This window comes from Micromonospora sp. M61, assembly GCF_018070245.1.
Lineage (GTDB): Bacteria > Actinomycetota > Actinomycetes > Mycobacteriales > Micromonosporaceae > Micromonospora > Micromonospora zamorensis.
Genome location: NZ_JAGPYA010000040.1, coordinates 1 through 55,505, shown reverse-complemented (window position 1 = coordinate 55,505; position 55,505 = coordinate 1). Strand labels below are relative to the sequence as shown.

The window sequence follows — 55,505 nt, the reverse complement described above, 5'->3', positions numbered from 1 at the left end:
GGGACTTCAGGAACGAGTTCCTGCGAGTCCAGTTCGACGGGATGAAGAATCGACCCGAGACCACGAACGGCACGGTCGCCCTGGCCGCACTGACCGGACTCAAGCTCCCATCGGACGAACTCTTGTGGAAAGGATCCGAGCATGCGAGCGATCACCGTGCGAGACCGTGACGCGGGCGTCAATGGGCTCACCCTGACCGACATGCCATACCCGCACGCCGCGGAGAACGACGTCATCGTGCGCGTACACGCCGCAGGGTTCACTCCCGGAGAGCTCGGCTGGCCGGCAACGTGGACCGACCGCGCCGGCCACGACCGGACACCCAGCATTCCCGGCCACGAGCTGTCCGGCGTCGTGGTCGAACTCGGCTACGGGACCACCGGCCTCAGCGTGGGCCAGCGGGTGTTCGGCCTGACCGACTGGGCCCGCAACGGGTCCCTGGCCGAGTACACCGCGGTGGAGGCCCGCAACCTGGCCCCTCTCCCGGCCGACATCGACCACACCGTGGCCGCCGCGCTGCCCATCTCCGGGCTGACCGCATGGCAGGCACTGTTCGACCACGCCCACCTCACGACCGGCCAGACCGTCCTCATCCACGGCGCGGCGGGCGGTGTCGGCTCCATCGCCGTCCAACTCGCCCGGGAGGTGGGCGCCCGGGTGATCGGCACCGGCCGAGCCGACGACCGTGCTGCCACCCTCGCCCTCGGCGCGCAGACCTTCGTCGACCTGGACGCCGACGATCTGCGGCAGGTCGGCGAGGTGGACGTGGTGCTCGACGTCATCGGCGGCGACATCCTCACGCAGTCGACCGAACTGGCACGCCCGGGCGGGACACTGGTCACCATCGCCATGCCGCCCACGGTGCAACCCAGGGACGGGCGAGCCATCTTCTTCGTCGTCGAACCTGATCGCGTCCGGCTGGCCGACCTCGCCCAGCGCCTCCGTACCGGACGGCTCAACCCCGTCGTCGGCGCCGTACGACCACTGGCCGAGACGGCCGCCGCGTTCGCCCGCCACCGTCGTACACCCGGCAAGACGATCATCCAGGTCGCGGACGAACAGTTGCCCGCCGTCGACGGCTTTCGCGGTTGAGGGCGGGACACGGATCGCAGGAAGGGGCAGGCTGCGTCCCGGCGAGAGATTATTCAGGGGCCGTGTCGATCCGCGGGCCGCTCGTTCGACGCGGGGGTGCGAGGCCCGCCGGGCGGCCCCGCCGGACGAAGGAGAACGCGATGGCGCAGTACATGCTGATCATGCGGGGCACCGACGAGACCAACGCGGCCGTGATGGCCAACGTCGACGAGCTGATGACCGCGACCCGCCTGTTCATCGAGGAGGCGGCCAAGGCCGGCGTCTACGTCGCCGCCGAGGGGTTGGACGATCCGAGCCAGGGCGTCGTGGTGCACTTCGGCGACGAGGCGCCGGTGGTCACCGACGGGCCGTACGGGGAGACCAAGGAGTTGTTCGGTGGCTTCTTCCTGCTCGACGTCGCCTCGATTCAGGAGGCTGTCGAGTGGGCCAAGCGGGTTCCCTCGGTTCCCGGGTCCAAGATCGAGATCCGTCGGGTGCCCGGTGAGGACGAGGTCCCGCAGGACAGCGGGAAGTTCGTCACGGAAGGGACCTCGCACGGGAGCAGCGGCCGGGTCTGATGGGTACGGCCGACATCGAGGCCGTTTGGCGGATCGAGTCGGCCCGGATCGTCGCCGCGCTGACCCGGTTCACCGGCGATTTCGGGCTGGCCGAGGACGCGGCCCAGGAGGCGGTGGCCGAGGCGCTGGTGTCGTGGCCGCGTGCCTCTCCGGCCAATCCGGGCGGCTGGCTGATGGCCACGGCCCGGCGGCGGGCGATCGACGCGATCCGCCGCCGGGCCGCCCTACGGGACCGTTACGCCCTGCTGGCCGCCGAACCCGCGGTCGACGCGGAGATCGACCCCGACCGGATCGACGACGACATCCTGGCGCTGATGTTCGTCAGCTGCCACCCGGTGCTCTCCCCGGAGACCCGGGTGGCGCTGACCCTGCGCGTGGTCGGTGGCCTGTCCACCGAGGAGATCGCCCGCGCGTTCCTCGTACCCGTGCCGACCGTGCAGGCCCGCATCACCCGGGGCAAGAAGACGATCGCGGCGGCCCGGGTGCCGTTCGAGTTGCCGGCCCCCGATGAGCGCCGGGAACGGCTGGGTGGTGTGCTCAGCGTCCTCTACGTGATCTTCACCGAGGGTTCGACGGCCACGTCCGGCGACCGGCTGCTGCGCCCCGACGTCGCGTACGAGGCGATCCGGCTGGCCCGCACGCTCGCCGCGCTACAGCCGGACGAGCCGGAGGTGCACGGCCTGCTCGCGCTGTGCGAGCTGACGGCCGCGCGCTTCCCGGCCCGCACCGCCGCGGACGGCACGCCGGTCCTGCTCGAGGACCAGGACCGCCGACTGTGGGACCGCGCGGCGATCCGCCGCGGGCTGGCGGCGTTGGCCAGGGCATCGACCCGTGGCTTCGGCCCCTACGGTCTGCAGGCCGCCATCGCGGCCACCCACGCGTCGGCGCCCTCCGTCGAGGAGACCGACTGGGACCGGATCGTGCTGCTCTACGAGGCACTCGGTCGGGTCGCGCCCTCCCCGGTGGTCGAGCTCAACCGGGCCGTCGCCGTGGCCATGGCCTCGGGGCCGGCGCAGGCCCTGTCCATCGTGGACGATCTGGTCGCCTCGAACCGACTGGCCGGGTCGTACCTGGTCCCGACCGTACGCGGGGAGCTGCTGAGCCGTCTCGGTCGCCGACCCGAGGCGCGCGCCGAACTGGAGCTGGCCGCTCGGCTCTGTGCCAACCAGCGCGAGCGCGCAGTGCTGCTCCGCAAGGCGGCCGCGCTGAGCTGACTCCGCAGCCCTTCACGCCGCGCCGTCACCCACCGGGGCGGCTGCTCGTCAGCCAACCGGTGAGCTGCTGGCTGGTCTCCGCTCCGAGCGCCGCCGCCACTCGTGAGGCCAGGGTGACGAGCTCAGCGTGTTCCGTCCCCGTCACCTGCAAGGGTGGCTGAGGGACACGGTGCGAGGCTGTCCGTGTCGCGTCACGGGTGATCCGGGTGGCGTCGGCCGTGCCCCGCTCGGCCAGGCGTGGGTCCGCGTCGACGGCCAGGATCAGAGCGGCGCGCAACTCGACGCCGACACCCCGGCCGCGCAGGAGCCGGTAACCGGCCCGGCGCAACTCCACCCGACCGGCCCGCAGCAGTTCCCACGCCAGGGCCGGCGGCAGAGCGCCGGCGACCGGGCGTAGGGCCGCGGTGACCTCCCGCACCACCGCCGGTGACGGGTCCCGCAGCAACGCCGCCATCTCCCCCACCCCGACCGCGTCCAGCAGCCGCAGACCCCGTACCGCCTGAGCGCGCAGCCTTGCCTGCTCATGACCCAGCAGCCGTTGCAGCAACGGGGCGTCCGCGACGGAGCCGATCTCGGCGAGCCCGGCGATCGCCCCCGAAGCCGGCTCACCGGTGCCGACGGCGCTCCGGTAGTGCTCCCGCGCGTCGGTACCGAGGCGGCGGGCGGCGTCCCGGGCCACCGCCCGTACCAGCGGCGCGTCATCGTCGAGGCACGCGGCGACCTCGGCGTCCTGCCCCGCGCGGACCAGCCCGGTCAATGCCACCGCCCGCACCTCGGCCCGAGCCGATCGAGCCAGACGCTTCAGGGCGTCGAGCCGGCGGGTCCACACCGCCTCACGGCACGCCGCCTCCGCCGCCCGCGCCCGAACCCGCACATCCGGATCCGACTCGGCAAGGGCCACGAGATCGGGGAGGCGCAGGCTGCCCTGCGCCAGGACGATGTCGAAGACGAACCGGCGCTGCCGGCGACCGCCCGAATCGAGCAGGCCTCGCCACACCTGCTCCGTCGCCGCGAACACCGCCGCCCGCACCTGGGCGACCGCGAAGCCGGCACGCAGGCGCGCCTCAAGACGGAGCACCACCGGCAGGACCGCCGGCAGGTGGACCGCCGGGTCGTCGGCGAGCAGCACCGCGAGCCCGGCCCGGGCCTGATCCCGGACCGGCTTGACCCAGTCCGCGGTACGCAGCACCAGGAACGGCATGGCCTCCGCGCGCGGGCGACCGGTCATCGTCGCGACCGCACGCTCCCGGATCCGCCCGTCGCCATGCATGCTCGCCAACACCGTCGCCACCGGACCGGGAGCATCGCCGGAGAGTCGTGCCGAGACCCGCCTCAGCGCGGGCTCCTGGCACCCACCGCGCCACGGCGCCGACCGCGCGTGCTCGTCAAGCCGCACCAGCAGCTCCGGCATTCCGGCCACCAGCGCCACGGCCGACTACGCCGCCTCCTCGTCGCCTACGGCATCGACAGCCAGCAGCACCTCGACCAGACGGTTCAGTGCCTCCCACCGGCCGGTGCGAGCCTCGTCGACCGCGACCCGCACCGACCCGGGCAGGCCGTCCTGTCCCACCGGCGAAGGCGGGCGATCCCCGGTGACGCGTCTGCTCCCGATCATGGCGACATCCTGCCCCAGCCGACCAGCCCGACCGAACCCCATTTCCGGCCGAGCAGCGAACCGAGGCGGACGGCAACTCCACCGGGTCGGGCCCGTGCCACCAGCCCTGCCAGGCGGCACCTTCCGCTACCGACGGCGGAGCAGTACGCCGCCCGCTGTCCCCGCGACAATCGGAAAGGCGGCGACCAGCAGCAGTTGGGCGCTCACCGGCAGGTGGGAGGCGAGACCCAGGAGACCGGCACCGATCGCGGAAGCCGCCACCTTCAGTCCGGCGCCGATGGTGAAGACCTGCGTACGGGTCGTCTCGGTGGCCAACTGGTTCCGGGCCAGGAACAGCGCTGCGGCGCACGGCCCGGTGAAGAGCCCGGACAGCGCAAACAACGCTGCGGTCAGCGGTAGGGAGTGCACGGCGGCCGCCAGCGCGAGGGGTACGCCGACCGCGGCCATGGCCCAGACCGTCACAACCGGCGCGCGGGAGGCCGGCATCGGCCTCCAGGCCCAGAGCAGGGAGCCCACGAACGCACCTGCGGCGATCACGCCGAGCAGCAGGCCAGCGCGCGTGGGTTCGTGCGCGGCGGCAGCCAGGGTGGTGGCGACCACGGCGAGACCGCCCAGGCCCAGTTGACCGAAGCTGGTCGCGAGGGTGAGCACTCGCAGGGCCGGATCGCGTGCGACCGCGCGGGTGCCGTGGAACAGGCCAGCCGTTCGTGTCCGCGCCGCCACGGTGTCGGAGGTGGGCAGATGCAGGGAGGCGACGCCGAGTGCGCCGAGTCCGGCGGTGATCGCGAGCGCGAGGATGGCGGTGCTCGGGCCGGCTGCCGCCGCGACCAGCCCGACCGCCGCCGGCCCGGCCATGCCGGCGACGTTGTAGAACAGCGAGTCCAGCGCGAAGGCACGAGCCTCGTGCCCGGGTCCCGCCAGCTCGCCCAACCGGCTGGTCAGCCCGCCGGTCACCGCCGGTCCGCAGCACCCCGCCACCACGAGGACGAGGTAGGTCTGCCACAGCGGCGCGTGACCGAGCAGGGCGACCGGCGCCGCGAGGGCCCCGGCGAAGACGGTGATCGCTCCGGCGAGCACGGCCGCCGGCCGTCGCGACCGGTCCACCAGCGCACCGACCAGGGGCGCGGCCACCACGTGTGGAATCAGCAGGGTCGCGACCAGCGTTCCGCCGACGGCGGCGCTGTCCGCCCGGTCCAGGGCGAGGAGCACCAGTGCCACCCGTGCGCCCTCGTCGGCGGTGCGCGCCAGTAGCGCTGCGGCCAGGTAGTGGGCCAGCCGTGCGCCGTGCCGGCGGGTGCCGGGATCGGTTGCCGTCACCTGTTGGACCGGTGATCCCATCGGATCACTCTTGCATCGCGTCGCGTCACCGGTCAAGATGGTGACGTGAGATTCGAGTTCATTGCCGACCGGCCGGTACTGGACTTCCTTCCCACGCTCGCCGAGCGCGGCCACACCGACATCGAGCAGCTGACGACCCCGCAGGATTTCGCGGACTGGGCCGTTCAGGCTGGCGTCGTCGAGCAACCCCCTCATGTGGACGATGCGGCTCTGCGGCAAGCCAAGGATCTCCGCGAGGCGATGTTCCGCCTGGTCCGAGCCCTGATCGACGGCACCGACGCGGCCCCGGCCGATCGCGAGCTGGTCAATGATGCCGCGGCTGGACCGCTACCCGAGCTGCGCCTGGACGTCGACGGGGTGCACCGGACGGGCGACACCGACGCCGTCCTGACGGTCCTCGCGCGCGACTGCCTGGAGTTGCACGCCAGCGACGACCGTCACGCCCTCCGGTGGTGCGCCGACGAGCACTGCACCCGAGCGTTCGTCGACCGGTCGCGAGGCTCGCGGCGACGCTGGTGCGGCATGCGCGGCTGCGGAGATCGCGCCAAGGCCGCCGCGTACCGCCGTCGACGGCGAACCTCGGCCCCCTGAGGGCAGCGGCCCCGATTCTTCACCCCGATGTCACCGAGCGATCCCGTCGGCGACGTTTCGGTGTCCGCCCGCAGGAGTTGGCTGCCAGTCGTCGCACTTGTCCTGACCAGGAGCTGATCGCCGTGCCTTCTTCTCGTCGTACCTTCCTCGCTGGCAGCGCCGCCGCCGGCGTTGGCCTTGCCGTCGCCGGCGGCCTGCCGTCGCTGGCCCAGGCCAGCCCGGGCCGGCCACACCCGCCGGTCAAGTCCGGTCACGTGCCCTTCCCGCCGCTCGTGGACGACCCGAAGGGAATCCTGGCCCTGCCCGAGGGCTTCAGCTACACAGTGGTCACCCGGACCGGCGTGACCCGGCTCGACCGTGGCCAGGGCATGACCCCGGCCGACCACGACGGCATGGCCGTCTACGACGCCGGCAACGGCCGCTACGCCCTGATTCAGAACCACGAGATCGACCCCGGCGCGGAGTTCGGCGTGCCGCACGTCAAGGGAACGGTGTACGACCCGGGCGCCGTCGACGCCGGCGGATGCACCGTGATCAGGACCGACCGTGCGGGCCGCAACCTGGGTGAGTTCGTCGCCCTCTCCGGCACCATCTCCAACTGCGCCGGCGGGCCCACCCCCTGGGGGACCTGGCTCACCTGCGAGGAGACCGAGGACCGGGCCGGCGACGCGTGGGAAGAGGGCGGCCGGTCCGGCGTCTACCAGAAGGACCACGGCTACGTCTTCGAGGTCTGGGCCGACGGCAGCGCCGACCCGAGGCCGATCAAGTGCCTGGGTCGCTACTCCCACGAGGCCCTGGCGGTCGACAAGGACCGCACCCACATCTACCTGTCCGAAGACGCCGACGGGCCCAACGGCCTCTTCTACCGCTGGTCGGCGCCGCGCGGCGTCAAGGTCGGTCCCGGCGTGCTCACCCGGCTCGCGCCCAACGCCGGCGTCCTCGCCGCGATGCAGATCATCATGGACGACGGTTCGGTGCTGCCGGACGTCGCCTACCTGACCTCCGCGCAGCTGGGTCGCCCCTTCCCCGTCCGGTGGATCGAGGTGCCGGACCGCGACGCGCGGGACAGGTCCGTACGCGAGCAGTTCACCGATGGCCAGGTCACCCGCGGACGCAAGTTCGAGGGTGTGTGGGGCACCGACGAGGGCGTGTACGTGGTCAACTCGTACGCCTGGGACGAGGGTGACCTGCCGGCGGACGCGGCACCGCACGACGGCATGGTCTGGTTCTACGACTACAAGGCCCAGACCATCCAGCTGGTGACGTACTTCCCGCACCAGAGCGCCTCCGAGGAGGGGACGCCGGTCAGGTACAACGACATCACCTTCGACGGCCCGGACAACGTGACCGTCACCCCGTGGGGAAGTCTCGTCCTCGCCGAGGACGGCAAGGGCACGTCCCACGTGCTCAGCGCGGTCCCGGGCGGCCCGACCTACGCGATCGCCCGCAACCAGCTCAACGACTCGGAGTTCTGCGGGCCGACCTTCACCGCCGACGGCAGGGTGCTCTTCGTCAACATGCAGGACCCCGGCCTCACCCTGGCCATCACCGGCCCGTGGGAGAAGTACCTGGGCTGAGCCCGGATTCGGATCGATCGGTGGGGGGCGGGCGGACCGCCTGACCCCCACCGCGTCCACACCTCAGTGCGAGTGACGGGGCACGGCACTGCCGCTGCCGCCGACGAGGAAGTCCAGGTCCGCGCCCTGGTCGGCCTGCAGGACGTGCTCGCTGTACAGCCGTACCCATCCCCGGTCGGCCACCGGCGGCGGCGGCCGCCACGCGGCCCGGCGCTGGACAAGCTCGGTGTCGTCGACCAGGAGTTCCAGGCTCCGCGACGGGACGTCGACGCGGATCAGGTCGCCGGTGCGCACCAGCGCGAGCGGGCCGCCCACGGCCGCCTCCGGGGCCACGTGCAGGATGCAGGTGCCGTAGCCAGTGCCGCTCATGCGGGCGTCGGAGATCCGCACCATGTCCGTGATGCCGGCCGCGAGCAGCCGTCGTGGCATCGGCACGTTGCCCACCTCCGGGAAACCGGGGTAGCCGCGCGGCCCTGCGTTGCGGACCACGAGCACCGTGTCGGGGGTGACGTCCAGGTCCGGGTCGTCGGCGGCGACGACATAGTCCTCGATCCGGTCGAAGACGAGCGCGGGACCGGTGTGCGTGAGGAGCTGGGCGGAGGCGGCGGACACCTTCAGCACCGCCCCGGACGGCGCGAGCGAGCCGCGCAGCACCACGGTGCCGGAGCCGGCGGGCTGGAACGGCTCGGCCAGGGTGCCGATGACCTCCCGGTTCCAGCACTGGGCGCCGGTGATGTTGTCGGCCACGCTCCTGCCGCTGACGGTGACGTGGTCCATGTTCAGCAGCGGGGCGATCTCCGCCATCACCGCCGGAACGCCGCCCGCGTAGGCGAAGTCCTCCATGAGGTACGCCCCGGACGGCATGAGGTTGACGAGCATCGGCACGTCGGCGGTGAGGGTGTCGAAGTCCTCCAGGGACAGGGGGACGCCGAGGCGTCCGGCGATGGCGAGCAGGTGTACGACGGCATTGGTGGAACCGCCGATCGCGGCGTTGACCCGGATGGCGTTCTCGAACGCCTGGCGGGTGAGCACCGTGGACAACCGTTGGTCCTGTTGGACCATGGCGACGATCCGGCGGCCGGCGGCGTGTGCGAGCGCGTACCTGCGGGAGTCGACAGCCGGCACGGCGGCGGCCCCCGGGAGTTGCACGCCCAAAGCCTCGGTCACGCAGGCCATCGTGGAGGCGGTCCCCATGGTCATGCAGTGGCCCCGGCTGCGGGACATGCCGACCTCCGCCTCGGCGCAGTCGGCCGCGCTCATCCGGCCCGCCCGCATCTCCTCGGTGAAGCGCCAGACGACGGTGCCCGAGCCGATGTCCTGGCCGCGGAACTTGCCGTTGAGCATCGGGCCGCCGGTCATCATCAGAGTCGGCAGGTCGACGCTCGCCGCCCCCATCAGCAGACCGGGCGTGGTCTTGTCGCAGCCGGAGAGCAGGACGACCCCGTCGAGCGGGTTGGCCCGGACCGACTCCTCCAACTCCATCGCCAGCAGGTTGCGGTAGAGCATGGTGGTGGGTCGCATCAGGGGCTCGCCCAGGCTCATCGCGGGGAACTCCAGGGGCAGGCCGCCGCTCTCCCACACGCCCCGCTTCACCGATTCGGCCAGGTCCCGCAGGTGGGCGTTGCAGGGTGTCAGCTCCGACCAGGTGGTGGCGATGCCGATCACCGGACGACCGTCGAAGACGTCGTCCGCGAACCCCTGGTTGCGCATCCAGGACCGGTGGATGAACCCGTTGCGGCCCTCCGCACCGAACCACTGCCCGCTGCGCAGCGGTGGATTCGTCGTCGACATCGGCACACCTTCCTGTCGTCGTCCCGCCCGGCGTCTGCGAGCCGGCGGGTCTGGCTGGTGACATCGGGACCAGGGGCACGTGCGGGAGCGACCGACGGCGCGGCTACTCCCCCTTCGGTTCCAATTTCCCGTCGACTCGGCGCGGAATGGCGGTGTACGCGTCCCGAAGCTCGTCGGGGAGGATCCACTCCGGGGCGTCCTGCCACGCCAGCGGACGGAGGAACCGTCGGATCGACGTGGCGCCCACCGAGGTGTGCACGGCGTTGGTCGACGGCCAGGGCCCGCCGTGGTGCTGAGCCCACGACACGCGGACACCGGTGGGATAGCCGTCGAAGACGATCCGACCCGAGCGGGCGGCGAGCACGTCGACCAGCCCGCGCACGGCATCTGCGTCATCGTCGTGTCCACGATGGACGGAACCGGTCAGTGACGGCGGGACGGTCGCCAGCACGGCGTCGAGTTCGGCGACGTCGCGATACCGGACCACGACCATGAGCGGTCCGAAGCACTCGCCGGCGATCTCGGCGGTGAGTCCCGGCAGGTCGACCTCCAGCAGGGTCGGCGCGACGGTGAAGCCCTCGCGTGTCTCGACCTGGGGCCGGGCCGAGACACGCGCACCGGCCTGCTCGAAAGCCGTCGCGCCGCTCTCATAGGCGTCCCGGATGCGCTCGTTCAACAGGACCGTGCCGCCCGCCGAGGCGACCCTCCCCCGCAGCCTGTCGACCAGGTGCTCACCGCCCGGATCCGCCGGGATGAACGCCAGACCAGGCTTGGTGCACAGCTGACCACCCGAGGCCGTGAAGGAGGCGAACAGCCCTTCGGCGATCGCGTCTGCCCGGTCGGCGGCCGCGCCCGGCAGGACGACGATCGGGTTGACGCTGCTCAGCTCGGCGTAGAGGGGAATCGGGTCGGGTCGTTCGTCGATGGCCGCCTGGATGGCCCGGGCGGCGCCGACGGAGCCCGTCAACGCGACCGCGCGGATCGCGGGGTGGCGCACCAGCGACCGGCCGGACTGCTCCCCGTACACGGTGGTGATCACGCCGTCGGGCCCGCCCAGGTCGCGAATGGCCGACCCGATCGCGTCGGCGGAGGCGTGCGACGTCAGCGGGTGCGACGGGTGGGCCTTCAGGACCGTGGGACAACCCGCGGCGAGCGCGGAGGCGGTGTCGCCTCCGGCGACCGAGAAGGCGAAGGGGAAGTTGCTGGCTCCGAAGACGGCGACCGGCCCGAGGGGCACGAGCATCCGCCGCAGGTCGGGGCCGGGCCCGATGGGGGTGTCGGCGGCGTGGTCGATGGCCGCCTCGACGTACCCGCCGTCGCGCAGGACGTCGCCGAACATCCGGAACTGGAGAGCCGACCGGGTGAGCTCCGTTTCGAGCCGCGCCTGACTCAAGCCGGTCTCCGCCTCCGCGACGGCGACCAGGTCCGCGCGACGCGACTCCAGGGACTCGGCGACGCGGTCCAGCATCTCCGCCCTGCCGATTCTGCCCAGGGCGGAGAGCCACTGCGCGGCACGGGACGCCTGGCCGGCGACAACCTCCAGCCGAGACTCGTCCGTCTCGTTGAGATCGGTCGCGCGACGCCGACCGTCGCGCGGATCGACAGTGTTGACCACGTTCACAGCAGCCCTCTCCTCCCCAGATTGCCCATCAGATCGCGGACGCCGAAGTGCCAGGGCTCGCACTCCTCCGCGTGCCACACCCGGTTGACCAGGGTGCCGAGTGCCGGGCAGCTGATCCGTACGACGTCGTCGACCTTGTGGGTGAAGCCCTCGCCTGCGCGGTCGCGGTCCTGGATGGGCGCGAACATCGTGCCCAGCATCAGGGCGGCACCGTCGGGATAGCTGTGGTGCGGGCCGATCAACTGCCGCACGAGGTCCTCCGGGTCCCGCGACATCCGGGTCATCTCGGACACCGCCTCCAGGAGGAAGCCGTCCAACCCGCGGACCTCCAGGCTGACCTCGAGTTCGCGGACCCGATCCATGCCGAACCGGTCGTCGAAGAGCCGGATCAGGGGGCCGAGGGCACACGAGGCGTTGTTGTCCTTCGCCAGCGGAAGCAACAGCGCCGACCGGCCCTCCACATCCCGCAGGTTCACGTCGTTGCCGAGGGTGGCGCCGACGATCCGGCCACTGGACTGGACGATGAGCGTGACCTCGGGCTCCGGGTTGTTCCAGGTCGACGTGGCCAGCACGCCGACCGGAACGGCGGTGCCGACGGCGGACAGGATCTGACCCTTGGTGAAGATCTCGGCGTCCGGGCCGATCCCCACCTCCAGGTACTGACTCCACATGCCCTCGGCCACCAGCAGATCCTTGAGCCGCTCCGCCTCCGCCGAGCCCGGAGCCAGGCTGTGCAGGTCGACACCGACGTCGGCGAGCATTCGGCGTCGGATGTCCCCCGCGAGCGCCAGGTCTCCCCGGGCCCGTTCCTCGATGACGCGTTCGATCATCGAGACGGGAAAGGTCACGCCGGCGGCCTTGAGCACCTGAAGGTCGACCGGGGCGAGCAGCCAGGGCCGCGTAGGGTCGCGGGTCTCGGCCTCGGTGTTGGCCAGTATCTCCCCGAGGTCGCCCACCCGCGGCCCGTCGAGCCCGGCCACCGTCGCGGCGGGGTCGGGAAGCTCGCAGATGTCCCGGACGGTCGGGAACCGCCGGCTGATGTCGAAGACATCGCCGTTTCGGACGGTCACGGGCGAGGGTCCGTCGACGGACGGGTCCCAGATCCGGCCGACGAGGACGCTGTCGTCGGCGTCGTCCGGCAGCGCCTCGACGGCGGTACCGGCCCAGCCCGCGCCCGGGGTCGTGCGCCGGGGCCGTGGCACCGTCATGAGCCGCTCCCCAGGTCGAAGAAGGATTGCTCGCCCCGGGGCGGATGTCACAGACGGCGTCCTGGTACATCCGGAGTGGATACGAGTCAGCGTCAGGCGTATGAAATTGCAACGATCGTAGCGCCATGTGCAACGCTGTCAAGCGCTGGTTGCGCATAGCATTACCCTCATTGCGTATTATGCAATCGCAGTGGCGGTGATGCTCCGCCGCGCGGAGGGAGACAGGGCCTTGGCGCAATCGATTCGCCGTGCGATCGACCTCGTCCGTCGGTCGGCGGAGCACCCGCTGTCGCTCACGGAGGCGGCGGACGTGCTCGGCGTCCACAAGTCCACGGCCCTGCGCATCCTCCAGACACTGGAGTCCGCGCGCTTCGTGCGCCGGACCGGCGCGGGCACCTATGTGCTCGGCAGTGGCGTGATCGAGCTGTCCGAGCTCGCGCTCGGCTCGATGGACCTACGCCAGTTCGCCGCCGCACACCTGCGTGCGTTGCAACGCCAGACCAGCCACACCGTGCACCTGGCGCAACTGACCGGTGACGAGATCATCTACATCGACAAGGTGGACAGCCCGGCGTTCGACGCCGTCAAGCTGCCGTCCCGGGTCGGCCGCGCGGTGTCGATCTACGCGAGCGCCGTCGGCAAGACGATCCTGGCCTACCTACCCCAGGACGAGCGCGACCGCCTCCTGTCCCCCGTCGTCTTCGAGCGGTTCACCGACACCACCTTCGCCGACCCCGAGTCGCTCGCGACCGAGTTGGCCCGCATCCGGGAGCAGGGCTGGGCCACGGACAACGGCGAACACGACGCGTACGTGATGTGTGTCGCCGCACCGGTCAGGGATTCACGAGGGCAGGTCATCGCCGCCGCCTCGATGACGGCGATCGAGGTCATCGCGAGCCTCGACCAGTTGAAGAGCGCCCTTCCGCTCCTGCTGAGGACCGCGGACCAGATCTCGTCCGAACTGGGCTACACACCTCCATCACCCGCGAGCACTGACGGCTCGGTCGACGACGACCGCCTGACGAACACAACCAGCTGACGAAACAGCGGCACGAGGACGGCCCCGGCGACCGTTAGAATCGCCGCCGTGGAGCTGGACGAGACCGCCGCCCGACTCGGGGTGCCCGTCGAGGACGTCGAACGCGTGCACCAACTCGCCGGTGACCGGCCGTCGGCGCCGCTGCCCGACAAGGCCGACGCGCGCGCGATCCTCGGCCGGCTCGCGGTGCGACCGGACGACACCACCGAGATCATGGCCGGCTGGCCCGACCCCGACTCACCACACTGGACCCCGGAGCTGCGCTGGCTGCTGGACCGGTCGATCGCCCTGGTCCGCGCCGACCTCGGCGGCTACGGCTGGCTGTCGCCGGGGCCGGAGTTGCCGCGCGAGCGGGGCCCGGCGTGGCGGCATCTCTACGTGTACGCGTACCTGGCCCTGGTCGACGTCGTCACGGCGTACCACCGCGATCACGGCATCGCCGACGCCGTGTCCTGGGTGACCCTGGCGGACCTGGGCCGCAACCTCGCTGTCGACCGGCGGATGCGCGGCGAGGGCTGGCCGGTGATGCAGAGCTGGCTGACCCTGCACGCGCGCGGTGGCCTGTTCGAGCTGGGGCGGTTGCAGCACCAGCGCGGTGTCAGCGCCATCGACCTGCACATCCCCGAGTCGGGACCGCTGACCCCGGAGGCGGTCGCGGCGTCGCTCGACGAGGCCCGCGCGTTCTTCCCGCGCCACTTTCCTGACGAGCACTACACGGCTTTCGCCTGCGGCTCCTGGCTGCTCGACCCGCAGCTGCGGGAATACCTGCCCGAGGACTCCAACATCGTCCGGTTCCAGCGGAGGTTCGAGCTGGAGCCCTACGACGAGCAGGAGGGGCCCGACGCCGACGTGGAGGTGCTGCGGTTCGCGTTCCGCAGCCTCACCACGCCGCTCGACGAGCTGCCACGCGGCAGTGTGCTCCAGCGCGCGATCGTCGATCACCTGAAGGCCGGCCGGCACTGGCAGTGGCGCCGCGGTCGCTTCCCGATCTGACCAGTCCCTGGCCGCCGACGAGAGCGCAGCCGACGAGAGCCACCGACGCCCCGCGTGCTCAGGTGACGCGATGCCGTTGGTAGTGCCGGGCCGCTTTGGCGCGAGAGCCGCAACCGTCCATTGAGCACCAGCGTCGGGTGCCGTTTCGCGACGTGTCGTAGAAGTGCAGGATGCAGGCGGAGTTGCCGCAGGCACGGATGCGGCTGGGTTGCTGGCGAAGCAACTCCAGGTAGTTGACGGCCGCCTGCCACGACGGAAGCCATTCGGTGTCCACGTCATGGTGCTCCTGCACGGCCCCCTGCCGGAGCGTGTAGCGCGAGGCGCCACGGGCGAGGATCGCGTTGACCGCCCGTTCGGCGTCCTCGCCGGGCTGCTCCAGGACGCGACGCAGCGCCGCGCGCGCCTCGCGCAGCGGCATCTCCACCGACGCGGGCTCCCCCGGCAGTCGGTGCTCGGCGAGCCAGTCTCGCAGCCCGTCGGGTTCGTCGAACAGGTCGACCATGCGGCCCCGCTCGACCCACTGGGTGTTGACCAGGTCCAGTGCGAGGGGCTCGCCCACCAGCGGCCGACGTGTCATGGCGCCAACCTTACCACCGTTCGCCGTTTGACAGGTTAGGCAGGGCGGCGTACCTTCTAACCGGCTAACTAAGCCAAGGGGGTTAGACCCGAGTTCGGAGGGCGTCCGCCATGCCACATCGCTACCTACAGGAACTGACCAGCGCCTCGGTGGTCGCCGCGCAACAGCGCTACGGCAGCCGCCCCGCCATCGCGCGCATGGTCGCCGGCTGGGACACGGACGCGATGCTCGGCGCCGACGAGACCGCCTTCATCGCCGAACGCGACAACTTCTACCTCGCCACCGTCGGCGAGAACGGCTGGCCGTATCTGCAGCACCGCGGTGGGCCGCCCGGCTTCCTGCGCGTTCTCGACCCCACCGACGGGCACAGCGTGCTCGGCTGGGCCGATCTGCGCGGCAACCGGCAGTACCTGTCCGTCGGCAACCTCGGCACCTCGCCGCGGGTGTCGCTGCTGCTCATGGACTACGCCCACCAGCAGCGACTCAAGATCATCGGCACGGCCCGCGTTACCGACGTCCGGGACCGGGCATCCGAGGGCCTGCTGGAGAGGCTGAACGTGCCCGGCCAGACGGGCAAGGTGGAACGGCTGATCACCGTCGACGTGCACGGCTACGACTGGAACTGCCCGCAACACATCACGCCCCGCTTCAGTGAGGCGGAACTCGCGGACGCGCTCGCGCCGATACGCGACGAACTGACACGCCTGCGCGCGGACAACCACGCCCTACGCGCACAACTGCACGGCCACGCCCTACCCGACGATCAGCGAGACAGGGACAGCCATGAGCACTGACGCCCCCGACCCGAACGCGCCGCCGCGGCACCCGTTGCCGCCGTTCGACGCCGAAACCGCACGAATCAAGGTGCAGGCCGCCGAAGACGCCTGGAACACCCGCGACCCGCAGCGCGTGGCCGCCGCCTACACACCCGACAGCATCTGGCGCAACCGGTCGACCTTCCTCACCGGCCGCCACGAGATCGAAGCGTTCCTGACCGACAAGTGGGAACGCGAACTCGACTACGTGCTCCGTAAACAACTGTGGGCGTTCCACGAAAACCGTATCGCCGTGCGGTTCCAGTACGAGTGGCACGACGCCGCCGGCCAATGGTGGCGCAGCTACGGCAACGAACAGTGGGAGTTCGACGAGCGCGGCTACATGGCCCGCCGGGAGGCCAGCATCAACGACGTCCCCATCTCCGCCGAGGAGCGCCGCATCCACGGGCGGAGGCCCGCAGGCGACGACACCGACATACCGCTGCGGTGACAACCGCCGGCACCACGGCAAGACCAGGGAGAAAAACCATGAACAAGCTGACCGTACGCTCCCTCGGCGGCCCGACGGCGGTGTTCGACTACGCGGGCTCGCGCGTCGTGTTGGACCCGACCTTCGACGATCCGCGGACGTACCAGAACGGCCCCGTGACGGCGATCAAGCTCACCGGCCCGAGCGCAGCGCCCGAGGACCTCGGCCAGGTCGACGTGGTGCTCGTGTCGCACGAGCACCACATCGACAACCTGGACATCTCCGGGCGGGAGTTCGCCCGCCGGGCCCCACGGGTGTTCACCACCGCCGCTGGGGCACCGAATCTCGGCCCCGGTGCGGTCGGCCTCCGGCCGTTCGCGCACGCCGAGGCCGGCGACATCCGCGTCACAGCGGTTCCGGCGCTGCACGGAACGCCGGAGATCGGCGTGCACAACGGCCCCGTGGTCGGCTTCGTGCTGGAGGCGACCGACTGGCCAACGGTCTACGTCAGCGGTGACAACGCCTCCCTCGACGTCGTGGCCGTCGTCGCGGAGCAGTTTCCGGCGATCGAGATCGCATTCCTCAATCTCGGCGCGGCCCGGATCGCCGTACGCGGAGACGGGTTCCTCACCTTGACGGCTGACCTGGCGGCCCGAGCGGCGGCCCTGCTCGGCGCCCGGGCGGTGATCCCTGTTCACCAGGACGGCTGGGGGCACTACACCCAGGATGCCGACGACGTCGTACGGGCCTTCGAGGAGGCCGGCGTGCGGAATCTGCTCGTCGACCTGCGTCCCGGCGACTCGACGACCGTCTGACGAAGAGTCCACAACGTACTCAACGACGCCTGAGTACCCGCCGTCAGGCGCCTGCCCCGGCGGCTCGATAGCGTTGCCGCGTGGTCACATTCCTGCGCCGGTGGACGCTGCGATCCTCGAGCTTCGCTCTGACCTGGCTCTACACGCTCTACCGGATCCATCCGGCGGTGTGGCGGCTCACGGCACGTCAATACCGCCCGTACATGGGTCACTTCGCCCGACTGCACGCCTGGATGACGTGCCAGTTCGCCGCGATCGACGTCCCCGCGTACGGCGACTTCCTGCGCCGTGGCAACTGGCGGTTCCGGTGGTTCGACCTGTCGTCGTACCCCCCGACCGACAAGCGGTCGTACGTGCAGGCGTACTCGGAGGCGCAGCGTTGCCGGCACGGTGAGATCGAGATCGCCGGCAGCGTGGTCGACGAGTCGTCGGGCTCGTCCGGGCAACCGTTCAACTGGATCCGCAGCCGCCGTGAGCTGCGATCGGTGCACAAGAACCTGGCCGGCTACGCGACAATGGTGTTCCCGTCGAAGCGGCGGTTCGTCATCAACGCATACTCGATGGGCGCCTGGGCCACCGGCACCAACACCGGCATCGCCATGTCCACCATCGCGATGGTGAAGAACACCGGGCCCGACCTCCAGAAGATCGCGGACACCCTGCGCTACTTCGGGCCCGGCTTCGACTACATCGTGACCGCGTACCCGCCGTTCCTCAAGCACCTGCGCGACAAGCTCGACGCCGAGGACTTCCCGTGGGCCGACTACCGCATCAGCGGTCTCGTCGGCGGCGAGGGGATGACCGAGGCGCTGCGCGACTACCTCCAGGAACGTTTCCTGAAGGTGCGCTCCGGCTATGGGGCCAGCGACCTCACCATCGGCATCGCCGGGGAGAGCGACTTCAGCGTCTGGGTGCGTCGACGACTGCGGACCGACGCCGCACTGCGGGCCGCCCTGCTCGGCGCCGACGAGCACCGCCTGCCGATGATCTTCCAGTACAACCCGCTGGAGACCTACCTGGAGACCACTGCGGACAACGAGGTGCTCTGCACCATCAACTCGACGGCGGTGCTCAATCCCCGGGTCCGCTACAACATCGGCGACGAGGGCCGGTTGATCTCGTACCCCGATGTCGTGGCCGCGATCACCGACCCCGCCGCGGACCGCGCCTGGCAGGTCGACCGGATGCGGCTGCCGCTGCTTTTCCTGTACGGCCGGAAGGACAGCACGATCTCCTACATGGGCGCCAACATCTATCCGCAGGACGTCGAGTACGGCCTCTACACCAACAACCCCCAGGCGCACCTGCTGCAGAGTTTCTGCCTCCAGGTGGTCGAGCAGGCCGACCTGGAGAGCCGACCGGTGGTCAACCTGCAACTTCGCGACGGCGTGGCGCTCAGCCCCGACGAACGGCGAGCCCTCGCCCACACCTGCCGTGCCGGGGTGCTGCGTCACCTCGCCGAGGTCAGTCGGGACTTCGCCGAGTCCCTCGCCGAGGACCCGTCCGCAGCCGACCTGCGGGTGGAGATCCACGAGTACGGCACCGGCCCGTTCGCCGGCGCAGGCTCCACGATCAAGAACGTCTACCTGGTGAGGGGCGTGCCGGCGTGAGGACCACCGACTTCTCCGCGGCTCCCCCGGTGGGCCAGGCGACCGCCATGTTCGTCGGGGCCACCCGCTATCGGGGGCCGCGCTCGATCTTCACCCTCACCCGGACCTGGTTCCGGATGGTCCGGCAGATGAGACGGATGAAGGGGTACCGCTGGCACACCGTGTATTACCAGTTTCCCTTCACGCTCGGCACCATCGCCTTCTTCAGCGACCGCGACGCACTGCTGACGTTCGCCCGCAGCCGCCACCACCGCGACCTCATGTGCTGGGTGACCGATCACGGCACCACGAACGCGACCGGTGGCTACATCCGCCTGTACAACGCCGAGCCCGAGGGCTACAGCAACGGCATCTGGCGCGCCGAGTCGGACGGCATGGCGCACATACCGACCTTCACCCCGCTCTCCACCGAGACGGCCGGCCCACCGGTGCACCGCGGATGAGACTGGATCCGGTGCGATCCCGGGCCGACCTGCGGGCTTTCGTCGACTTCCCGCTGCAGCTGCACCCGAGCGACCGGTACGTACCCCTGCTGTCGTCGGTCATCGCGGCCCACCGCCGCACCGCCGACCTGTTCCTGGTCCGCGACCGCCATGGTGTGGTCGTGGGGCGCACCAGCATGCACCGCAGTGCCGCCTTCGACGCCAAGGTGGGCCCCCGACAGCTGTTCGGGCACACCGAGTTCGTCGAGGACGACGACGTCTTCGCCGCCATCATGGACGCGCTCGAGACCAGGGCCGACGGTCGGCCACTGTTCGGACCGGTGGCACTGCTGCCCAACCAGACTGGCGGCGTGATCACCTCGGGCTTCGCCGACCGCGGCTTCGTGGACTCCGCGTGGAACCCCGCCTACTACCCGCACATGTACGAACGGCACGGCTTCCACCGTCGCTTCGAGGCCGACACCTGGCTGGTCGACCTCCACGGCACGGCCGTCGCGGACCAGGACCACGGTTTCGTCTTCGACGACGCCCGGATCGCCGCCGAACAGCTCGTCGTCCGGCACGGCTCCCGGTGGCGTCTACGCGGCCAACTGCCGATCCTGCGGCGAATGCTCAACGCGAGCTTCGCGCAACTCGGCTACTACACCGACATCTCCGCCGAGCAGTTGGCGGAGCAGACCGACGGTCTCGCGTTCCTGCTGGACGAGGCGCTGCTCCTCTGGCTGGAGAAGGCCGGCAGGCCGGTCGCGTTCGTCGTCACCGTGCCGGACATCTCCGAATACCTCATGCGCGTCGGTGGCCGGCTCGGTATACCCAACCAGCTCCGGCTGCTCGCCACCCGCCGCCGCTACCGCAGCGACGCCGTCCTCATCATCAAGGGCACCGTGCCCGACGAGCAGGGCAAGGGGTACCTGACGCTGCTGTCCCGGGAGCTGCACCGCAACCTCGCCAGCTTCGGCTACCGCACGCTGCGCAGCACCTTCGTCGAACGGACGAACATCGCCTCGGCCGCCCAGTACCGGCGGGCCGGCGGCCGGCCACTGCACGGGTACACCTTCTACGAGAAGGCGGCGGTCGCGTGAACTGGGTCGAGCGGTTGCGGGCCAACGAGGCGATCTGCCGCCGGGCGCCGAGCGCGCACAACACGCAACCCTGGCGACCGGAGTACCACCCGGACGAGATCACCATCGGCATCGATCCTGCCCGCAGCCTGCCCGACTCCGACCCGACCGGGCGCGACCTGGCCCTCGGCATCGGCGCGTTCGTCGAGACGTGCCTCATCGTCTCCGCCGAACTCGGTCTCACCATCACCGCGGCCCCCGGCCCTCGACTGGTCCCCGCGGCGGACCGCTACACGACTCCCTTCACCATCGCCGACGTCGAGTCCCGCCGGGTCGCCCGTGGCCCGTACGCGCCCGGGTGCGTCGACGCCGCCGTCATCGCCGAACTGGGCCCCGGCATCGCGCACGTCCCGACCCGGGATCTCGTGTCGGACCTGGTGGTCGCCGACCGATGGCTCTTCGGCACGCCGGCCGTCGCGGTCGAGCTGCGTGACTGGCTGCGGCTGAGCCCGACCCACCCTCGCTACCACCTCGACGGACTCACCGACCGGGCGCTCGCCCTGTCCTGGTTCGAGGCACGGTTCCTGTCCGCCGCGCTTCGCGCGTACCCGGTCACCCGCCGGCTGGGCCTCCCGGCGCTGCTGGCCGCCAGCGGCCGCGGTCTGTTGCGCTACGACGGCAGCGTCCTGGTGTTGCTCGCCGACGACGGCGACCTTGTCGCCGCAGGCCGGCGTCTGCTGCGTACGTGGTTGACGCTCGCCCGGCACGGCCTGTCGGTCCATCCACTCAGCCAACTCGTCGACTGCCCGGCGACCGCCAGCCGGCTGGCCGAGCGGGTGGGCGGCGAACCGCTCGCGGTGTTCCGCGTCGGCCGGCCCCTCGCCGAGCCGGTCCGCTCGGCGCGACACTAGCGCCCCTCCCGGCCCGGTCACCTCGCCCTGCCGTACACAATCGGGTTGTCCCGTGCGGGCGCAGGCGTGACCATGGTCGGCATGGCGGGAGCTCGCGGGTGAGATCGCCACTTCAGGGCGGGCTGCCGCTGCGGGACCCGGTGGTGGGCGCCGTCGTGGAGATCGCCTGCGACGAGTCGGGATTCTCGGGCACCAACCTGCTGCACTCGACCGCTCCGGTGATCACGCACGCGAGTGTCGACCTGATGGTCGACGAGGCCGTCGCGCTCATCACCGAGCTGCGGTCGGGGTTCCGGTTCTCACCACACGAGCTCAAGTCCGGGCGGTTCCTGCGCGGCTCGGGTGCCGACGAAGCCCTGGAGTGGTTCCTGACCGCGCTGACCGGTCGCGCGCACGTCCACCTGATCGACAAGGAGTTCTTCCTCGTCACCCGGATCGTCGAGTTCCTGCTGGCCGAGCCGTCGTACGCGGCCGGCACCCGGCTGGCCCTCGACCAGCGGCCGACCGCTCTCGCCCTCTACACGGCCAGACACTCGGCCGGCAGCGACTGGGGTGCCTTCCTGGCGGCGTTCGTCGACCTCGTCCGGATGAAGCGGCGGGTGCCGGTGCGGCAGTCGGTACAGCGGTTCTTCCAGGCCCGGGACGCGCTGCTGCACCGCAGGCTCGGCGCGGCGGCCGACGCCGTCCTCGACGGGCTCGACCCGGGCCATGTGCGGGCCGTGGTGGCCCGGCTCGACGACGACCGGTCGGTGCCCCCACCACTGGAACCGCTGCTGCCGGCGCTGGCGGAAACGGTCCTGTCCTGGAGCGGCGGCCAGCGGCAGGTGCTGGTGACCCACGACGAGCAGAGTGCCCTGACGGCCGATCGACTGACCCGCCTCCAGCGGATGATGGCCGGCGGTGGCGCACCGTCGGCGGCAGCCGACACGACCTGGGCTCTGCCGGACGGAGTGTCACCCCTGGCTGGGCTCGTCATGGTCGACTCCCGTGACGATCCGCGCGTCCAGGTCGCGGACCTCCTCGCGGGGGTGGCACGGCGCAGGCCCGAGATCATCGGCGACGCTCTCCGTCAGCCACCGCCACCGCGCGATCCCGTGGTGTGACGCCTTACCGACGCGTCCCCGGCGCTCTCAGTCGAGACAGAACTCGTTGCCCTCGACGTCCTGCATGACGAGGCACGACTCGTTCTCGCCGTCGGCCCGCAGCAGTTGCACACGTGCCGCGCCGAGGGGGATCAGTCGCGCGCATTCCGCCTCCAGTGCGGCCAGGCGCTCCTCACCCACCAGCCCGGTGCCGACCCGCACGTCGAGGTGCACCCGGTTCTTGACGACCTTGCCTTCGGGAACGCGCTGGAAGAACAGTCGAGGGCCCACACCCGAGGGGTCGACGCACGCGAACGCGGCACCCTGACGCTCGGGCGGCAGCGTGCGATCGACCTCCTCCCACGAGGCGAACCCCTCCGGCGGGGGCGGCACGACGTAGCCCAGCACCTCGCACCAGAAACGAGCGACGCGCTCAGGTTCCGCGCAGTCGAAGGTGATCTGGACCTGCCTTACCGTCGCCATCGGTCCACCATAGAGGGTGCGTCGTCATCAGTGGACGGGCTTCTGACCAGGTGCGGCGCGACGGAAGGTGTAGCCCGCGTTTTCCGGGGGCAAGCAACGCAGATGGACCGCACGACAGGGAGTGAGGAGCGACCGCTCGGCCAGCGGTGCCGGACCGGTGACTCGGACCGGGCACGGCTGGCGACACGGCTCTCAACGGCCCCTGTGCGATGCGCCTGAGGCACAGCCTGCCCGCGGTCGCGCTCGGTGCGGTGGCACTGGGCGTGGCTCTCGGCGCTGACCCCGCTCGCGCTGACTCGACGTCGTCACTGCCGGTGCCAGTGCCAGTGCCGACCGGTCCCCACCCCGCGACGGCCGCCACTTCACCGAATCTCATCGAGGCGTTGTTGCCCGACGTGGTCGAGTCGCCGCTGTCCATCCCCCTGCCGCTGCCGTCAATCACTCCCCTGCCGCTGCCGTCAGCCACTCCCCTGTCGCTGCCGTCAGCCATCCCCCTGCCTTCGACGTCGGCCAGGCTTCCGGCCGCCATACCGACCCGGCGGCCAAGCGTGCCGTCGTCGTCCTCGCCGCCCACCGCCCCCGTCCCGTCCGCCTCGGCTTCGCGGGCTGCCTCGCCACCGTCGCCGTCGGCACCGCCAGCACCGTCGACCTCCGGGACGGCGACGGTGTCCCGGGACAACCCCCACGGCAGCGTCGAACGCCGCGCGCGGGATCGGGCCCAGAGGGCGGGTCACACGCAGGTGTCGATGATCGCGGTCCCCGCGCCGACGCCGCGCCCACCGGCTCGCCCCGAGCCGGGGCTGCCCGCGTTCGTGCTGGCTGTCGCGTCCGCACCCACCGGCGTCGGCGCCAGCGGTGTCGATGTGCCGACGTCGACAGCTGAACATCCGCCACCCATCTCGCCGCTGTCCCGGGGGCTCACTGTCGCCGCCGTCGACATGCGCGCCACCAGCCGGCCCGTGGAGCGGGGCCCTCCGCCGCCGCGGCAACCCCTGATCAGTCAGCCGCGTCCACGACGTTGATCAGGAGAGACCATGGAAATAGCCGTTGTCTGGATCCCCGCCAATATCGAACCGTCGGAGCCCGCCGTCGCGATGTGTCTCGCACACCTTCGTCGACACGACTACCGGTTGAAGGGAATCGTCCGGGCACCCTGGGAGACCGTCGAGCAGCAGATGATCGACGGTGAAGTGGATGTGGTCGTGATCGCCGACCCCGCCCACCTTCCGCCGGACCGGTCACCCCGGATCGAGGTAGCCCCTTCGGCGTCGACGACTCACGAGGACCGATCGGCTCTCGACCCGCAACTTGGCTGAACCGACCAAGCGCCCCGTCCACAACGGACGGGGCGCTTGGTCGTGGTGCTCCCGCCGCACGCGCCCCTATAGTGAGTTCCATTATGAGACTTACTGCCTTCTGGCGCTGGTGGGGCGCCAGCACGACCAGTCACCTCGGTTCGGCGATCGGTGGGATCGCCCTGCCGCTCACCGCGCTGAACGTGCTGCACGCCTCGGCCCTCGAAATGGGTCTGATCACGGCGGCCGGCTACCTCGCGTACCTGCTGATCAGCCTGCCGGCGGGGGTGATCGTGCAGCGCGTGCCGCTGCGCGGCACGCAGGTCGCCCTGGACCTGATCCGGGCCCTCGCCATCGCGTCCGTGCCCCTGGCCTGGTGGTTCGACGCCCTGACGGTGGCCCAACTGATCGTGGTCGCCCTGGTCGTGAGCTTCGCCAACGTGCTGTTCGACGTGGCGAACCAGACCTTCCTGCCGGAGATCGTTCCGGCCGCGCAGTTGCAGGCGCGCAACAGCCTCAACTCCGGCACCTATGCCGCCACCCAGCTCGGCGGGCCGTCCCTGGGCGGGCTCGCGGTGCAGCTGCTGGGCGCGGTGCCGACGCTGTTCGTGGACGCCGTCAGCTACCTGATCTCCGCCGTGCTGCTGCGCACCCTTCCGGCCCGGCGTCTGCTGCGCCCGGCCGAGCGGCCACCGATGGTCACGATGATCCGCGAGGGCTGGCACTTCGTGCTCCGACACCCGATCATCGGACCCTCCATGTGGGACGCCACCGCGACGAACTTCGTCTGCGGCGGGATGCTCGCGCTCTTCCCGTACTACCTGGTACGCGAGCTGCACGCGTCGCCACTCATGGTCGGGCTGCTGCTCGCCGCCGACGGGCTCGGCACACTCGTCGGCGCCGCGCTGACAACCCGGTTCACCGACCGGGTCGGCACCGCACGCGGCCTGGTCATCGCGGCCGTCGTCGGGGTGGCCGGGGCGCTCGTCATTCCGCTGGGCAGCGGCACCGCCGCCTATCTCGCCTTCGCCGTCGGGAACCTCGTCTTCGCCGGCTCCTCGGTGGTGCTCAGCGTGACCACCCGCACCTACCGGATGCTCGCCAGCCCGCCGGACCTCCTGTCGCGGGTGATCGCCACGGTCAAGTTCGTCTCCTGGGGCGCCATCCCGCTCGGCAGCCTGCTTGCCGGCCTCCTGGCCGGGCCACTCGGCGCGCGTACCACCCTGTTGATCTTCGGTGCCCTCACCGTGCTGTCGCCCATCATCTACCTGTCGACCCCGGTCCGCCGGATGCGCGACCTGCCGCTCGACGCCGCCGCGGAACCCGTCGAAGCCCGGGTGTGAACCGCGCGACAGAGCGGCGGACCGGCGGGCACCGCCGCCGGCCTTCCACCCGACAAAATTGATCCCCTCGTTTGTCGATCGGCGATCAGGTTGACTCGTCGGTGAGGTAGGCGGGCCCGGCGGGGCTCCACACGATGGGATGCGCGACATGGCGAAGTACCTGATCCTCATTCACGGCGACGAACGGCAGTGGGCCGCGATGTCACAGCAGGAGATGCGGAAGCGCGACGAGGCCCACGGCGCCTTCTGCGCCGCAGCCGGTCCGGCCGTCCTCGACGGCCAGCAGTTGGAGCCGGCTGCCGTCGCGACCACACTGCGCACCGACCCGCACGGACGGCTGGCCATCACGGACGGGCCGTTCCTGGAGACCAAGGAGGCGGTGGGCGGCTACTACCTGATCGAAGCCCCCGACCTCGACGAGGTGATCAGCCTGGCCTCGCGGCTGTACGAGGTCTCCGCCGGGCACAGCGGGGTGGAGATCCGTCCGGTGGTCGATCACGGATGAGCGCCGAGGTGGTCGCGGCGGTCGCGCAGGCGCACCGCCGCGACTGGACCCAGTTGCTGGCCGCGACGGCACGCCTGACCCGGGACCTCGATCTCGCGGAGGAGTGCACCCAGGACGCCTACGCCCAGGCGCTGCGGGTCTGGCCGCAGATCGGCATCCCCGATCGTCCCGGTGCGTGGCTGACAACCACCGCCCGCAACCGGGCGCTGGATGTGCTGCGCCGCGAGTCGGCGTTACGTCGGGCTCTACCGCAGCTGGTGACCGACCAGTCGGTGTCCGGCCCCGAGGACGGCCTCGATGACGATCGGCTCCGACTCGTCTTCACCTGCTGTCATCCGGCCCTGTCCCGCGACGCCCAGGTCGCGCTGACGCTGCGGCTGGTGTGCGGGCTGTCCACGGCGGAAGTGGCCCGCGCGTTCCTGGTGCCGGAACCCACAATGGCCGCACGGATCACCCGGGCCAAGAAGAAGATCACCACTGCCCGTATCCCGTACCGTGTGCCGTCGCCCGACCACCTCGCCGGGCGGGTCAGCGCCGTCCTCGAAGTCGTCCATCTGATCTTCACCACCGGCCACACGGCGCCGAGCGGCGGGCACCTTGTCCGCCGTGACCTGGTCGACAGCGCGATCAACCTCGCTCGCATGCTGCACCTGCTCATGCCGACCGACACGGAGATCAGCGGCCTGCTCGCGCTGCTGCTGCTCATCCATGCGCGTGACGACAGTCGCCTGTCGGCCACCGGTCGGCTGCAACTGCTCTCGGAGCAGGACCGCGGGCGTTGGGACACCCGACTCATCAGCGAGGGGGTCGCCCTGGTGACCGTCGCGCTGCGTCGCAGGCCGCCGACACGGTACGCCGTCGAGGCCGCGATCGCCGCCGTGCACGCCGAGGCGCCGACCTGGCAGGACACCGACTGGGCGGAGATCGTCGGGCTGTACGACGTCCTGCTCCAGCTCTGGCCCTCGCCGGTGGTCGAGCTCAACCGTGCCGTGGCCGTCGGTCTGCGCGACGGCCCGCAGGCCGGTCTCGACGCACTGACGCCACTGCTCGCCGAACCGGTCCTGGCCACCTACGGCTACCTCAGCGCCGCCCGTGGTGACTTCCTGCGCCAACTCAACCGCTGGGCGCCGGCGGCGGACGCCTACCAGGAGGCCCTGGCCCACACCGACAACAAGGTCGAACGCGCCTTCCTCAGCGAACGGCTCGACGACGTCCAGCGCCAGGCGTCGGCGACGATCACCTTCGAGGAGGCGTACCGGTGACAGGTGGTCGGGCCGAGCCCGTCGCGGTGTCCCGGCGGATCGCCGCGCCAGCGGCCGACATCTTCCGGATCCTCGCGGATCCTCGGCGACACACCGATCTCGACGGCTCCGGGATGCTGCGGGGTGCCGTATCGGACGCGGTGGTCGCCGCCGTCGGCGACGTCTTCGTGATGAAGATGCACTACTCGCGGTATGGCGACTACGAGATGAACAACCACGTCGTCGAGTACGAGGTGAACCGGCGCATCGGCTGGACACCGGAGCCGGGCCGAGGCCACCCGGACACCGCACCCGGCGCCACTGCTCAGGCGCGATGGGGACACCGGTGGACCTACGAGCTGACGCCCGACGGCCCGGACGCGACCATCGTGACCGAAATCTATGACTGCTCCCAGCTGCCGGCCGACGAGCAGGCGGCGATGGACGGCGGGCGCGGCTGGATCACGAGCATGACCGAGACGCTGGAACGGCTGGAGGCGCTCTGCGCCAACCCGCCCGACTGAGCCAGCGGCCCTTCTACGAAGCCGCGAAGGCCAACCCTTGCTCGGCCAGCGCGGCGGCCAGGATGTCGACCGCCTTCGGGCCCACCCCGTGCATGGCCAGCAGATCGCCGCGGCTGTGGGTGGCCACCTGGGCGAGCGTGGTGATGCCGGCTTCGAGCAGGGCACTGGTGGCTGGTCGCCCGATCGGCGGCAGGCCACCGATCTGCGCGGGCACGTCTCGGGTACTCACGGAATCACGATAGTCCGCCCCCAGCCACCGGGGCCTCGGGTCACGAACCGTCCGGAGGGTTGGCCGGCTGCTGTCCCGGCCAGAACGGCCACTCCTCGAACGACCGGCAACGTCCGTCCTCGGCGAACCGCATGACCCACAGGTCGCGGTACTCCTGCTCGACCGGGTCGCCGTAGCGGACCTCGTGACGCGACACGGCAGTGTCACCGTCGACCGCGACGATCTCGCTGGTCATCCGGAACACCTCGTCGGGGCCCTTGCGCTGTTTCTCCCACATTTGGGCGATGGCCGGCAGACCGACGACAGGTGTCCAGTAGGGCCCCTGTTGGTAGCTCGCATCCTCGGTGAAGAGAGTTACCAGGGCATCCGTGCCGGGCGTCCGCCACAGCCGCTCGTACGCGGTGAGCCATTCGTTGACGTGCGTCCTGTCCATGGACATCACTGTGCCATTCGACGGGCCACGCGCGGCAGGAACCGACCAGCCGCAGGTCATCACCGGTCCACTGCGTCGTAAGGTGCATCTCACACCCGAAGAGCTGGAGGCTGCGGTGACCGCGACGACGCCGACCGACACGGTGCTGGCCGAGGTGATGGCCGAACTGGCCGCGCTGGAGGACCACCGGACACGCGAGGTGAACGCGAAACACGGTGACGACCACGGTGTGCACCTCGGCAAGGTTCGTGCGGTCGCCAAGCGGCTGAAGACGCAGCAGGAACTCGCCCGCCAGCTCTGGAGGACCGGCGACACCGCGGCGAGACTGCTGTCGCTCCTGATCTGCCGTCCCAGGGCGTTCGAGCGTGCCGAGCTGGACGTCATGCTGCGCGAGGCACGCGCGCCCAAGGTGCACGACTGGCTCGTGAACTACGTGGTGAAGAAGAGCCCGCACGCCGAGGAGCTGCGCCTGGCCTGGTGTGCCGACCCGGACCCGGTGGTCGCGAGCGCCGGCTGGGCGCTGACCACCGAGCGGGTGACGAAGAAACCCGAGAGCCTCGACCTGCCGGGGCTGCTCGACGTCATCGAGAGCGAGATGAAGGACGCGCCGGATCGCCTCCAGTGGGCGATGAACCACTGCCTGGCCCAGATCGGGATCGAGCACGCCGCGCACCGCGCTCGCGCGATCGGCATCGGCGAACGTCTGGCGGTGCTCAAGGACTACCCGACATCCCCGGGCTGCACGTCTCCGTACGCGCCCACCTGGATCAACGAGATGGTGCGCCGCGCGCACACCTGACCAGTGCGCCGATCGAGCGCATGGTGGTGGCGGCGCGGGGAGGGCCCGGACCTCCCCCGCGCCGTAGCTGTGCCGGGCCACCCCCGGGGTACTGCGCCCGCAGAGCGGCCACCTCGACGAGCAGCGTCCGACCCGACGACAGTTAGCGATGGCAACCTGATGCACAGCCCGACCGACGTCGAACCGACCCGACTCCTGCACCAGTGGACGGGCGGCGAGGCTCCCCGGCTGCTGGGGCGGGGCATGGAGGGTGCCGTCTACGACATCGGCCAGGAGCGGATCGCCAAGGTGTGGTTCGACGGGTCGAAGGCCGCCTTGCAGCGGGTTCGGGTGTTCTACGACGCGCTGGCCGGAAAACCTCTGCGGGTCGCGGTCCCACGGATCCACGAGGTCCACCTGATCGAGGGTCGCTGCGTAACCGTCGAGCAACGGCTGGCCGGCAGAACCATGACCGAAGCGCGGAAAGAGGGTCGCCTCACCCTCGACGAGGCCAGGTCGGCGTTCGTCGACGTGTTGGCCCAACTGGGGGCAAGCGGGCCCCTGCCCGAGGCGCGGAAGCTGTCGGTCCTGGACGAGACGATGCCGCTCTACGAGACGGACGACGCTTTCCCTGACGCCCTTTACGCACTGGCCACGCGTCGAGTCGCCCGATTCCGGCAGGTCCTCGACCCGGCGGTCGAGGACCTCGACAGGAAGCTGGACGCGTTGCAGGACCGGCTGCGGGACGTCGACAGCGGACGACGCTCGGTCGTCCACGGCGACATGATCCCCGGCAACATCCTCGTGAACGACGCCGGCGGCCCTGCCGCCATACTCGACTGGGGCTTCCTCACGACCGAGGGTGACCCGGTTTTCGACGCCTCCGTCGCGGCCTCGATCTTCGACATGTACGGCGAGCAGGCCCTGGACACCGAACGTGGCCTCTACGCGCAGATCGAGGAGCGCCTGGGCTACCCGCGGCAGGCGCTTCTCGTCTACCGCGCGGCCTACTCGCTGATCACCGCGAACGCCTACGACGCCGAGGGCGGGGACGGTCACTTCGCGTGGTGTGTCGCGGCCCTGAACCGGCCCGACGTCGTCCGGACGCTCCTGGGCTGAGCACCACCGCCGGACGCACCCGCCCCCTTCTGATCTTGCAAACGTCGTCCCCCACGGTGTCGCAGCCCTGAGGAAGACTGGCGGTCATGGCTGACTTGAGCGATGCGAAAGCTGCGCTGCACCTCTACCTGAAGGAAAATCGCGACGACCTGATCTGGAAGCTCGACGGGCTGAGCGAACGCGACGCGAGAATGCCACGCACCGCGACCGGCACCAACCTGCTGGGCATCATCAAGCACTGCCTCAATGTCGAAGCCGGCTACTTCGGGCCCACCTTCGGGCGCGAGTTCCCGACGCCGGAGGAACTCGTCCCCGTGCAGGCGTTCGACGAGGACCCACAGGCAGACTGGTACGCGAGCGAGGACGAGACGAAGGACGGCCTGATCGATCTGTATCGCCGGGTCGGGGTGTTCGCCGACCAGACGATCGACCAGCTGCCGCTCGACGCGCCGGGGCAGGTGCCGTGGTGGCGCCCAGGCCGGCAGGACGTGACGCTGCAGCGGATCATCATCCACGTGACCTGCGACCTCGCCCGTCACGCAGGGCATGCCGACATCATCCGCGAGCAGCACGACTCGGCGATCGGCCTGCGGCAGGACAACACCAACATCCCGGACGACTACGACTGGTCGGCGTACGTCGCCAAGCTGACGAAGCTCGCGGACCGCTTCGCCTAGGGCACCCACGAACGCGCCGCCCGCCGCGGATCTGCGGCGGGCGGCGCGTGACGTCAAAGGTTCGCGCCCCGCGGGGTGGCAGAGTGGGTCACGGGCAGGGCGTCCGCGCGCAGACGTCGATGACCTTGCCGGTGAGCAGGAAGGCGGCCTTCTGTCTCTGGGCTCCGGCTTGGGCCCGTGGGAACTCGTGCGGGTCGTCCCCGTACTCCGGCCCGGCCGGGGCGAGGTTCGTCGGCGGTGGCGCGTACGCCGCGCCGCTGTTCCAGATCACGAGCGCCGAGCCGGTGTACGGGTAGCGGCGGATCGGCGCGATGCCCCAGTACGGACGCACGTCCGCTGACCAACCGTCGGCGAGCGCGGGTGTGTGCAGGCGAGCCCCGATGGTGCGCGCCTGGACCTCCGCCGCGGCGGGCGAGACCTGCTGGTCACCGAAGGCCACGTGCATCAGGACCTGGTGCGGTGGGGTGCCGGGCAATGGCCGGTCGGTCATGTGCTGTGCGTACCCGTTGGCCTCGGACCGGTCCCACAACATCTGCAGCAGCGCGAGGATCAGCTGTTGGTCGACCTTGTCCGGGTAGTAGCCGTCCATGACCGACTGGAACGGCGCGAAGTCCACGCTGCGTTGCAGCAGCGTGGAGTAGTTCATCGCCGGTACGCCGAGCACCGAGCGGGTCCAGTCCTGGGCGATGGCGGTGAGGGCGCCACCGTTGATGCCACCCTGGCTGTTGCCGTCGTAGTGCAGCCCGCCGGCCAGGTTGATCAGCGGTCGTGCGGTCGCGTCCCGGAACGCCGGGTGGGCGGCGAACCCGCCCGGGTGGATCATCGCGCGGCCCAGGAACAGGAAGTTCAGGAAGCTCTGCTGCAACCGGTCCGCCACGGCGGGAAAGGCGCTGAGGTCGGTGAATGCACCGGCCACGTAGGGGACGTCACCGGCGGCCATGCCGATCCAACTGGTCGCGCAGAAGGTGAAGTTGTGGGTGTTCGACATCGTCCTGACGTTGCCGGCGTTGATCTCGGTCGGCTTGCCGAGCAGGCCATGGCCGTAGAGCGACAGGTGTGCCGGCTTCGCGGCGGAGGCGCTGCGCGGGATGTTGCAGACGAAGTCCGCCGCGATCGTCGCGCCGGACGGCGTGGGCGGGGCGTTCGGCGTCTGCGGCGTCCCGGTGCCGCCAGCGGGCCCGTAGTGCAGCCGGGAGCCCGGCCCGCCGTCGCCGGTCAGATAGGACGGTACGCCGATGGTGCCGGTCACCTGCCGGGCGATCAGCGGCTCCTGCTCCGGTGGGTAGTCGGTCACCTGGGTGACGGTGAACGACGGTGCGGCTCGACGGAGGCTGGCGAACGCGCTGTCGCGGACCGCCAGCATCCGCCCGGTCAGACCCTGCCGGCTGGCCACCGTGAAGTCCCAGGCCAGGTAGAGGCTGTGCCGCTTGACCCCGGTGCGGGTCAGGTCGGCGAGGATCCGTTTCATCTGCGGCGCACGGCTGTCCCGATGGCTGAGGCCGGCACCGGTCACGTACGCCCTGAACGCCTTCGGTGCCGGGATCGACGCCCCGTTGCCGTCGCGCATGCCGCGCAGGCCGACGACGTAGCGGGTGCCCTCGGTCAGCGCCACCGCAGGTCGGATGATCAGCACCTGCCGGTCGGGCTGGCCGGTCGCGTGCGCGTCCAGCTCGGCCCAGTACGGCGTGCGCTCACCGGTCCGCGCGTTGATCAGCACGATCGGCGCGTCCGGCGCCAGCGAGCGGCCGATGTCGGTGACCGGCGCGATCCCGGTCGTCGTGGCGTCGAGGCCGGGCACGCGCACCAGGATCGGCGAGCCCGGGCTGAACCCGTCCTGCCGGTTCCATTCCGTCGGGTCGATCGGGGTTCCCTGCACGTTGGCGGGCATCGCGGCGGTCGCGAGCCGCACCCGCTTGCCGGTGGGGCTGGTCCGGTCCGGCACCGTGAAGTAGTCGTTCGGGAAGGGCAGCAGGCAGGCCGTCGGGTCGATCGGGTCGCAGGCCTGCTGCCCGGTCGGTGCAGGAGTGGCGGGCGGTGCCGCAGCGGCCGACGCCCCGAACAGGACGGTGCCCGCGGTCACCAGCACGGACACGGCGAGACGGAGCCCTCTGATTGTGGTCACACGCATCTCCTTCGACGCAGGTGGTGTTCTTCCTACGCTCGTGAAGGAATCTCAGCAACCAGCACGACGCCCGTGGATGAGCAGGCCCCCTGAAGGAGCAGTGCGACCGCGCCGAGGGCTCCGTCTGTCATTGGTCGGGGGCTGACAGGCTAGTTTGCTCGGATGAGTCTTCTCGATGACGTTGCGCGGCGTGACAACTGGCGATGCTGGGTGTGCGACGAGCCGGTCGACGCTGACATGTCGGTGAACGACCCGCGTGGGCCCAGCGTCGACAGCCGCACCGCCGACAAGAAGGCCAAGGTCGTCGAACGGCTTGCGCACCGCGCCTGCAACACCCGCAAGGGCGCCGTCAAGGTGGTCATCGCCTGGCCGGACCGTCTGCACGTGGTGGAGCCCGCGCCGCTGATCACCGTCGCCGAGAGGCTTGAGCGCAAGGGCGGCCGGGAGTTGGTGGCCCGTTGCCCGAGCAGGAAGGACGCCCAGGAGGCGGCGGACTGGTTGGTCGACCGGTTTTCCCGGCTGGTGCCCGGGCTGCCGGTGACCGCGAGCGTCGACGCGGGCGGCGGCCAGTATCTCGTCGCTCTGGCCACCGGCCGCCGCTGACTGGCGACCTGGCCGGCGGAACGTCACCGGCCAGGACCGCCCCGCCACGGGTACGGCAATGCGTCCGGACGCTGTCCGGACGCATTGGCATCGGCAGGTCGCTGACCGGCCGGTGGGTAGCAGTCTTGCTCAGAAAGGGGGTGCGTCCTGGCCCATCAGCGCCAGCACGACGCCTCCCTTTCCGCTCTTGAGGCCCTGAACGACGACCTTGCCGGTGCTGCCGTCGGGCAGCTCCAACGTGAAGGTCTTCCCGACCGCGTTCTTGGGGCCGTTGCCGGCGCTGTTGGCAGGTCGGAAGTCACCTGCCCACGGCGGGACCCCGCCCCTGCGGGCGGGCTCGGCGAAGAGAGCGGCGGTGCCGGGGGTCCTGGTGCCATCCGACGAAAGGAGCACTGAGGCGCTGCGAAAGGTAGCCATATGCGGCAAGGATATCCCGGACCGCGCCCATTTGCGCCACCGCGGCTCCCCGTGACGCGCCTGGTGCGCAAAGGGCACTATCAGCGGATGGGCGACCAACCGAAAAGTGTGCGTGCACGGGTGCGCCACCTGGCGGACCGTTCCTACGTCGTGCTGATCGACGGGCCCGATGGCGAGGTGGAGGTCGGTCGTACCCGCCGGACGCGTGAGGTGCTGTCCATGGCGCGAGCCGGGGCCGCACGTGCGCTTGGTGTGCCGGAGGGTGGTTTCGACCTCAACGACATCGCCCTCACGTTTGCCCGACCGCCCTACGGGACGGACGGGCAGTGGGTCCGCGTCGTCGCGGCGGAGGACCCCGACGACCCTTCCGGGGCCAGCGAGATCGGCTTGCTGGGCAGGGCGTACTGGTTCGATCACGAGGCCGCGTGGTTCGTGACGGTGACCGGCTCTGGCACCGGTCTCCATCCCAGCGAGCACCTCGACTTCGCCCCGTCGGTGACCGACGAAGAGGTCGCCGCGTTCGACGAGTACATCTCGGGCGCCAACCAGACACCTTGACACCTGTCGATGTTAGCGCCAACACTGAGACCGCAACCTGGGCGCAACGCCACCGTCATATCTCGCGATTCACTCGCGCATCGACCCCGGCGGGGCGCCGCAGGCTGGCGGCGCCGTCACCCGGGCGCCGCGGCCGGTTCCGGTCCCACGTGCTGCTCGGCGTCGACCTGATCGGCCACGGCGCCACCGGCCGGCACCACCTGCGCCGATGAGTCGCTCACCAACCGTACGGAGGACAGATGCCGCTGCCACTCCACCCAACCGATCCGCTTGCCCGCCTGGCAACCGGCGGTGGGCCTGCCGGCCGCCGACGCCTACGGTCGGTCGTGGCCGCGGTGTTGGTGGTGCTCGCCGTGGCAGCCGGCCTGCCGGCGGCCGGGCCGGCGCACGCCGCACCGGCGGTCAACTACACCAACCCGCTGGTGAACCAGAGGGCCGACCCGCACATCGTCCGGCACACCGACGGCTACTACTACATGACCGCGACGGTGCCGCAGTACGACCGGATCGTGCTGCGACGTGCGACCACCCTCCAGGGCCTGGCCACGGCGGCGGAAACCACGATCTGGAACCGGCACACCAGCGGCGAGATGGGCGCCCACATCTGGGCGCCGGAGATCCATTTCATCAACAACCGGTGGTACGTCTACTTCGCCGCGGGCCGCACCGACGACGTGTGGCGGATCCGCATGTACGTGCTGGAGAACTCCAGCGCGAATCCGCTGACCGGGTCGTGGACCGAACGTGGTCGGATCACGACACCGTGGGACACCTTCAGCCTGGACGCGTCGACCTTCGTCGCCAACGGGGTGCGTTATCTGACCTGGGCGCAGCAGGAGCCGGGCATCTCCAACAACTCCAACGTCTACCTCGCCCGGATGGGTGCCAACCCGTGGCAGATCACCGGCACGGTGACGCGGCTCGTCGTGCCGACGTACGACTGGGAGACCCGCGGCTACCGGGTCGCCGAGGGACCGGCGGTGATCCAACGCAACGGCCGCATCTTCCTGACCTACTCGGCCAGCGCCACGGACGCCAACTACTGCCTCGGGATGCTGAGCGCCTCGGCCACCGCCAACCTGCTCGACGCCGCCGCCTGGAGCAAGAGCCCCAACCCGGTGTTCGCCAGCAACGCCGCCACCGGTCAGTACGGCCCCGGCCACAACTCGTTCACCGTCTCCGAGGATGGGCAGAGCGACATCCTGGTCTATCACGACCGCAACTACCGTGACATCAGCGGCGATCCGCTCAACGATCCGAACCGGCGGACGAGGCTGCAGAAGCTGTACTGGAACGCCGACGGCACCCCGAACTTCGGCATCCCGGTGCCCGACGGGGCCACACCGGTGCGGCTGCGTTCACACGATCTGACCAGCAGCTACATCCGGCACTACGACTATCGGGCCCGGGTCGAGCCCAACGTGGCCAACCTGGCCGACTCGCAGTTCCGCATCGTCAGCGGCCTCGCCGGGGGCGGGACGGTGTCGTTGGAGTCGACCAACTTCCCGGGGTACTACCTGCGTCACCGTGGCTACGCCCTGTACGTCGAACGGAGCGACGGCTCGTCGCTCTTCGGCGGCGACGCGAGCTTCCACCGCCAATCCGGCCTGGCTGCCAGCACCGGGGTCTCCCTGGAGTCACAGAACTTCCCCGGCCGGTACGTGCGCCACCGCGACGGACTGCTCTACCTGGAAGCGGTGAGCACGAGCGCCGAGCGAGCCTCCGCCACCTTCCACCTGGAATAGCCGCGGGACCACTCCCCCATCGAGCCAGGAGTACCGATGACCCCCACCACCACGAGACCGTCCAGCCACGGCTCGATCCGCCGCGGCCGGCGTACCGGCCTCGTTCTGGCCATGATCACCGCGCTGGTCGGCGCCGCCGGCGCTGTGCTGGTCGGCGCGCCGCCGGCAGCGGCGGCCACCATCGACACCAACGCCTACTACGTCCTGGTCAACCGGCACAGCGGCAAGGTCCTCGACGTCCGGGACACCTCGACGGCAGACGGCGCGGTGATCCAACAGTGGTCCCGCAACGACGGCGAATGGCAACAGTTCCAGTTCGTCTCGTCCGGCAGCGGCTACTACCGCCTCAAGGCTCGACACAGCGGCAAGGTCGTCGACCTCTGGGAGTGGAACACCGCCGACGGCGCCGAGTACCGCCAGTGGCCGGATCTCAACGCCACCAACCAGCAGTTCCAGGTGCTCGACTCCGACGGCGGCCATGTCCGGCTGATCAACCGCCACTCCGCCAAGGCACTCGAGGTCTGGGAGCGGTCCACCGCCGACGGCGGCCGCATCAGCCAGTACACCGATCAGAACGGTGCCAACCAGCAGTGGCAGATGGTCCAGGTGGGCGGGGGCAGCACGCCACCCGGCTGTGGCAGCGGGTCGACCAACGCCGAGGCCGTGCTGAGCGGGAGCACCTGGACGGCCCGTAACGGCTCGTCGACGGTCTATTCGGGTACGAGCATGTTGTCGGCCATGCAGGCGGCGGTCAATTCACTGTCGGCTGGTCGGACGTCGAAGCAGCGGGTCGTGGTCCGCGGCTCCGGGTCGATGAGCGCGGGTTCACGGTTGTCGCTGCCGTCGTACACGACGCTGGCGGTGTGCGGCACGATCAACGTGACCGGATCGGGCTCGGGCGACCAGGCGCCGGTCTACTCGCGGGGAACCACGGATGTCGAGGTGCAGAACCTGACGCTGACCGGGTCGCCGTTGTACGGCATCTTCATGCGCAACGTGAACAACCTGACCCTCGGGCAGATCGACATGCGGCTCTCCGCCGGCCTCGGAGTACGCATCGACAACCACGGCGGCGATCGGTCGGTCAAGGTGCGCAACGTCCGCATCGACACCGTGTACGTGTCAGGCACCGGCACGCACGGGGTGGAGACGTACGGCGTGGACGGTCTGACCATCGGAACTGTCACGGCGCGGAACACCCGGGACTCCGGCCTGCTGCTCAACGACACGATCAACGCCACTGTCGGCACGGTCGACGCGCAGGGCGCCGGTGCCGGCACCGGGTACGCGGCTTTCCGGATGGCCAACCGCAACGGCCGGGTGGGCAGCTCGTACCCGACCAACATCCGGGTCGGAAATGTGATCGCGTCCGGGGGTGGCCGCGGGATCTTCTGCGTCTCCGAGTCCGGTGGCGCGGTCATCGACCGGGTGACGATCTCGAACACGGGGAACAACTCGATCCTGGTGGAGAACTGCTACAACGTCGTCATCGCCGGGGTGTCCGGGACGGTGACGGGCGGCGGCGAGATCAGGATCGCGTCGCGGACGGAGTTCCCGATCTCCTCGGGCATCCGGTTGCAGAACCTGACCGTCAGCGGCACCAACATCACCCAGAGTCCCTGCGGTGGCGCGAACAACACCATCAGCAACGTCACCCGGGTCAACTCGACGCTGACCTGGTGTTGAGAGGCTGGCCGCCGCGTACTCGATGAAGGGCGGTGGGTCCGCGCACGTTGCGGGCCCACCGCGGCGCTGCCTCCCGACTCCCCGCGCGGCGATGAGCAGTTATGGACGCACGACGCAGGATGATGAGCGGATTCCACAACTCGAAGCAGGAGGTCCGCGTGCGCGTCGTCCGCGTCCTGGCCAACCTTCCGGTGCCTGACATCAGCGCCGCCAAGGGCTTCTACAGCGACTACCTCGGGTTGAGCAACGAGGAGTTCAACCTGGGCTGGGTGGCCCGCTACACCTCGCCCGACAGCGGCGCGAGCGTGCAACTCGTCTCCGGCGACGCGTCCGCACCCGAGGATTCGGTCATCTCGGTGCAGGTGGATGACGTGGACGGCGCCTACGCGGAGGCACAGCGCCTCGGTTACGCGATCGTGCACCCGCTGACCACTGAGCCCTGGGGAGTGCGGCGGTTCTTCGTCCGCGCTCCGGACGGCAACGTCATCAACGTGGCAGCCCATAGTTCCTGACCAGGGACCAGGGACCAGGGACCAGGGACCAGGGACCAGGGCGGCGGCCGGGCCAGCCAGGTGCCGGCTGTCGCAGACCTCGTCAGCGGTTGAGGTAGGCGGCCAGGCCGCCGAGTTCCTCGCTGGCGATGAACACCGAGCGCACGTTGAGAAGGGCCTCCTCGACGTGCGCGGTACAGCCCCATGCCGAGTCACCCCACGAATCAGCGATCTTGATCTCGGCGGGTGCGGTGCAGCCGGGAGCATCGCCGAGCTGGCAGTGCTCCGGGTGTGGCAGTGCAGCCTGCGCGGCTGCGGCGGCACGCATCCGCGCGGCGAGTTCCGCGGAGGCGGCAGCACGCTGCTCGGCCTCGGCGCGCAGTTCCCGTTCCACGCGTAGCACCCTGGCCAGCTCGTCGTGAGCCGCCCTGGCGCGTGCTTCGGCGGCCGTCTTCGCCTGTTCGATGTGGTGGCGTTCGATGGCCAGGGCCGCGGTGCCGGCGAAGACCCGGGTGAGAGCGAGGTCCGAGTCCTGTGGGACGCGCGGGGTGCGGTGGTACATGGCGAACGTGCCCAGCAGGCCGCCGTCGCGAGCCAGGATGGGAGTGGACCAGCAGGCCGCCAGACCTGCCCGGTCGGCCAGATCCCGAAAGTCGTTCCAGAACGGGTCGGTGGTGATGTCGGTGACGATCACCGGTTCCCGGCGGTGGGCGGCGGTGCCGCAGGAGCCGACGCCTTCGCCGGTGGCGATGCCGTCGATGGCCTGGTTGTAGAAGGCGGGCAGGCTGGGGGCGGCGCCGTGGCGCAGGTGCCGGCCGTCGGCATCGGCGAGCAGCACCGAGACGAGCACCTCCTGCGGTGCCAGATTCTCGATACAGCGGGCCATCCCGTCAAGCACCTCAGTCAGGGGCGCCTGGCGGGCGATCTGCTCCAGCAGGGCGCGGTGTTCGGTCATCAACCGTTGGGCGTGCTTGACCTGGGTGGTCTCCACGCCGAGCACGCGGATCCCGGTCACCGTACCGGCTGCGTCTCGACGCGGCTCGTAGGAGACATCGAAGAAGGCCTCCCGGGCCTGCGGGCCGATGCCCAGCACGACCCGGACGTCACGGCCGACGTATGCCTCGCCGGTGCGGTAGACCTGATCCAGAAGAGCGATGAAGCCCTGATCGGCCAGCTCGGGCATCACGTCCACGAGAGCGACCCCGGTGCGGACCCGTTCCTGACCGATGGTCTCGAAGAAGGCCCGGTTCGCCGTCTCCACCACATGCGCCGGGCCGGTCAACGACGCGAAGACGGCCGTGGACTGCCCGAACAACGCCCGCAGATCCTCCTCAGCCGCTCCTCGCCCGGCAACCGCCGGATCCGCGGCAGGCACCGCCGTCATGTCGTGGTCCGCCTCTCCTCGGTTGCGTGGATGGTCCGTGACCCACTGGCCGGCGACGGAGGCCAACCACCGCCGTCGGTCACGTGTTCGCACCACCAACCTACGGGACACCGCTGCGGTGTCCACAGGACCGTGGCCGCCTACGCTGACATCGACGTGAAGGCCGGGCCGACAACGGTTCCTGGTGGCCGCCGGGGGCGTGCAGCCGCAGGCAGGGGTGCACGCAGATGAGAGGTGTGTCCTGATGAGCTCGACGACGACGCTGCTGGAACGCCTGCTCCAGGCCGGGATGAGCGAGGTCGTCACAGTGGAGCCGGTAGCGGGCGGGCTCGCTGCGCTCGCGGGCATCGCCACCCGTCGGGACGCCTCGTCGGTGTTCGTCAAGGGCTTCGCCGACGCGCCCGCCGAGGGGGTCTTCGTCGCGGAAGCCGAGGGGCTGGCCGCCCTACGCGAACTCGGCGGCATGGCCACACCCGAGGTGCTCCTGGCGGACCCGGAACTGCTCGTGTTGTCGGTGCTGCGCCCGAGGCCGCACACCGAGAGCTTCTGGGAGCAGCTGGCGCACCTGCTCGCCCGCATGCACACGAGCACGACCCATCCTCGCTTCGGATGGCACCACGACAACTGGCTGGGCCGCCGCCGCCAGGTCAAGACGTGGCATGACGACGGGTTTGCGTTCTTCGCAGAGCACCGGCTGCTTCGGTGGCTCGGGGAGCCCCGCGCCGAGGCGGCGCTCGACGCGGCTGACCGGGCGGCATTGGAGCGGCTGTGTGACCGACTGCCGGACCTGCTGCCGGACCGGCCCGCGTGCCTGACACACGGTGACCTGTGGACGCAGAACATCATGGCCACCCCGGACGGGCAGCCCGCGTTGATCGACCCGGCCGTGTCGTACATGTGGGCCGAGGTCGACCTCGCCCATGTGTGGTCCACCTCGCCCCCGCCCGAGGCGCAACGGTTCTTCCAGGTCTATGCGGACCTGACCTCGCTGGACGACGGCTGGCAGGCCCGCATGCCGGTCGTCCAGCTGCGACAACACCTCGCCGTGCTGGCCCAGTTCGACGACGACTGGGGTGCTGGCGAGCAGATCCGCGCCACCCTTGCCCCGTTCCGGACGCGATCCTGACCAGAGGCCCGGCAGTTGACCGCCGCAACCGCGCGAGCGGCCGCGTCGGAGCGGGTCTCACCGACGAGCGTCGTCATCATCGCCGCCCCGACCGCGACCAGGGCGACGCCCACGGACGTTGACGGCGGCCACCAGGGTGACGATCGCAGCGGTCAACTGCAGCACACCACCGAGCAGATCGACCAGGCTGGAGATGGCGCCAGCGTCGGGAACAAGGTGCATCGCGGCCTCCGGGTTCGTGCCCACCGTCCGCTTCCTGCGGAAGGCCCTCCCCCGGGCCCAGCGGTAACCGCTTGGACGCCGCTGCCATTGTGGCACCCTCCCGCACAGCAGAGGAAGGTGTGCACCAGATCGACATCTGCTCATACCAGGCGGTCACCGCCTCTGCACAAGCTCCGCCGCCCTGTGGGGGGTGCTGTCGCCGCCTGCCCGGGTGCGACGATCGGGGAGGGCCTGGCCGTGCGCGGTGAGGAGGTCGCCGACGTCGAGCCCGACGTCGCGGGCTGGCTGCGCCGGATCGGCCTGCTCACCCGATGACCCGCCGGAGAACGCCACCAACCCGAGGGCGAGGTCATCGGCCGCTCATCCGTTGGTCCCGGTCGCGACGCCTTCCCGCGTCGCGGCCCAGGTGGCGAGCAACTCCAGGCCGTCACCGGAACTGGTGCCCGGCTCGGCGGAGTAGGTCAGGACCGTCAGAGACTCGTCGCCGGACAACTCGAGCACTTCGAAGGCCAGGTCCAGGTCCCCGATGGCGGGGTGGCGGAAACGCTTCGTGCCGTGACGGTGCACGTAGACATCCTGGGCGGCCCACCAGGCGCGGAAGGACTCGCTGCGCATGGACAGCTGGCCGATCAGGTTCATCAGTTGCTGGTCCTCGGAGTGCTGCGCGGCCGCGATGCGCAGCGCGGCGACGGCGGAGCGGGCCACCTGCGCCCAGTCCGGGTAGAACGCCTGAGCGTGCGGGTCCAGGAAGATGAACCGCATCGAGTTCACCGGCAGCGCCGTGTCAACGGCGAACATGGGCGCGTAGAGGGCCATGCCCAGCGGGTTGGCGGCCAGGATGTCGAAGCGGTGGTTGCGGAGGAACGCGGGCACGCCGGTCATCGAGTGCAGCACCCGGCGGACTGCCGGCCGGATCTCGGTGACCTTGTCGCGGCGGGCGCGGGTGCGGGCGGGCCGGGAGCCGGAGGCGCGGGCGAGGTGGTGCAGGTGGGCGGTCTCGGTGTCGTCGAGCTGTAGCGCGCGGGCAATGGCGTCCAGAACGCTGTCGGACACGCCCGCGAGGTTGCCACGCTCCAGGCGGGTGTAGTACTCGACGCTGACGCCGGCCAGCGCGGCCACCTCGCCGCGGCGCAGCCCGGCGACGCGCCGGTTGCCGTACGCGGGGATGCCGGCCTGCTCGGGGCTGACCTTGGCCCGGCGGGAGGTGAGGAACGCCCGGACCTCGCTGCGCTTGTCCATGTTTTCCAGGTTAGGCACGCCGCCCGGCAGGAGGGGGTCCCTGCCAGTACCCGTTTGAGTAGAGGCTCCCCGGAAACCTGACTGCGGTGTGTGCTTGCTGAAGGCAGGACCGACCGGCGGGTCAGAGGGGATGTTGTGGCAGACGAGACGACGACCAGATGCTCGGGCGATGAGCTGCCGCCGGACGTCCTCCCCAAGATCGACTCCGTCTGTCACGCCCGGAACTGAAAGGAAACGTTCCATGCCAACCCCGCACCTGACGCTGAACAACGGCATCGAGATTCCCGCCGTCGGACTCGGCGTCTTCCAGACGCCTCCGCAGGCGACCCGCTCCGCGGTCGAGGCGGCGCTCGCCACGGGCTACCGACACATCGACACCGCGGCCGTGTACGGCAATGAGCGTGAGGTCGGCGAGGCGATTGCCAGCTCGGGCGTCGACCGTTCCGAGGTGTTCGTCGAGACCAAGATCTGGATCAGCGACTACGGGTACGACCAGACGCTGCACGGCTTCGAGAAGAGCGCCGCCAAGCTGGGCGTCGAGCAGATCGACCTGCTGATCCTGCACCAGGCGTTGCCGTCGGAGTTCGACCGGACCCTGGATGCGTACCGGGCTCTGGAGAAGCTGCTGGCCGACGGCAAGGTCCGCGCCATTGGCGTCAGCAACTTCATGGTCGACCACCTGACCGCACTGCTCGACACCGCGACTGTCGTGCCCGCGGTGAACCAGATCGAGGTGCACCCCTACTTCACGCAGCCCGAGGTGCAGGCCTTCGGCGCACAGCACGGCATCCTCTCGCAGGCCTGGTCGCCGATCGGTGGCATCACCTTCTACCGCGACGGGGAGCACACCAGCACGTTGCAGGATCCAGTCATCGGGGGCATCGCGAAGGCGCACGGCAAGACCCCGGCGCAGGTGATGATGCGCTGGCACGTGCAGCAGGGCCGCTCGGCGATTCCGAAGTCGACGAAGCCCGCGCGGATCGCGGAGAACTTCGACGTTTTCGACTTCGCGCTCACCAGCGAAGAGCTCGCCGCCATCGACGCCCTGGACACTGGCAAGCGCGGGGGCCCTGAACCCGCCGACATCACCCTCGCCGCCTTCGGCAGGCCGATCCCCGAAGCCTGAATCCACCCCGAGCCCGCTGTCCCGCAGGCCCACGTCGTGGGCAGTCGGCTATCCACTTCGACGAACGACAGGGAGAGCAGCATGCGTACGGTAAAGCTAGGTGAGCTCGAGGTTGCCCGCATCGGGCTCGGCGCGATGGGCATGTCGCATGGTTACAGCGGCGCCGGCAGCGACGATGCCGAGTCGGTCCGCACCATCCACCGGGCTCTCGAGCTTGGTGTCACCCTGATCGACACTGCGGAGATCTACGGCCCGTACGTCAACGAGGAACTCGTCGGCCGCGCCCTGCAGGGTCGCCGCGACCAGGTCGTGCTGGCCACCAAGTTCGGCCTCATCTCCCACGACGGCCGCGTTGCCGGAGGCCTGGACAGCAGCCCGGACAACATCCGCAGCGCGGTCGAGGGCTCACTCAAGCGCCTCGGCACCGATCACATCGACCTGTACTACCAGCACCGCGTCGACCCGAGCACCCCGATCGAGGACACCATGGGCGCCCTCGCGGCCCTGGTGCAGGAAGGCAAGATCCGCTACGTCGGCCTGTCCGAGGCCTGGGTCGACACCATCCGCCGCGCTCACGCCGTACACCCGGTCACGGCCCTGCAGTCGGAGTACTCGCTGTGGACGCGTGACCAGGAACAGATCCTTCCCGTGCTGCGCGAGCTGGGCATCGGCCTGGTGGCGTACTCCCCACTCGGCCGCGGTTTCCTCACCGGCGCCCTACGCACTCCGGCCGACGTCGAGCGCCTCGACGACAGCGACTTCCGCAAGAACCACCCGCGCTTCACCGGGGAGAACTTCCAGCGCAACCTGGGTATCGCCGACCAGGTGCAGGCGGTCGCCGACCAGGTGGGTGCGACCTCAGCCCAGGTCGCCCTGGCCTGGCTGCTGGCGCAGGGCGACGACGTCGTCCCGATCCCTGGCACCAAGCGGGTCAGTCGGGTCGAGGAGAACGCCGCTGCGGACACCGTCACTCTCACACCCGTTCAGGTGGCGACCCTCACCGCGCTGCCCGTTGCCGAGGGCGGTCACCACACCGACGAGCAGATGCGGATGATCGAACGCTGAGGCTCGACCAGACAGCCGGAGATGATCAAGGGTGTGTCACATCCATCGCGACACACCCTTGATCATCTGCCGGGACGCGACGGTTCGCCGCCAACAGTTCACCGCTGACGGTTCACCGCGCAGGATCTCGACGGGTCAGCAGCCGATGCGACTGGACCCGACCGCGACGTCGTCGTACCAGAGGGTGTCGGCCCCGCCGCCGTAGCTCTCCCAGCCCAGCTTCAGGTCGGTGAGTTGCGGTCGCCAGGTGCGGTTGTACCACTGGCCGTCGATGTCGTGCGTCGGGACGCCGTCCGCGGTCAGTCCGGTGACAGCGGTGCCGTCCAGCCACGTACGAAGCTGACCGGCCGAGCCGTCCACCATGAACTCCACACAGGCCCACCGGTTGACCGGTAGTGGCAGGCTCTGCGCCACCCCCGCCGGGCTCTGCTCGGGCAGGGTCGCGTCGTCGGAGGCGCGGTTCCACTGCAGGGCGCCGTTCTGGCCGCCCAACCGCAGGTCCTTGTTGCCGTCGGCGGCGTCGGCCATCGTCACCATCGTGGTGTGATCGGTGGGCTGGGCGGTGGTGTGCCGCACCCAGATCCGTCCGTACCGCACACTGCCGACGCCGCCGAGGTTCTTCGTCGACCTGATGAAGACGTGGTTGCAGTACCCGGCTGCGCCGTTGATCCGCACCGCCCGGCTGCCGCTGTGCGTGGTGGTCGTGTCGATGGTGGCCGTGCCGGCTCCGGAGCAGTCCGGGCTCACCACGGCCCAGTCACCGGACGGCGTCGAGCCGGTCTGGTTCTCGAAGCCGTCGCAGAGCACCGCCCCGGCGCATCCGACCGGCGGCTCGGTGGTCGGCGGAGGAGTCGTGGGCGGGGGCGTCGTGGGCGGAGGTGTCGTGGGCGGGGGCGTCGTGGGCGGAGGTGTCGTGGGCGGGGGCGTCGTCGGCGGAGGCGTCGTCGGCGCAGCACCGTTGCACGGCACTCCGTTCAGGCTGAACCCGGTCGGCGCGCCACCGCCGGCGCCGAACGTGCCCTGCACGCCGAACTCGGTCGCGCCGCCGGCCGGGATGCTGCCGTTGTAAGACGCGTTGCGGGCGGTCACCGTCGATCCGGACTGGCTGACCGTGGCGTTCCAACCGTTCGTGACGCGCTCGTCCCCGGCGTACGTCCAGGTGACGGTCCAACTGGACACAGCGGTGTCGCCCGGGGCGACCTTGATGTTGGCGGTGAATCCGCCGGACCACTGGTTGGCCGTGTAGTCGACCCGGCAGCCCTGGGCGGCTGCGGCCGGGCCCGTGAGCAGGGCTGTGCCGGTCACGGCGGCGGCCAGCGCGGCGACGACCACCAGGGTCGGAGCGGGGCGGGCACGGAAGATCGTCATGAAGGGTCCTTCTGCCATCGAGCTGAGCGGAGGCGACGCGGCGGCGCGCGTCCGGGACGGACGCGGCGCGCGACAACGCGCCCTGGGTGCGGCGCGGCGGCGCGCCACAGCGGCTGGTCGGCGCGTACGACCGAAGTGCCCGGCTCGGGGTGGACCTGTCAGCCGCCGACGGCCCGGTCGCCCGGACCACGGCGGTGCCCATCCTCAATCTATTTACCGCTCTCGATTTAATCAAGCGTCGGCAAGGCGGTGGTGGTGAGCGTCGTCCCGAATGTGCCCGGGAGGCGGCATCATCACGGCCCGCCCGGGTAGTTGGACGGGTAACAACAGGCCGAACGTGTCCGGCCCCTGGGAAGGAAGAACTTGTGCGTGGTGTCGTGATGCACGCTCCCGGCGACGTCCGGGTCGAGACGCGGGAGGATCCCAGGATCCTGCTCCCGACCGACGCGATCATCCGGGTCTCCGCGACCTGTGTCTGCGGTTCGGACCTGTGGCCGTACCGGGGGGTCGAGCCGGTCAAGGGACCGTCGCCGATGGGCCACGAGTACGTCGGCATCGTCGAGGAGGTGGGCGGCGAGGTCCGCACCATCAGGCCGGGCCAGTTCGTCGTCGGCTCCTTCTTCGCCTCCGACAACACCTGCCCGATCTGCCGTGCCGGCTACCAGTCCTCATGCGTGCACCGTGAGCCGGTCGGCGGGCTCGGCGCCCAGGCCGAGCACCTGCGCGTACCCCTGGCCGACGGCACCCTGGTCGCGACGCCGGACATTCCCTCGGACGACCTGATCCCGGCTTTCCTGGCGGCCTCCGACGTGCTCGGCACGGGATGGTTCGGTGCCGTGGCGGCCGAGGTCGGCCCCGGCAAGACCGTCGCGGTGGTTGGCGACGGTGCGGTCGGTCTGCTCGCCGTGCTGGCCGCGAAGCGGCTCGGCGCGGAACGGATCATCGCGATGAGCCGGCACGAGCCGCGCCAGAAGCTCGCCGCGGACTACGGGGCGACCCACATCGTCACCGAGCGCGGCGACGAGGGCGTGGCCCGCATCAAGGACCTCACCGACGGTCTCGGGGCACACTCCGTCATCGAGGCGGTCGGCACCCAGGAGTCGATGATGCAGGCCATCCGGGCCACCCGGGCCGGTGGTCACGTCGGGTACGTCGGCGTGGCTCACGACGTCGAACTGCCCGGGGATGAGCTGTTCTTCTCCCACGTACACCTGCACGGCGGGCCCGCCCCGGTGCGCCGGTTCCTGCCCGAGCTGATCGACCTGATCGCGACCCGGCAGATCGACCCCGGCAAGGTCTTCGACCTCACCCTCCCCCTCGACGAGGCCGCCGAAGGGTACCGGGCGATGGACGAGCGCCGCGCCATCAAGGTCCTTCTCAACCCCTGACCATCCCGTCGTCGCCCCGTCGACGCGGTTGGACCACACCGACGGGGCAACGATCCTCGGGAAGGGCGCTACTTCTTGGCGATGGTGATCGTCGCCGTGCGGTAGTTGTTGCGCTTGTCCGTCTTCGTCGGGTCGTAGTTCTTCTCGATGTTGCCGGCGCTGTCGACCGAGAACCAGCGGAACGTCGTCGTCTCGGTCACGTGGAACACCTGCCCCGGCTCGCGGAACTCGGTGGCCGCGTAACGGGGCGACTCAAGCGTGGGCCGGCTGCCGTCGGTCGTGTAGTAGATGGTGGCCGGCTCGCTGGTCTCGAAGCGCACGTCGACCGGCTCGGAGTAACGACCCCCGCCGGGGACCAGCTGCGACGTCGGATCCTTCTTGTCCTTGCCCCAGTCCGCCGCGACCCGGAACATCTCCATGATGCCGTTGGCGTACTCCATCGTTTCGGCGTGGCCACTGACCAGCTCCGGGTTTCCCGTCCACTCGGGTTGGAACGAACCGCCCTGCCAGTTGCCGGTGGCGGGGTTGTAGACGGAGCCGCCGACCTCCCAGCCGAACGCGTAGATGCCGTAGGTGTAGTACAGGTCCTCGCGTACGTTGCCCGCTGAGGAGTAGAGGACGTCCGATGAGCCGCCGACGTTCTCCGGCGTGACGACGGTTTCCCGGTGCGCCTTGACCTGCGACAGGATCCGAGCGGCCGACTGCCAGTAGAACGCCTCGTCACCCAGCGGCGGGCGCGGCGTGGTGATCCGTCCGTCCGCGATGTAGGCGCCCGGCTGCCAGAACAGCTGACCGCCGTTGGAGTGCACCGACATCATGAACTTGATGTTCGAGTACTTCTCGACCAGCCAGATGATGTTCTTCGACTCGGGCTCGGACAGCTCCTCCGGCCCCTGGTAGGTGCCACTGACGCAGTTGGTCGACCCTCCCGCGTAGCCGTCGTGGCCCGACCCGACCCGGTAGTTCCGGTTCAGGTCGACGCCCCACGAGTTCCGCTGCGCCGGATCGGCGCTGGCGTCCGGGCAGTGGTTCGTCATGTTCTTACGCTGCGAGGCGAAGTTGTAGAAGCTGTAGTTCGCCCCGTCGGGGTTGTTGGACAGGATGAAGAAGATGTCGGTGTTCTCGACGATCTTCTTCGTCTCCCGGTCCGACCGGTAGTTGTGCACCAGGCGCTCGGCCGACTCCAGGCTGGTCGTCGCCGGCACCCACTCGCGGGCGTGGTCCTGCGCCTGGATCAGGACACCAGGCTTCTTGCCGTCACGGTGCTTGCCGATCCGCAGGACCGGGATCGTGGCGGGGCCTCGCGGCACCTCACCCTCCGGTGCTCCGACGCGCTTCTGGTCCAGGAAGTCGGTCAGCGCGACCGGGCCGGCCGTCGGCGCGACGATGCCGCTGCCCTCGTTGGTGCGGTACGGGTGCGCCCGGTCGATGAGGCCCGCGGACCGGGTCCGCAGTGCGTCCGCCACCTGGGTGGCCGTACTCGCCGGCGCCCCGGCAGCGTCCGTGGCGAGCAGGACGCGAACCGCCTTGCCCGTGACCTCCACCGCGAGCGGGAGGTTCGCGTCGGGCCGGTCCACGAACTCCACTGTGATGTCGTTGCCGCCCTCGTGGCCCCACGCCGCGGAGGTTACGACGACCGCCGCCTGCCCGGTGCCGCCGAGCTGAGCCTGCGCCTTGCGTTGGTACCCGTTGGTCTGGTTCGGCAGGTAGACGATCTCGGCGATGTCCGGGTACTGGCGGGCGATCTCCTTGGCGCGACTGTAGAGCTGCTGCGGGTGCTTGTAGCCGTCCACGAAGTCCGACTTGTAGGACGGGTTCGCCGTCAGCGGCGGCGGGGCGTTCTCCAACCAGTTCGAGACCACACCGGTGGTGACCCCACCAGTGGAGCTCGTCACCTGGATCCTGGTCGGGCGGGTGTCGAGCTTGAACAGGTTCCGGTGGAACATGTACTGCCCGGAGTCGACGAACCGGCTCATCGTCCGGGCGAAGCCGAACGGGGTGCCCTTGCCCGAGTCGTTCTCGACCTGCATCCCGACGATCGGGTCCGCCTGCTGACCCTCGGTGGTCCGTGCCTCGACGTACAGGAAGCCCTGGCCCTTCGTGGTGAACCAGTCGGCGCGGGCGATGCGTACCGTCGCCTGGTGGTTCGACGGCTGGACAGCCCGCGCGCCGGCGGCGTCGACGCCGATGCCGATGCCGCCGTCGGCCTGGTCGCTCCAGGCGAAGCCCGCGTCGTCGGCGAGCACCTCGACGCCCATCGCCGTGAGTTCGGTGACCTGCTCGGCGGTCACCACCGCCTCGCCTTCGATGCCGGTCGGCACGCGTCGGAGGCCGTGCTCAAGGTCGAAGCCGGCAGCGGCCACCTTGTCCAGCATGTCGGCGCCGGTCAGCCTGATCTGTACGAGGCGTACCGACTCGCGATCCTCAGGTTGGGATCGGCTGGTGGCGGCTGACGGCCCGGTGGGATCGGCGCCCGCAGGCCCGGTTGCCACGAGGATGCTACCCACCAGGGCGGGCAGCGCCAGAAGCGCGATGCGCCGTTGTATGTGCCGCATTCCCCCTCCTTCTATTTACGACGGGTGGTTGAGGTGGTGGCAGGACTCCGTGCTCGTCGACGATCGTCGTTGCGAGAAGGACGGGAGGACGGGAGCCGGCTGGGTCCGGTGAGCGTATGTGCGTTTGCGGCCGCAGTGGATCGCCTCGATCGAATTTGAGCATTCCTTGAGGCGATCAACACCGCGGACGGCGCGAACGTGTCCACGGTGGGCGGCGCCTGCCACGAACGCGACTCGCCGTCGCGCGGTTCGCCCGGTGGCGGAGACCCGACACCGGAGCGCGAGGTAGCCGACTGTGACCACTGCATCACTGCGCGCACACTCCTCATCGACATGTTCCCGTCGACTGGAGGAACACATGCGTCTCCGATCGTTCGTCACCGCCGCGCTGGCCGCCGTACTGGCGGCCAGCGCGCTCGCGCCAGTGACCCCGGCAGCGGCGGCCACCGCCGACCGCTGGGGGTTCGCGTACGTCAAGGACCCCACAGTGCCGGTCTGGACCGTGCTGGACACCAGCCGGCAGTGGGGTAGCTGGAAGACCGCGTTCCCCGCCGCGTGGGCCGACGGTGTCAAGCTCGCGCCCGGCCGGTTCCAGGTCCGTTTCCCGCAGGTGGGGGCCAGCTCGCGCGGGGTGCCGCACGTGACCCCGGTGAACCGGACCGGGCACTACTGCGAGGTGGTCCGCTGGTTCCAGTCCGGCGCCGACGAGATCGTCGACGTGCAGTGCCACAAGCCCGGCGGCACGCGCGAGGACACCCCGTTCACAGTGCTCTGGACGACCAGCTCCGGCGTGCTGGCGGCCGGCACCTCCCACGCGTACGCGCAGTGGGGCGGCGGCGTGGTGGTGCAGTCGTACAACTCCACCGGCGTGGTGAACACCGTCGGCCCGCTGGGCGTCGGCCAGTATCTGGTGCGGCTGCCCGGGGTGGGTCTGGCCGGGCTGCTCGCCGGCAACGTGCAGGTCACCGCGGTGCAGCCGAACGCCGGCCCTCGCCGGTGCAAGGTCTACTCCTGGAACGCGGTCGGCACCGACGTGCAGGTGTACGTCTTCTGCTACAACCAGGCCGGTGCGCTCACCAACACCGACTTCGCCCTCTCGTACCACCGCCGTCGGCCGGTGATTGGCTCCCTCGGCCCGCCGTCGTACTTCGGTTACCTGGGTACCGCCGTCGGTGGGCCCACCAACGACAACTCGGTGCTCGGCGTCGGAGCGAACACGGTGGCACCGCTGGCCCCCGCCGGCCGCTACCTGGCGACCTTCCCGCAGATCGGCATCAAGGAGACCCACGCCCAGGTGATCGCGCAGGGTGCGGGTAGCAACTACTGCCACCTCACCCAACCCTGGACGTACACCACCAACGCCGACGTCGACGTGATCTGCTTCGACAACGCCGGCGTGGTCACCCCCCACCGGTTCCTGGCCACCTTCACCTCGCGGCTCTGACGCCGCCGGCACCGGCGGTGGCAGCCCTCAGGCCACCGCCGGTGACCGCGTCCATCACCCCCGCGCGGAGGTGTACGCAGCTACAGGGCAGCCGTGGTCTCTTTGAGGATGCCGGCAAGCGCGTCGTAGTCGACGGTCTGCCCGTCCTTGATGTCGACGGCTTTGCGTTCACCCTTGCCCAGGGATCGGAGGAAACCCTTGACCTCGGGAACGTCCGTCGCGTTGAACACCATGAAGGAGATCTTGTCCTTGGCCACCGAGATGACGGCCGCGTAGTGCCCGTTCTTGAGGTAGTGCGGCTTGCCGTACTGCAGTCGCTCCTCGACATCAGGAATGGTCTGGACGACCATCGCGCGCAGCTTCTCGCACACGTCGATCTGCCACGGCTGCGTCTTGTTGATGTACTGGGTGACGTCGTCACTCATGGCCATCTCCTTATTGTCGTTGCCAAAGGATGGTCGACCCGCGACGCTTCACCCGCAGCCCGACCCGACCTGATCCGGTCGCCGCCGGAGCCGCCCCTGCCCGGGCAGGATCGTACGACGAATCCGCACCTCGGAGGGGCCCCGTGGCCCTGGGATGTCGGCCCCGCCGCACCGGTCGGGTGCAGCGGCTCCGGAGCCCTGGATTACGGTGACCAGGAAAGGTGGGTGGATCATGGTGCCGCAGGTGTCACCGCGAAGGGCCTGGGCCGTGCTCGTCGCACTCTCCCTCGCGGCGTTCGCGTTCATCACGACCGAGCTGCTGCCCGTTGGGCTGCTGACCCACATCGCGCCCGACCTCGACCGGTCCCGCTCGCAGGTGGGTCTGCTCGTCAGCGGGTACGCCATCGTGGTCGTGCTGGCGTCCGTGCCGCTGGCCCGGCTGACCCAGCGGATACCCCGACGCCAACTGCTCGGCGTCACGATGCTCCTGTTCGCCGCCGCGAACGCCCTGGCCGCGCTCGCGTCGACGTACGCGGTGCTGGCCGGCTCCCGCGTCGTGACGGCGCTCGCCCAGGCGCTGTTCTGGTCCATCGCCACGGCGACCGTGACCGGCCCCTTCCCTGCCGCGGTGCGCGGCCGGGTGGTCGCGCTGTTCGCGACCGGAGCGACGCTCGCCCCCGTGCTCGGCGTACCCCTCGGCACCTGGCTCGGGCAGCAGGCCGGCTGGCGTACGGCCTTCGGGGCGCTGGCCGGAGTCGGGCTGGCGATCGCCGTCGCGGTGTTCATCCTCCTTCCCTCCTATCCCCCGGCTGCTGGCGGCGCCGCCCGTGGCACCGCACCCGACGGGCGGCGCTTCGTCCTCCTGCTGGTCGCGACCGCCCTCGGCATCGGCGGCTTCATGACCCTGCAGACCTACGTCACACCGTTCCTGCTCGACGTCACCGGCTTCGCCGACTCGGTGCTGGCACCACTGCTGTTCGTCTCCGGCGCGGCCGGCGTCATCGGCACCCTGGCCGCCGCCCGCACCCTGGACAGCCGGCCGACCGCCTCCCTGCTGACACCGCTGAGCATCGGCACGGCCTCCCTGTTCGGCCTGTACGCGCTCGGCGCGCTCCGACCCGGCGTGGTCGCACTCCTCGCCGGCGTCGGCCTGGCCTACGCGGCGTTCGGCTCCGCCGTGCAGAGCCGCATGCTGCAACTGGCCCCGGGCAGCACCGACATGGCGTCAGCCGGCGTCAGCACCGCCTTCAACGCCGGCATCGCCGGCGGCTCGCTGCTCGGCGGCGGCCTCCTGCCCACCCTCGGGCCACGCCCGCTGGCGCTCGCCGGCGGGCTGCTGACGCTGGCCGCCTTCGCGTTGCTCGCCGTGGACGCGTGGCGGAGCCGCGCCGTCGGGTCAGCGTCGGCCTCCACCCCTGGCAGCCCAGCGGCCGGGCGGGAGATCACGCCGGCCCGGACGGGAACGGCGTCGCACGACTGACAAAGTGCGTCACGGATCGCTGCGGAACGACGTGCTTTGCTCTCTCATTCGTTGGAGAAAGGGACGATCTGGGCGACCTCGCGCATCCGCAGTCCTTCATAAAGTCTGCGAGGCACCGGCGCCGCGCGACCCGCGCTGAAACGATTCCCTCGGCCGTCTTCTCAGCGGCAGCAACTGACGGGGCTCATCGACATGACGGACCATAGGTGGATGATCGGTGACCGGTGGGGCGTGACCGACAGCGAGACCCTGCGTACCTATCCCTGTGACGACCTCGTCGTCGCACCCGCCCTACAAGCCTGGCGCGGAGTGTCGATCGCGGCGCCCGCCGCAGCAGTGTGGCCGTGGGTGGCCCAGGTGAGGCTTGCGCCCTATTCGTACGACTGGATCGACAACCGCGGCCGCCGCTCGCCTCGACAGTTGCAGGGCCTACCCGAGCCCCAGGTCGGGGAAGCATTCACCACCGCCGGAGGACGAAAGTTCGGCCGGATCGTCTCGGTCGACCCCGGCAAACAGTTGACGAGCACCATCATGGGCGCCTTCATGTCCTACGTCCTCGTGCCCCAGGAGCACGACAGGACGCGCCTGCTGCTCAAGGTCGTCATGCAGACGACCCGCTGGGCCGCACTCGGCCTGTCCATCGGCGACCTGATCATGGCTCGACGACAGTTGCTGAATCTGAAGCAACTCGCCGAACACAACGGGCACCACGGACCCGCCACGGAATGAGATCAGGCGAACGGCGATCGACAGTCCTGGGCGGCTGCTGCGCGTCGTCCGCCCCGCATTCTGGGACACTCGGATCGCGGCAGATCCGGATGTGCGCGGCGGCCAGTCCGGCGAGGCGATCAGTAGGATCCCGGACATGTCCGATCTTGCTGCGCGGTTCGCCCAGCTCGCTGGCGAGTACGACTGTCGAAAGAGCGCGGCGACCGCGCTCGTCGGGCGTTGGGACTGGTACAAGTGGCCGGGTCTTGATCTTCGTCCGTTGCACTTCGAGCGGGATCTGCTCAAGGCTGGCCGTCGGTTGGACGCCAGGCCGCCGGTGGATCGGGATGTTCTGCGCATCGGGTTCGACGCCGAGGGCCGCGCGGTGGTGATCGAGGAGTACAGCGGCTTTCTTCACGGCCGCCTGTACTACGAGACGTTCGTCGGCCACGACGGCGACGTGGTCGAGGCGGCGCACTTCGATACGGACGGGCCCATCTACCTGTACGAATACCGCTTCGTGGACGGGTTGATGCGATCGGCCGACACGGTCGCGCGGGGCGGCTCGGGGCGGGAGTCGTACGCGTACACCGATGGGCGGATCAGCCGCGTCGAGATCGAGCACGACGGCCGGGCGCCTTCGGTGCTGACGGCGGAGCACGACGACCGCGGCCTGGTCCGCGTCGTCGAGGTCATGGGCCGTCGGTCCGAGGTGCGCTATGAGCGGCCGCCGGCCGGGTTCGACCTCGAAGCAGCATGCCGGGCCATCGAGGACGCATGCCTCACGCTGATCTCGGGCGCCGTGGCGCGCCTGGCGGTCGACGGCCCCGCCGCCTGCGTCGCGCTGAGCTACGACCGATCGGACGCGCTGTCCTTTGAGGTCCACGTGGCCAGTGAGGACGAGCGCGCGGCCCTGGCGGCGATCGACGCCCAGGCAGCATGGTCGCCGCCCGACTTCGAGGCCAGTACCGACATTGACCTCGACGATGCAGGATCGGTGCGGCTGGTACGACAGGAGCTCGCTCTGCTCGACGCCGACGACCTCGATGCCGCCGCCGGATCCGAGGTGAGCCGGCGACTGTTGTGCGCGGTGGCGGCTCGGCTCAACCTCCACGACTGGTCGGACACGCTGGCAGTCGCCGACGACTTCATGGTGTACCCGGTCGACCTTGAGCTGGTCGACCTGGAGCGGAACCTGGCCGAATGCCTGCCGCCGGACCGGCTCGCCCGGCTACGCGAGCGCGGCCTGCTGTGACTGACACCGGCCAGACCCGACCTCCGCATCGCTCGTCGGCACGTCCGGACGGCACTCAGGCCAGCTCGGCGGGCGCGCGCCTCGCGGCAGA

At 70.3% G+C, this 55,505-nt stretch carries 56 protein-coding genes; 37 read left to right on the top strand and 19 right to left on the bottom strand.

Annotated elements, in window-relative coordinates:
• Window positions 1-141 precede the first annotated feature (141 nt).
• From KBX34_RS22180 to KBX34_RS22170, 3 genes are all read left to right on the top strand, one after another.
• Window positions 142-1,092, top strand: coding sequence for an NADP-dependent oxidoreductase (locus KBX34_RS22180; RefSeq protein WP_210926701.1), 951 nt, complete (start codon window positions 142-144; stop codon window positions 1,090-1,092).
• Window positions 1,093-1,232: 140 nt separating this feature from the next.
• Window positions 1,233-1,649 carry a YciI family protein gene (locus tag KBX34_RS22175; RefSeq protein ID WP_088948881.1) on the top strand — a complete coding sequence of 139 codons (417 nt, stop codon included), beginning with the start codon at window positions 1,233-1,235 and terminating at the stop codon, window positions 1,647-1,649.
• On the top strand, window positions 1,649-2,863 hold the full coding sequence (locus KBX34_RS22170; protein WP_210926699.1) for an RNA polymerase sigma factor: 1,215 nt from the start codon (window positions 1,649-1,651) through the stop codon (window positions 2,861-2,863). The genes KBX34_RS22175 and KBX34_RS22170 overlap by 1 nt, the downstream gene beginning before the upstream one ends.
• A 25-nt stretch (window positions 2,864-2,888) precedes the next feature.
• Here the strand turns inward: KBX34_RS22170 and KBX34_RS22165 are convergent, their stop codons facing one another.
• The 3 genes from KBX34_RS22165 to KBX34_RS22155 form a co-directional block, all read right to left on the bottom strand.
• Window positions 2,889-4,292 carry a hypothetical protein gene (locus KBX34_RS22165; protein ID WP_307871468.1) on the bottom strand — a complete coding sequence of 468 codons (1,404 nt, stop codon included), beginning with the start codon at window positions 4,290-4,292 and terminating at the stop codon, window positions 2,889-2,891.
• Window positions 4,293-4,298: 6 nt separating this feature from the next.
• On the bottom strand, window positions 4,299-4,478 hold the full coding sequence (locus KBX34_RS22160; protein ID WP_210926698.1) for a hypothetical protein: 180 nt from the start codon (window positions 4,476-4,478) through the stop codon (window positions 4,299-4,301).
• 126 nt (window positions 4,479-4,604) lie between these two features.
• Entirely contained in the window at window positions 4,605-5,816 is a 1,212-nt protein-coding gene (locus KBX34_RS22155; protein WP_210926696.1) for an MFS transporter, read from the bottom strand.
• 45 nt (window positions 5,817-5,861) lie between these two features.
• Between KBX34_RS22155 and KBX34_RS22150 the strand changes: the two genes are divergently transcribed.
• Both KBX34_RS22150 and KBX34_RS22145 read left to right on the top strand, forming a co-directional pair.
• Window positions 5,862-6,407 (top strand): ABATE domain-containing protein, encoded by a 546-nt coding sequence (locus KBX34_RS22150; protein WP_210926694.1) that lies wholly within the window; start codon window positions 5,862-5,864, stop codon window positions 6,405-6,407.
• 122 nt (window positions 6,408-6,529) lie between these two features.
• Window positions 6,530-7,984: an alkaline phosphatase PhoX gene (locus KBX34_RS22145; RefSeq protein WP_210926692.1), complete on the top strand. Its 1,455-nt coding sequence runs from the start codon at window positions 6,530-6,532 to the stop codon at window positions 7,982-7,984.
• A gap of 63 nt (window positions 7,985-8,047) precedes the next feature.
• Here the strand turns inward: KBX34_RS22145 and KBX34_RS22140 are convergent, their stop codons facing one another.
• The 3 genes from KBX34_RS22140 to KBX34_RS22130 form a co-directional block, all read right to left on the bottom strand.
• The gene (locus tag KBX34_RS22140; RefSeq protein ID WP_099854871.1) at window positions 8,048-9,775 is read right to left on the bottom strand and encodes an IlvD/Edd family dehydratase; all 1,728 of its coding nucleotides are present in this window, start codon (window positions 9,773-9,775) and stop codon (window positions 8,048-8,050) included.
• A gap of 103 nt (window positions 9,776-9,878) precedes the next feature.
• Window positions 9,879-11,396 carry an aldehyde dehydrogenase (NADP(+)) gene (locus KBX34_RS22135; RefSeq protein WP_210926691.1) on the bottom strand — a complete coding sequence of 506 codons (1,518 nt, stop codon included), beginning with the start codon at window positions 11,394-11,396 and terminating at the stop codon, window positions 9,879-9,881.
• The gene (locus KBX34_RS22130) at window positions 11,393-12,604 is read right to left on the bottom strand and encodes a fumarylacetoacetate hydrolase family protein (protein ID WP_210926689.1); all 1,212 of its coding nucleotides are present in this window, start codon (window positions 12,602-12,604) and stop codon (window positions 11,393-11,395) included. The genes KBX34_RS22135 and KBX34_RS22130 overlap by 4 nt, the downstream gene beginning before the upstream one ends.
• Window positions 12,605-12,833: 229 nt before the next feature.
• Between KBX34_RS22130 and KBX34_RS22125 the strand changes: the two genes are divergently transcribed.
• Window positions 12,834-13,643, top strand: coding sequence for an IclR family transcriptional regulator (locus tag KBX34_RS22125; protein ID WP_210926687.1), 810 nt, complete (start codon window positions 12,834-12,836; stop codon window positions 13,641-13,643).
• 48 nt (window positions 13,644-13,691) lie between these two features.
• A complete protein-coding gene (locus tag KBX34_RS22120; RefSeq protein ID WP_210926686.1) occupies window positions 13,692-14,636 on the top strand; it encodes an acyltransferase domain-containing protein in 945 nt (314 codons plus the stop codon).
• 58 nt (window positions 14,637-14,694) lie between these two features.
• Here KBX34_RS22120 and KBX34_RS22115 read toward each other — a convergent pair whose 3' ends face one another.
• Window positions 14,695-15,213 (bottom strand): CGNR zinc finger domain-containing protein, encoded by a 519-nt coding sequence (locus tag KBX34_RS22115; RefSeq protein ID WP_210926684.1) that lies wholly within the window; start codon window positions 15,211-15,213, stop codon window positions 14,695-14,697.
• 110 nt (window positions 15,214-15,323) lie between these two features.
• On the opposite strand from KBX34_RS22115, the gene KBX34_RS22110 reads away from it, so the two are divergent.
• The 8 genes from KBX34_RS22110 to KBX34_RS22075 all read left to right on the top strand — a co-directional run bounded on the left by KBX34_RS22110 (window position 15,324) and on the right by KBX34_RS22075 (window position 22,401).
• Window positions 15,324-16,007: a pyridoxamine 5'-phosphate oxidase family protein gene (locus KBX34_RS22110; protein ID WP_210926682.1), complete on the top strand. Its 684-nt coding sequence runs from the start codon at window positions 15,324-15,326 to the stop codon at window positions 16,005-16,007.
• Window positions 15,997-16,479 (top strand): nuclear transport factor 2 family protein, encoded by a 483-nt coding sequence (locus KBX34_RS22105; RefSeq protein ID WP_210926680.1) that lies wholly within the window; start codon window positions 15,997-15,999, stop codon window positions 16,477-16,479. The genes KBX34_RS22110 and KBX34_RS22105 overlap by 11 nt, the downstream gene beginning before the upstream one ends.
• Window positions 16,480-16,517: 38 nt before the next feature.
• The gene (locus tag KBX34_RS22100) at window positions 16,518-17,273 is read left to right on the top strand and encodes an MBL fold metallo-hydrolase (protein ID WP_210926678.1); all 756 of its coding nucleotides are present in this window, start codon (window positions 16,518-16,520) and stop codon (window positions 17,271-17,273) included.
• An 80-nt stretch (window positions 17,274-17,353) separates the two neighbouring features.
• Entirely contained in the window at window positions 17,354-18,883 is a 1,530-nt protein-coding gene (locus tag KBX34_RS22095; protein ID WP_210926676.1) for a phenylacetate--CoA ligase family protein, read from the top strand.
• Window positions 18,880-19,326 carry a DUF4188 domain-containing protein gene (locus KBX34_RS22090; protein WP_099854883.1) on the top strand — a complete coding sequence of 149 codons (447 nt, stop codon included), beginning with the start codon at window positions 18,880-18,882 and terminating at the stop codon, window positions 19,324-19,326. Before KBX34_RS22095 ends, KBX34_RS22090 begins: the two co-directional genes overlap by 4 nt.
• Window positions 19,323-20,408, top strand: a complete 1,086-nt coding sequence (locus KBX34_RS22085; protein ID WP_210926675.1) for a hypothetical protein — start codon at window positions 19,323-19,325, stop codon at window positions 20,406-20,408. The genes KBX34_RS22090 and KBX34_RS22085 overlap by 4 nt, the downstream gene beginning before the upstream one ends.
• Entirely contained in the window at window positions 20,405-21,298 is an 894-nt protein-coding gene (locus tag KBX34_RS22080; RefSeq protein ID WP_210926673.1) for a hypothetical protein, read from the top strand. The genes KBX34_RS22085 and KBX34_RS22080 overlap by 4 nt, the downstream gene beginning before the upstream one ends.
• A gap of 98 nt (window positions 21,299-21,396) precedes the next feature.
• On the top strand, window positions 21,397-22,401 hold the full coding sequence (locus tag KBX34_RS22075; RefSeq protein WP_210926672.1) for a hypothetical protein: 1,005 nt from the start codon (window positions 21,397-21,399) through the stop codon (window positions 22,399-22,401).
• Between the two features lie 27 nt (window positions 22,402-22,428).
• Here the strand turns inward: KBX34_RS22075 and KBX34_RS22070 are convergent, their stop codons facing one another.
• Together KBX34_RS22070 and KBX34_RS22065 are read right to left on the bottom strand one after the other, a co-directional pair.
• Window positions 22,429-22,863: a VOC family protein gene (locus tag KBX34_RS22070; protein WP_088948899.1), complete on the bottom strand. Its 435-nt coding sequence runs from the start codon at window positions 22,861-22,863 to the stop codon at window positions 22,429-22,431.
• 730 nt (window positions 22,864-23,593) lie between these two features.
• Window positions 23,594-23,803: a hypothetical protein gene (locus KBX34_RS22065; RefSeq protein WP_210926670.1), complete on the bottom strand. Its 210-nt coding sequence runs from the start codon at window positions 23,801-23,803 to the stop codon at window positions 23,594-23,596.
• A 94-nt stretch (window positions 23,804-23,897) separates the two neighbouring features.
• Here KBX34_RS22065 and KBX34_RS22060 point away from each other — a divergent pair, with 94 nt between their 5' ends.
• The 5 genes from KBX34_RS22060 (at window position 23,898) to KBX34_RS22040 (ending at window position 27,771) form a co-directional block, all read left to right on the top strand.
• Entirely contained in the window at window positions 23,898-24,179 is a 282-nt protein-coding gene (locus KBX34_RS22060) for a hypothetical protein (RefSeq protein WP_210926668.1), read from the top strand.
• A gap of 83 nt (window positions 24,180-24,262) precedes the next feature.
• Window positions 24,263-25,501, top strand: a complete 1,239-nt coding sequence (locus tag KBX34_RS22055; RefSeq protein ID WP_210926666.1) for an MFS transporter — start codon at window positions 24,263-24,265, stop codon at window positions 25,499-25,501.
• A 148-nt stretch (window positions 25,502-25,649) separates the two neighbouring features.
• Window positions 25,650-26,006 carry a YciI family protein gene (locus tag KBX34_RS22050; protein ID WP_199177148.1) on the top strand — a complete coding sequence of 119 codons (357 nt, stop codon included), beginning with the start codon at window positions 25,650-25,652 and terminating at the stop codon, window positions 26,004-26,006.
• Window positions 26,003-27,268 (top strand): RNA polymerase sigma factor, encoded by a 1,266-nt coding sequence (locus KBX34_RS22045; protein WP_247672087.1) that lies wholly within the window; start codon window positions 26,003-26,005, stop codon window positions 27,266-27,268. The genes KBX34_RS22050 and KBX34_RS22045 overlap by 4 nt, the downstream gene beginning before the upstream one ends.
• Window positions 27,265-27,771 (top strand): SRPBCC domain-containing protein, encoded by a 507-nt coding sequence (locus KBX34_RS22040; RefSeq protein WP_210926665.1) that lies wholly within the window; start codon window positions 27,265-27,267, stop codon window positions 27,769-27,771. Before KBX34_RS22045 ends, KBX34_RS22040 begins: the two co-directional genes overlap by 4 nt.
• A gap of 13 nt (window positions 27,772-27,784) precedes the next feature.
• Here the strand turns inward: KBX34_RS22040 and KBX34_RS22035 are convergent, their stop codons facing one another.
• Both KBX34_RS22035 and KBX34_RS22030 read right to left on the bottom strand, forming a co-directional pair.
• Window positions 27,785-28,000, bottom strand: coding sequence for a DNA-binding protein (locus KBX34_RS22035; RefSeq protein WP_307871467.1), 216 nt, complete (start codon window positions 27,998-28,000; stop codon window positions 27,785-27,787).
• 40 nt (window positions 28,001-28,040) lie between these two features.
• On the bottom strand, window positions 28,041-28,433 hold the full coding sequence (locus KBX34_RS22030; protein WP_088948906.1) for a nuclear transport factor 2 family protein: 393 nt from the start codon (window positions 28,431-28,433) through the stop codon (window positions 28,041-28,043).
• Between the two features lie 157 nt (window positions 28,434-28,590).
• On the opposite strand from KBX34_RS22030, the gene KBX34_RS22025 reads away from it, so the two are divergent.
• From KBX34_RS22025 to KBX34_RS22015, 3 genes are all read left to right on the top strand, one after another.
• A complete protein-coding gene (locus KBX34_RS22025; RefSeq protein ID WP_210790853.1) occupies window positions 28,591-29,232 on the top strand; it encodes a DNA alkylation repair protein in 642 nt (213 codons plus the stop codon).
• 159 nt (window positions 29,233-29,391) lie between these two features.
• Entirely contained in the window at window positions 29,392-30,330 is a 939-nt protein-coding gene (locus KBX34_RS22020; RefSeq protein WP_210926663.1) for a phosphotransferase family protein, read from the top strand.
• Between the two features lie 86 nt (window positions 30,331-30,416).
• Complete coding sequence (locus KBX34_RS22015; RefSeq protein WP_141909997.1) at window positions 30,417-31,007, top strand: DinB family protein; 591 nt, start codon at window positions 30,417-30,419, stop codon at window positions 31,005-31,007.
• Between the two features lie 88 nt (window positions 31,008-31,095).
• On the opposite strand, the gene KBX34_RS22010 is transcribed toward KBX34_RS22015, so the two are convergent.
• Window positions 31,096-33,135 (bottom strand): hypothetical protein, encoded by a 2,040-nt coding sequence (locus tag KBX34_RS22010; protein WP_247672085.1) that lies wholly within the window; start codon window positions 33,133-33,135, stop codon window positions 31,096-31,098.
• A gap of 156 nt (window positions 33,136-33,291) precedes the next feature.
• On the opposite strand from KBX34_RS22010, the gene KBX34_RS22005 reads away from it, so the two are divergent.
• The gene (locus KBX34_RS22005; protein WP_088948909.1) at window positions 33,292-33,732 is read left to right on the top strand and encodes a hypothetical protein; all 441 of its coding nucleotides are present in this window, start codon (window positions 33,292-33,294) and stop codon (window positions 33,730-33,732) included.
• A gap of 129 nt (window positions 33,733-33,861) precedes the next feature.
• Here the strand turns inward: KBX34_RS22005 and KBX34_RS22000 are convergent, their stop codons facing one another.
• Window positions 33,862-34,149 carry a hypothetical protein gene (locus KBX34_RS22000; protein WP_218906239.1) on the bottom strand — a complete coding sequence of 96 codons (288 nt, stop codon included), beginning with the start codon at window positions 34,147-34,149 and terminating at the stop codon, window positions 33,862-33,864.
• Window positions 34,150-34,236: 87 nt separating this feature from the next.
• Between KBX34_RS22000 and KBX34_RS21995 the strand changes: the two genes are divergently transcribed.
• The 4 genes from KBX34_RS21995 to KBX34_RS21980 all read left to right on the top strand — a co-directional run bounded on the left by KBX34_RS21995 (window position 34,237) and on the right by KBX34_RS21980 (window position 38,650).
• Complete coding sequence (locus KBX34_RS21995; protein WP_210926659.1) at window positions 34,237-34,707, top strand: hypothetical protein; 471 nt, start codon at window positions 34,237-34,239, stop codon at window positions 34,705-34,707.
• 239 nt (window positions 34,708-34,946) lie between these two features.
• Entirely contained in the window at window positions 34,947-36,452 is a 1,506-nt protein-coding gene (locus tag KBX34_RS21990; RefSeq protein WP_210926657.1) for a family 43 glycosylhydrolase, read from the top strand.
• Window positions 36,453-36,488: 36 nt separating this feature from the next.
• Window positions 36,489-38,138, top strand: coding sequence for an RICIN domain-containing protein (locus tag KBX34_RS21985; protein ID WP_210926656.1), 1,650 nt, complete (start codon window positions 36,489-36,491; stop codon window positions 38,136-38,138).
• Between the two features lie 158 nt (window positions 38,139-38,296).
• Window positions 38,297-38,650 carry a VOC family protein gene (locus KBX34_RS21980; RefSeq protein ID WP_185755333.1) on the top strand — a complete coding sequence of 118 codons (354 nt, stop codon included), beginning with the start codon at window positions 38,297-38,299 and terminating at the stop codon, window positions 38,648-38,650.
• 82 nt (window positions 38,651-38,732) lie between these two features.
• On the opposite strand, the gene KBX34_RS21975 is transcribed toward KBX34_RS21980, so the two are convergent.
• Entirely contained in the window at window positions 38,733-40,013 is a 1,281-nt protein-coding gene (locus tag KBX34_RS21975) for a GAF domain-containing protein (RefSeq protein WP_088948913.1), read from the bottom strand.
• 244 nt (window positions 40,014-40,257) lie between these two features.
• On the opposite strand from KBX34_RS21975, the gene KBX34_RS21970 reads away from it, so the two are divergent.
• The gene (locus tag KBX34_RS21970; protein ID WP_210926654.1) at window positions 40,258-41,139 is read left to right on the top strand and encodes a fructosamine kinase family protein; all 882 of its coding nucleotides are present in this window, start codon (window positions 40,258-40,260) and stop codon (window positions 41,137-41,139) included.
• A gap of 57 nt (window positions 41,140-41,196) precedes the next feature.
• Here KBX34_RS21970 and KBX34_RS21965 read toward each other — a convergent pair whose 3' ends face one another.
• Window positions 41,197-41,385, bottom strand: coding sequence for a hypothetical protein (locus KBX34_RS21965; RefSeq protein WP_210790740.1), 189 nt, complete (start codon window positions 41,383-41,385; stop codon window positions 41,197-41,199).
• 159 nt (window positions 41,386-41,544) lie between these two features.
• On the opposite strand from KBX34_RS21965, the gene KBX34_RS34070 reads away from it, so the two are divergent.
• Window positions 41,545-41,676 carry a hypothetical protein gene (locus KBX34_RS34070; protein WP_256439946.1) on the top strand — a complete coding sequence of 44 codons (132 nt, stop codon included), beginning with the start codon at window positions 41,545-41,547 and terminating at the stop codon, window positions 41,674-41,676.
• Between the two features lie 45 nt (window positions 41,677-41,721).
• On the opposite strand, the gene KBX34_RS21960 is transcribed toward KBX34_RS34070, so the two are convergent.
• Window positions 41,722-42,600, bottom strand: coding sequence for a helix-turn-helix transcriptional regulator (locus tag KBX34_RS21960; RefSeq protein WP_210790743.1), 879 nt, complete (start codon window positions 42,598-42,600; stop codon window positions 41,722-41,724).
• A 241-nt stretch (window positions 42,601-42,841) separates the two neighbouring features.
• Between KBX34_RS21960 and KBX34_RS21955 the strand changes: the two genes are divergently transcribed.
• Together KBX34_RS21955 and KBX34_RS21950 are read left to right on the top strand one after the other, a co-directional pair.
• A complete protein-coding gene (locus KBX34_RS21955; RefSeq protein ID WP_210926653.1) occupies window positions 42,842-43,726 on the top strand; it encodes an aldo/keto reductase in 885 nt (294 codons plus the stop codon).
• Between the two features lie 81 nt (window positions 43,727-43,807).
• A complete protein-coding gene (locus KBX34_RS21950) occupies window positions 43,808-44,791 on the top strand; it encodes an aldo/keto reductase (protein WP_210926651.1) in 984 nt (327 codons plus the stop codon).
• Between the two features lie 135 nt (window positions 44,792-44,926).
• On the opposite strand, the gene KBX34_RS21945 is transcribed toward KBX34_RS21950, so the two are convergent.
• On the bottom strand, window positions 44,927-46,159 hold the full coding sequence (locus KBX34_RS21945; protein WP_210926650.1) for a cellulose-binding domain-containing protein: 1,233 nt from the start codon (window positions 46,157-46,159) through the stop codon (window positions 44,927-44,929).
• Window positions 46,160-46,524: 365 nt separating this feature from the next.
• Between KBX34_RS21945 and KBX34_RS21940 the strand changes: the two genes are divergently transcribed.
• Complete coding sequence (locus KBX34_RS21940) at window positions 46,525-47,547, top strand: zinc-dependent alcohol dehydrogenase family protein (protein ID WP_210926647.1); 1,023 nt, start codon at window positions 46,525-46,527, stop codon at window positions 47,545-47,547.
• Between the two features lie 68 nt (window positions 47,548-47,615).
• Here the strand turns inward: KBX34_RS21940 and KBX34_RS21935 are convergent, their stop codons facing one another.
• Complete coding sequence (locus tag KBX34_RS21935) at window positions 47,616-50,102, bottom strand: M14 family metallopeptidase (RefSeq protein ID WP_210926646.1); 2,487 nt, start codon at window positions 50,100-50,102, stop codon at window positions 47,616-47,618.
• Between the two features lie 358 nt (window positions 50,103-50,460).
• Between KBX34_RS21935 and KBX34_RS21930 the strand changes: the two genes are divergently transcribed.
• Window positions 50,461-51,546 carry a hypothetical protein gene (locus KBX34_RS21930; RefSeq protein ID WP_210790760.1) on the top strand — a complete coding sequence of 362 codons (1,086 nt, stop codon included), beginning with the start codon at window positions 50,461-50,463 and terminating at the stop codon, window positions 51,544-51,546.
• A gap of 80 nt (window positions 51,547-51,626) precedes the next feature.
• Here the strand turns inward: KBX34_RS21930 and KBX34_RS21925 are convergent, their stop codons facing one another.
• Window positions 51,627-51,971 (bottom strand): DUF1801 domain-containing protein, encoded by a 345-nt coding sequence (locus KBX34_RS21925; RefSeq protein ID WP_088951848.1) that lies wholly within the window; start codon window positions 51,969-51,971, stop codon window positions 51,627-51,629.
• Between the two features lie 244 nt (window positions 51,972-52,215).
• Here KBX34_RS21925 and KBX34_RS21920 point away from each other — a divergent pair, with 244 nt between their 5' ends.
• The 3 genes from KBX34_RS21920 to KBX34_RS21910 all read left to right on the top strand — a co-directional run bounded on the left by KBX34_RS21920 (window position 52,216) and on the right by KBX34_RS21910 (window position 55,414).
• Complete coding sequence (locus KBX34_RS21920; protein WP_307871466.1) at window positions 52,216-53,451, top strand: MFS transporter; 1,236 nt, start codon at window positions 52,216-52,218, stop codon at window positions 53,449-53,451.
• A gap of 210 nt (window positions 53,452-53,661) precedes the next feature.
• Entirely contained in the window at window positions 53,662-54,180 is a 519-nt protein-coding gene (locus KBX34_RS21915; protein WP_210926642.1) for a polyketide cyclase, read from the top strand.
• A 91-nt stretch (window positions 54,181-54,271) separates the two neighbouring features.
• Window positions 54,272-55,414 carry a hypothetical protein gene (locus KBX34_RS21910; RefSeq protein WP_210926640.1) on the top strand — a complete coding sequence of 381 codons (1,143 nt, stop codon included), beginning with the start codon at window positions 54,272-54,274 and terminating at the stop codon, window positions 55,412-55,414.
• The last annotated feature ends 91 nt before the right edge of the window (window positions 55,415-55,505 follow it).

What these genes read in the sequence shown, in the direction of transcription:
- KBX34_RS21945 (WP_210926650.1), bottom strand. Translation starts at nt 46,159, where the DNA reads ATGACGATCTTCCGTGCCCGCCCCGCTCCGACCCTGGTGGTCGTCGCC.
- KBX34_RS22030 (WP_088948906.1), bottom strand. Translation starts at nt 28,433, where the DNA reads ATGGACAGGACGCACGTCAACGAATGGCTCACCGCGTACGAGCGGCTG.
- KBX34_RS22175 (WP_088948881.1), top strand. Translation starts at nt 1,233, where the DNA reads ATGGCGCAGTACATGCTGATCATGCGGGGCACCGACGAGACCAACGCG.
- KBX34_RS22045 (WP_247672087.1), top strand. Translation starts at nt 26,003, where the DNA reads ATGAGCGCCGAGGTGGTCGCGGCGGTCGCGCAGGCGCACCGCCGCGAC.
- KBX34_RS21930 (WP_210790760.1), top strand. Translation starts at nt 50,461, where the DNA reads ATGCGTCTCCGATCGTTCGTCACCGCCGCGCTGGCCGCCGTACTGGCG.
- KBX34_RS22005 (WP_088948909.1), top strand. Translation starts at nt 33,292, where the DNA reads ATGAGTCTTCTCGATGACGTTGCGCGGCGTGACAACTGGCGATGCTGG.
- KBX34_RS22010 (WP_247672085.1), bottom strand. Translation starts at nt 33,135, where the DNA reads ATGCGTGTGACCACAATCAGAGGGCTCCGTCTCGCCGTGTCCGTGCTG.
- KBX34_RS22180 (WP_210926701.1), top strand. Translation starts at nt 142, where the DNA reads ATGCGAGCGATCACCGTGCGAGACCGTGACGCGGGCGTCAATGGGCTC.
- KBX34_RS22015 (WP_141909997.1), top strand. Translation starts at nt 30,417, where the DNA reads ATGGCTGACTTGAGCGATGCGAAAGCTGCGCTGCACCTCTACCTGAAG.
- KBX34_RS22055 (WP_210926666.1), top strand. Translation starts at nt 24,263, where the DNA reads ATGAGACTTACTGCCTTCTGGCGCTGGTGGGGCGCCAGCACGACCAGT.
- KBX34_RS21985 (WP_210926656.1), top strand. Translation starts at nt 36,489, where the DNA reads ATGACCCCCACCACCACGAGACCGTCCAGCCACGGCTCGATCCGCCGC.
- KBX34_RS21935 (WP_210926646.1), bottom strand. Translation starts at nt 50,102, where the DNA reads ATGCGGCACATACAACGGCGCATCGCGCTTCTGGCGCTGCCCGCCCTG.
- KBX34_RS22000 (WP_218906239.1), bottom strand. Translation starts at nt 34,149, where the DNA reads ATGGCTACCTTTCGCAGCGCCTCAGTGCTCCTTTCGTCGGATGGCACC.
- KBX34_RS21990 (WP_210926657.1), top strand. Translation starts at nt 34,947, where the DNA reads ATGCCGCTGCCACTCCACCCAACCGATCCGCTTGCCCGCCTGGCAACC.
- KBX34_RS21950 (WP_210926651.1), top strand. Translation starts at nt 43,808, where the DNA reads ATGCGTACGGTAAAGCTAGGTGAGCTCGAGGTTGCCCGCATCGGGCTC.
- KBX34_RS22130 (WP_210926689.1), bottom strand. Translation starts at nt 12,604, where the DNA reads ATGACGGTGCCACGGCCCCGGCGCACGACCCCGGGCGCGGGCTGGGCC.
- KBX34_RS22085 (WP_210926675.1), top strand. Translation starts at nt 19,323, where the DNA reads ATGAGACTGGATCCGGTGCGATCCCGGGCCGACCTGCGGGCTTTCGTC.
- KBX34_RS22115 (WP_210926684.1), bottom strand. Translation starts at nt 15,213, where the DNA reads ATGACACGTCGGCCGCTGGTGGGCGAGCCCCTCGCACTGGACCTGGTC.
- KBX34_RS21995 (WP_210926659.1), top strand. Translation starts at nt 34,237, where the DNA reads ATGGGCGACCAACCGAAAAGTGTGCGTGCACGGGTGCGCCACCTGGCG.
- KBX34_RS22170 (WP_210926699.1), top strand. Translation starts at nt 1,649, where the DNA reads ATGGGTACGGCCGACATCGAGGCCGTTTGGCGGATCGAGTCGGCCCGG.
- KBX34_RS22105 (WP_210926680.1), top strand. Translation starts at nt 15,997, where the DNA reads ATGAGCACTGACGCCCCCGACCCGAACGCGCCGCCGCGGCACCCGTTG.
- KBX34_RS21915 (WP_210926642.1), top strand. Translation starts at nt 53,662, where the DNA reads ATGATCGGTGACCGGTGGGGCGTGACCGACAGCGAGACCCTGCGTACC.
- KBX34_RS22025 (WP_210790853.1), top strand. Translation starts at nt 28,591, where the DNA reads ATGGCCGAACTGGCCGCGCTGGAGGACCACCGGACACGCGAGGTGAAC.
- KBX34_RS22060 (WP_210926668.1), top strand. Translation starts at nt 23,898, where the DNA reads ATGGAAATAGCCGTTGTCTGGATCCCCGCCAATATCGAACCGTCGGAG.
- KBX34_RS22140 (WP_099854871.1), bottom strand. Translation starts at nt 9,775, where the DNA reads ATGTCGACGACGAATCCACCGCTGCGCAGCGGGCAGTGGTTCGGTGCG.
- KBX34_RS22110 (WP_210926682.1), top strand. Translation starts at nt 15,324, where the DNA reads ATGCCACATCGCTACCTACAGGAACTGACCAGCGCCTCGGTGGTCGCC.
- KBX34_RS22020 (WP_210926663.1), top strand. Translation starts at nt 29,392, where the DNA reads ATGCACAGCCCGACCGACGTCGAACCGACCCGACTCCTGCACCAGTGG.
- KBX34_RS21970 (WP_210926654.1), top strand. Translation starts at nt 40,258, where the DNA reads ATGAGCTCGACGACGACGCTGCTGGAACGCCTGCTCCAGGCCGGGATG.
- KBX34_RS22050 (WP_199177148.1), top strand. Translation starts at nt 25,650, where the DNA reads ATGGCGAAGTACCTGATCCTCATTCACGGCGACGAACGGCAGTGGGCC.
- KBX34_RS21955 (WP_210926653.1), top strand. Translation starts at nt 42,842, where the DNA reads ATGCCAACCCCGCACCTGACGCTGAACAACGGCATCGAGATTCCCGCC.
- KBX34_RS22065 (WP_210926670.1), bottom strand. Translation starts at nt 23,803, where the DNA reads ATGTCGACGGCGGCGACAGTGAGCCCCCGGGACAGCGGCGAGATGGGT.
- KBX34_RS22160 (WP_210926698.1), bottom strand. Translation starts at nt 4,478, where the DNA reads ATGATCGGGAGCAGACGCGTCACCGGGGATCGCCCGCCTTCGCCGGTG.
- KBX34_RS22155 (WP_210926696.1), bottom strand. Translation starts at nt 5,816, where the DNA reads ATGGGATCACCGGTCCAACAGGTGACGGCAACCGATCCCGGCACCCGC.
- KBX34_RS21975 (WP_088948913.1), bottom strand. Translation starts at nt 40,013, where the DNA reads ATGACGGCGGTGCCTGCCGCGGATCCGGCGGTTGCCGGGCGAGGAGCG.
- KBX34_RS22070 (WP_088948899.1), bottom strand. Translation starts at nt 22,863, where the DNA reads ATGGCGACGGTAAGGCAGGTCCAGATCACCTTCGACTGCGCGGAACCT.
- KBX34_RS22100 (WP_210926678.1), top strand. Translation starts at nt 16,518, where the DNA reads ATGAACAAGCTGACCGTACGCTCCCTCGGCGGCCCGACGGCGGTGTTC.
- KBX34_RS21925 (WP_088951848.1), bottom strand. Translation starts at nt 51,971, where the DNA reads ATGAGTGACGACGTCACCCAGTACATCAACAAGACGCAGCCGTGGCAG.
- KBX34_RS21960 (WP_210790743.1), bottom strand. Translation starts at nt 42,600, where the DNA reads ATGGACAAGCGCAGCGAGGTCCGGGCGTTCCTCACCTCCCGCCGGGCC.